Here is a 56,277-nt window from a genome sequence, read left to right as displayed (position 1 = left end):
AGTATTCTTTCGTAAATTTCATCAAAGTTGTGCATCTTAATTGTTTTGTCGTTATTACAATTTACTGCCATTGAGCAGTTTGCACAACTTTTTATATCTCAATCAAAATGCACAACGGGTTTTAATAGTAATTTCTTTCAATTTTGGAATACGAAGAGTTTATTAGCAACAGTTTAAGTACTAAGTAATAGTGTTTATTTGGTATTACAGGCAAAAAACACAAATACATATCAAATAAAATGAATATGTAAAACTTTAAAATGCTGTACCCAAAACATAAAAAAAGCCTCTCAATTTCTTGAAAGGCTTGTCCTTGCTAGTAGCGGGAACTGGACTCGAACCAGTGACCTTCGGGTTATGAGCCCGACGAGCTACCTACTGCTCTATCCCGCGATATGGACGACAAATATACAACGGTTTTTTGTTTATTTCCAAATTAAAACCAACATTCACTAAATCCTTTTAGGCCAATCCAGCTTAAAATCCATAAATTCGAGTTTTTACTGTATGGAAACTTTTAATGATTTTTTATCCGCAATGTTGCCCTACACGGAATGGGTGATGCTTATCCTTCTGATCGGTGGCGGACTGTTCCTTGTTTTTCAGTCTAGATTTCTGCCCTATCGTTATTTTGGCCATGCCATTGCCATTACGGCCGGCAAGCATGACAAAGAGGGGGCAAAGGGAGATGTAAGCCATTTACAGGCGTTATCCGCCGCAGTGGCTGCAACCGTTGGTCTTGGAAATATTTCCGGTGTGGCCATTGCTATTTATATGGGAGGCCCGGGCGTTGTTTTCTGGATTTGGATCACGGCCGTTATAGGAATGTGCATTAAGTTTTATTCATGTAGCCTTTCCATAATGTTCCGGGGGACAGATTCCGAAGGAAAATTACAAGGAGGTCCCATGTTCTATATTACCCAAGGAATAGGCAAAAAAGCCAAACCCTTGGCTACTTTTTTCTGTATTGCGGGTCTCTTTGGGTTTTTAGGAGTATTTACGGCGAACCAATTTACCCAGACCTTTATGAACGTGGTAAAACCAAACGAAAATTTGGCATTGCTTGGAGATTTTAATTGGAAACTGATCGTTGGGATAGTTTTGGCCATAATTACCTCATTCGTGATTTTTGGAGGGCTTAAAAAAATAGCTAAAGTGGCTTCGGCAATAGTGCCATTTATGGTACTCATATATTTTGTTGCGGTTTTGATCGTCATGGGGACGAACGCCGCTGAAGTTCTACCTTCTTTAAAGCTAATAGTCACAGAGGCCTTTAATTTTGATACCATGGTCAAAGGAGGTTTCTGGGGATTGGTGATCCTTGGGGTACGGCGGGCCATGTTTTCCAATGAAGCCGGATTGGGCAGTGCACCCATGTATCATGGTCAATCCAAAACGGATGAGCCGGTAAAGGAAGGGTTGGTCGCCATGTTAGGTCCCTTTATCGATACGATTGTGGTCTGTACATTGACCGCCATAGTGATTATTTTGAGCGGAGCGTATCTAGAAGCGGAAAGCAATGGGATTTTAATGACCCTGATCGCTTTTAAAAAATCCTTGTTCGGTTTTGGGGATGTACTGCTAATGGTCATTGTTTCGGCATTTGCCCTGTCCACCTTGTTTACCTATTCTTATTATGGGGTAAAATGCCTTTCTTTTTTGACCAATGCCAAAATTGGAAAATACTACAACTGGTATTTTGTGGGAACCATTATTTTTGCCGCGGTGGCCTCCGTAGATTTAGTGATTAACCTGATTGATTTGGCCTATGCACTTATGGTCATTCCCAATATGTTAGCGGTGTTGTATCTGTCGCCAAAAGTAAATCTGGCGGCTAAAAATTATTTCTCAAAAATGAAACATGAAAAAGCATAAAGCAGGATTTGTAAATATTATAGGCAATCCCAATGTGGGGAAGTCCACTTTGATGAATGCCTTTGTGGGTGAAAAACTTTCCATTATAACGTCCAAGGCACAAACAACCCGCCATCGTATTTTGGGAATTGTGAACGGAGATGATTTTCAAGTTGTCCTTTCCGATACTCCCGGAATCATAAAACCGGCCTATGAGTTGCAGTCATCCATGATGGACTTTGTCAAATCGGCTTTTGAGGATGCCGATGTGTTGATATATATGGTAGAAATAGGGGAAAAGGCACTAAAAGACGAAAACTTCTTTCGTAAAATAGCAAATAGTAAAATACCGATACTGTTGTTATTGAACAAGATCGATAATTCCGAACAGGAAATATTAGAGGCGCAGGTGCAATATTGGCGAAGCCAATTGCCCAAGGTTGAGATCCACCCTATTTCCGCGCTGCAAAATTTTAATGTAAAGGAAGTCTTTGAACGAATATTGGCCTTATTGCCGGAAGCACCGCCTTTTTACCCCAAGGATCAATTGACGGATAAACCGGAACGGTTTTTCGTGAACGAAACCATTCGGGAAAAGATACTGCTGAACTATAAAAAGGAAATCCCCTATGCCGTTGAAATAGAGACCGAAGAATTTTTAGAGGATACGGACATTATTAGGATACGGGCCGTTATAATGGTAGAACGGGAATCCCAAAAAGGAATTATTATCGGTCACAAGGGTTCGGCCTTAAAAAAAGTGGGGATAGAGGCCAGAAAGGATCTGGAACAATTTTTTGGCAAACAGGTGCATCTGGAACTTTATGTTAAGGTGAACAAGAACTGGCGTACCAATAACAGGCAATTAAAGCGTTTTGGGTATTCCGGTTGATCATACCGCCATTCTAGTTTTTTAATCGATTTCATATTCTTAAGGATACGTTACCTTTGCAACCTAAATTATCACCATGAGTGCAATTGTTGCGATAGTAGGAAGGCCAAATGTTGGAAAATCTACATTTTTTAATAGATTGATCCAGCGTAGGGAAGCCATTGTAGATGCCGTTAGTGGTGTTACCCGTGATCGCCATTATGGTAAGACGGACTGGAACGGAAAGGAATTTTCCGTAATCGATACCGGAGGATATGTAGTTGGTAGTGACGATGTCTTTGAGAAGGAAATCGATAAGCAGGTGGAACTGGCCATTCAAGAATCCGATGCCATTATTTTTATGGTCGATGTAGAGACCGGAGTTACGGGAATGGACGAAGATGTGGCCAAACTGTTAAGACGTGTGGACAAACCGGTTTTTTTGGCTATCAACAAGGTAGACAATGCCATGCGCCAAGAAGATGCCGTAGAGTTTTATTCCCTGGGTCTGGGGGAATATTATACACTTTCCAGTATTAACGGTAGCGGTACCGGGGAGCTTTTGGATGCCCTTGTCGAGATTTTGCCCGAAATTGTTGAAGAAGAAAGCAGTTTGCCCAGATTTGCCGTTGTGGGAAGACCCAATGCCGGAAAGTCCTCTTTTATAAATGCTTTGATAGGAGAAGAACGCTATATTGTTACCGATGTTGCCGGGACTACCAGAGACAGTATCGATACGAAATACAATCGCTTCGGTTTTGAATTTAATCTGGTAGATACGGCAGGAATTCGCAGAAAGGCCAAGGTCAAGGAAGATTTGGAATTCTATTCCGTTATGCGCTCCGTTAGGGCCATAGAACATTGTGACGTATGTTTATTATTATTGGATGCTACAAGGGGTTTTGATGGCCAGGTAGAAAATATCTTTTGGCTGGCCGCTAGAAACAATAAGGGAATCGTTATTCTGGTCAACAAATGGGACCTGGTAGAACACAAAGAGACCAATACCATAAAACAATACACCCAAAAAATAAAAAAGGCCATTGAACCTTTTACGGATGTTCCAATTTTATTTATTTCGGTATTGACCAAGCAACGTATATTCAAGGCTATCGAAACGGCAGTCGCGGTTTATCAAAATAGAAGCAAGAAGATCGTAACCCGAAAACTGAACGATACCATGCTTCCTTTAATAGAAAGCTATTCGCCTCCGGCATATAAGGGAAAGTATGTGAAGATAAAATTTTGCACCCAATTGCCCACGTCATATCCCCAATTTGCCTTTTTCTGCAATTTACCGCAATATGTCAAAGATCCCTATAAACGTTATCTGGAAAATAAGATTCGTGAAAACTTTGATTTTACGGGGGTTCCCATTACTGTTTTTATGCGAAAAAAATAGATTTCGACGTTTGTTCATCCCTAAGAAAAAGATTGCGCATTCTTTTTACATAAACTTTTGTTAATTTTCAACTAAGTATTTAGTTCATTTTATATTTTCGGCAGGAATTATTCATCGATCTAAAACAAAATCACCGAATGCAGAAAATTCTGTCGACCCTTTTTTTGGGTATTTTTATTCTTTCCAATACACAAACACAAGCACAAGCACAAGATTTTAAGATAAGGGGTAAAATAGTAGATGCCGTTTCCCGAATACCTCTGGAGTCGGCTACCATTTATGCGGAGTCTATAAAAGACAGCGCTTTAGTTGCCTATACCATTTCCAATGCCCAGGGATTTTTTGACCTTCAAGGGAAATCTTCCTTAAAGAAACTGAACCTCTTTTTTTCCTATAACGGTTATAAAGTATTACCCATGCAAATTGATGTGAAAAAAAACATTGATCTGAAAGTAGTGCAGATGGAAGAGCAGGTGGAAGAACTAAAAAGTGTAAACGTTATCGGGGAACGGATTCCCGTTCGGGTGAAACAGGATACCTTGGAATTTAATGCGGATTCCTTTAAGGCCAGGCCCGATGCCACCGTTGAAGATATGTTAAAGAAACTGCCGGGTGTAGAAGTAGATACCGAGGGCAAGATTACCGTTAACGGAAAAGAAGTGAACCAGGTATTGGTCAATGGTCAGGTCTTTTTTAGCGATGATCCCAAAATTGCCACCAAGAGCCTACCAAAAGAAATCATAAGTAAGATCCAAATTTTGGATACCAAGACCAAGACACAGGAGTTTACAGGTGAAGCGGGTGACGGAGAATCCAAGACAATCAACCTTACCATTAAAGAAGATAAGAACAAAGGATATTTGGGGCGCTTTTCCGCAGGTTATGGAACAGATGAAAGATACCAGGCCAATGGGCTGTTAAATTATTTTAATGGTAAGGAACGGATAAGCCTTATTGCCGGCAGTAACAATGTAAATAATGCAGGTTTCTCTTTTGATGAAATCTATGATATGGTGGGTAGGGGTTCCGGGAGGGGGATTTCCGTAAGTAGTCAGGGAGGTTTTTCGGTAGGAAATCTTTCCTTTGGTTTTGGTGAGGGAATAATTACTTCTTCCAATATAGGAGCAAGTTATGCCAATCAAAAGAAAGGCGAATATGAGGCAAATGCCAATTTCTTTTTTGCGAATAGCGATTCCTTCAATGACGAAAAAACGGTTAGGGAAAATATTCTTCCAACAGGTCGTTTTTTTACAAATACAGAATCTGGTTTTACGGGCTTGACCAATTCCAATCAAGGTAGTGCCAACCTAACATTTGATGTAGATAAAACATTGCGCATTACGCTAGTCCCTTCTCTGAGTGTAAACCGTACCGATTCCAAAAACCTGAGAAATACCTGGTCCACGAATGAGTTGGGCGAAACCATAAATACAAATAATACACGTAACACGAGTGATGGCGTACAGCGTAACTTTTCAAATCGGCTCGCGGTTATAAAGAGGCTGGATACCTTGGGAAGTTACCTTCGATTGTCATTGGAAAACGATAATAACGATGCAAATACCCTAGACAATTTAAAATCGGAAAGGGTAGTTTTTGGTAGCAATGCAAGTGAGGAAGTTTTAGACCAGGAAACGGTTGTTGACAATAGGACCGATAGATATCAACTAAACCTCAGGTATCGAAAAGCATTGAATAAGGAGCTCCATTTGGATTTTGGATACGAGTTGGACACACGTACGGAAAATAATAATCGTTCCGTGTTCGATTTTGATGTGGACTCCAATTCATATTCAGGATTCAATACAACTTTAAGCTCGGATTTCAAATTTAGGAACACCGCCCATATCCCATATATTGGCATACGAAATCAAACCCAGAAGTACAGGTGGGGGATTATCGGAAGATATAGGCGGACCAATTTGCGAAATACGGATTTTTTACAATCTGCTGATTTTTCAAAGAATTATGAAAATTTCCTGTTGAGTGTTTATGGTAATTATACCATAAGCCAAAACAAGAGGATAAGTATCCAGTACAGGACTAATTTTAATGCCCCCAATGTTAATGAATTACAGCCGGTGTCCAATGTGAGCGATCCATTGAACGTTCGTATAGGTAATCCCAATTTGAGACCTGGTATTCGGCGTAATATCTATATAAACTATAATGATTATAATTGGAGGCAAAGAACAGGATTGTTTGTTCATATGCGTTTAACCTTTCAGGACGATCAGGTAGTGTCCAACACTACAACGGATGAGGGTTTTCTTAGAACGACGCGCTATGTAAATGTAGACGGAAATTATGATTATAATGGAGGTATAGGCTATTCAAAGGAATTGAAAAAGGACAGCACGCTTACGGTCAAGTTAAACATTAGGCCAAACCTTAACATCCAAAAAAATGTAAGTTTTACCAATGGGGAAAGGTTGGAAGCCAAAAGACTTTCGGCAATTCCGAGGGTCGGCGTCCTGTTCAATTTTAAAGAACTTGTTACCTTGGAGCCGGAGTACTCCTTATCCTTGAACACTACCAAATACAATTTAGAACGCTTTTCCAACATCAATTTTACATCCCACAGCACAAAGTTTAAAACAACGACCTATTGGCCCAAAAATTTAGTTTGGGAAAATGATATAAACTACAATTACAATGGTAATGTAGGTCCGGGATTTGATAAGGATGCCATTTTTTGGAACATGAGCCTGGGAATGCAAATGATGCAAAAAAAAGCAACGGTAAAAGTCCTTGCTTACGACCTTTTAAATCAGAACATCAATACAAGAAGGACTACAGGACAGGATTTTATCCAGGATTTTCAGGGAACGGTGCTGCAGCGTTATCTTATGATGAGTTTTACGTATAAGTTTGATCAATTTGGAGGCAAGAGGCCAGGGAACAACCAGCGTTAGATTTCTTTAATATCCTTAATTAATGGGTGTAAAAAGATGGGTCTGGAGACCGGAACAATAAATGTTCCTTTTTTATAATTGATTCTTTATTTTAATAAGCTCTGTCTTTACCCGTTCCAGTTTTTGGATGAGATCAAAATTGGAAAGTGTTTTTTGCTTTTCCTCTTTCAGGTGTATTTTGGCCCCTTCCAGGGTAAAGCCCCGTTCCTTGACCAAATGGTATATGAGTTGAAGGTTTTTAATGTCCTGCGGTGTAAACTTCCGGTTCCCCTTGGCATTCTTTTTGGGCTGTAGTACATCGAATTCTTTTTCCCAAAACCGGATCAAAGAGGTGTTCACTCCAAAGGCACGGGCAACTTCACCTATACCGTAATATCTTTTTTCCGGGAGTTCTATTTGCATTAATCCAGGGATTGATTTTCTTGGTTCGCATATTTCAGCATGTTTTCAAACTCTTCTGCGGATAAACTGCCGTAGTAGAAGTTAATGGGATTAATACGGTCCTTGTCTTTCCAGACCTCGTAGTGCAAATGGGGCGCTTCCGATCGTCCCGTACTGCCAACAAACCCAATAAGGTCCCCGCGCTTTACTTTTTGGCCTTTTTTAACATTGTACCTGCTTAAGTGGGCATAAAGGCTAATATACCCATAGCCATGATCGATACGAATATGTTTTCCGTATCCAGAGGACCTATTGTCCGCCCTTGTTATCTTACCATCGCCAGAAGCATAGATAGGAGTGCCTTTTGGGGCTGTAAAATCCATGCCGTAATGCATTTTTCTCGCCTTGGTAAATGGATCGGAACGCCATCCGTACCCAGAAGCCATTCTGGTCAGGTCTTCATTTTTTATAGGTTGTATGGCCGGAATCGAAACCAGTAATTTCTCTTTTTCTTCGGCCAATTTCGTTATCTCGTCCAATGATTTGGATTGTATGGCCATTTGTTTTTTGATAATGTCCAGCCTTTTGGTAGTGGCACTGATCATTTCGGAATTATTGAAGCCCTCTAAGGATTTGTATCGGTTTATACCTCCAAAACCCGCTCTTCTTTGTTCCTCGGGAATGGGATTGGCCTCAAAATAAAGTCGGTAAATGTTGTTGTCTCGATCCTCTATATTGGCCAAAACGTCTTCAATTTGCTCCATCTTCCTGTTCAGGAGCTCAAATTGGAGCTCATAATTTTTTACTTCGCGCCGCAAAGAAAGTTCCCGAGGCGTATTTATAAGGTTGGTGTTCAACAGGAGAACAAGGCTCAAAAGCCCAAATAGAAAAGATCCTAAAAAGAAAAAGGCAATGTTCCTATATCGCTTGGACTTTTCGGGCTCTATCTTTCGATATGATAGCGTATCCGGGTCGTAATAGTATTTTACCTTAGACATGATGGGATTTTATCCTATTTTTGTGCTTTCATTTTAACACAACAAACAAATATAAAAATTGTTTTGTACAAACAGTTAAAATTTATAAAAGCTTAGCATTTTAGATGAATTCCAAAGAAATACGAAAGCAATTCCTGAATTTTTTCGAGGGGAAAAAACACAAGATCGTTTCCTCTGCGCCCATGGTCATAAAAGATGATCCCACCTTGCTTTTTACCAATGCGGGAATGAACCAGTTCAAGGAATATTTTCTGGGGATAAACCGATCTGAAAATACACGGATTGCCGATACCCAAAAATGCCTTCGCGTAAGTGGTAAGCACAATGATCTTGAGGAAGTGGGCAAAGATACCTATCACCATACCATGTTCGAAATGTTGGGCAACTGGAGTTTTGGGGATTATTTTAAGGAAGAAGCCATTACCTGGGCCTGGGAGTTGTTGACCGAAGTTTTAAAGATAGATAAGGACAATCTTTATGTGTCCGTTTTTGAAGGGAGCGATGATGCGGACAATTTGGGGAAAGACCACGAGGCCTATGCGCTTTGGAACAAGATCGTGCCGGAAGACCGCATTATCATGGGCGACAAAAAAGATAATTTCTGGGAAATGGGAGAACAGGGGCCATGTGGTCCCTGCTCCGAAATCCACGTGGACATAAGACCCAAAGCGGAAAAAGAAAAAGTCTCGGGTGCCGGTTTAGTGAATAAGGACCATCCTATGGTCGTGGAAATCTGGAATCTGGTCTTTATGCAATACAATCGCAAGGCCGATGGGTCCCTGGAAGACCTGCCCGCCAAACATGTGGATACCGGGATGGGTTTTGAGCGCCTATGTATGGTTTTACAGGGGGTGCGATCCAATTATGATACCGATATTTTTACACCGTTGATTCGTGAAATAGAAACGATCGGCAATACCGAGTATGGTAAAAAAGAAGCTACTGATATTGCCATACGGGTCATAGCAGATCATATTAGGGCGGTTTCTTTTTCCATAGCCGATGGTCAATTGCCCAGCAATACCGGAGCAGGTTATGTGATCAGAAGGATATTGCGCAGGGCGGTACGATATGGATTTACGTTTTTGGGTACCAAGGAACCCTTTATGTACAGATTGGTAAGCGTATTGACCCAGACCATGGGAAAAGCATTTCCCGAACTAAAAGAGCAAAAGCAACTCATAGAAAATGTAATCAAGGAAGAGGAACATTCCTTTTTAAAAACATTGGATCAAGGGCTGGTTTTGCTGGAGAGTATCGTAAAATCTTCCAAGAACAAAACGATAAACGGGGAAAAGGCCTTTGAGTTATACGATACTTTTGGATTTCCGATCGATTTGACCGCTTTGATTTTAAGTGAAAAAGGATATGCCCTGGACGAAGCTGGTTTTGAAGCGGCCATGCAACGACAAAAACATCGTTCAAAGTCCGCTTCAGAAGTTTCTAAAGAGGACTGGCAGTTATTGGAAACGGATACGGAACAAGAGTTCGTGGGTTATGATGTATTGGAGGTTGAGGTCAAGATCGTCAAATACAGAAAGGTCACTTCAAAAAAAGAAGGAGAGCAATATCAATTGGTTTTCAGTTTAACCCCGTTTTATGCGGAAGGAGGAGGACAGGTAGGGGACAAGGGGTATCTGGAATCGGGTGACGGTGACGTGGTCTATATTTTGGATACCAAAAAAGAGAACAATGAAATCGTGCATTTTACCAAAAACCTTCCCAAGAAATTAAAAGGGCGTTTTAAGGCCGTAGTAGATCAAAAACAAAGGCAGCGTACACAGGCCAACCATACGGCGACCCATTTATTACACCAGGCACTTCGCGAGGTTTTGGGCACTCACGTAGAACAGAAAGGGTCTGCCGTGCATTCCAAATATTTACGTTTTGATTTCTCGCATTTTGCAAAGCTGACGGTAGAAGAACTCAGGAGCGTAGAGAATTTTGTAAATGCCCGTATTGAAGGTCAACTGCCTTTTGAAGAACAAAGAAATGTTCCGGTAAAAGAAGCTTTGGAGGCAGGGGCCATGGCTTTGTTCGGTGAGAAATACGGGGATACCGTGAGGACGGTACGGTTTGGAAAATCCATTGAATTATGTGGGGGCACCCATGTAAGGAACACCGGTGAAATTTGGCATTTTAAAATTAGGTCGGAAAGTGCCGTAGCTTCTGGTATACGTAGAATAGAGGCGATTACCAGTGATGCCGTAAAGGATTTTTATTTTGAGAATAACAGGGCCTTGTTCGAGATAAAGGACACTTTAGGAAATGCCCAAGACCCCGTAAAGGCAGTGGTTTCGTTGCAGGAGGAGAATACACAACTTAAAAAGCAGGTGGCCGGCCTTTTAAAGGAAAAAGCAAAAAACCTAAAAGGGAATTTGCTCAACGAGCTGGAAACCGTAAACGGTACGGATTTTCTGGCCAAACAAATTGATTTGGACGCAGCGGGGATTAAAGATTTGAGCTTTGCCATGGGAGGGGAACGCAATAATCTTTTCCTTATTTTCGGTACGGAACAAAATGGGAAGGCCTTACTATCCTGTTATATTTCAAAGGAATTGGTGGCAGAGAAAAACTTGAATGCCGGAACCATAGTCCGCGAACTCGGCAAATACATTCAAGGCGGCGGTGGCGGACAACCCTTTTTTGCGACCGCAGGCGGAAAGCATCCTGCTGGCATTGCCGAAGCATTGGAAAAGGCAAAGGAGTACTTGGGTTAGTATCTGGTCGTGGTTTGCGGTAGAAATGAAATCGAAAACTGTTCGTTGGACATAGAATGCTAAAAAAATGAAGCTTCAAACCCAAATACCGTTACAAAAGGTCAATAATCAAATTGATTATCAAAGCCGAATAATGCTTTTGGGTTCTTGTTTTGTAGAGAACATAGGCGAAAAACTGAAGTATTATAAATTCCGGTCTTGGCAGAATCCGTTTGGGATTTTGTTTCACCCCAAAGCTATTGAGACCCTTGTTCTGAGATCCGTTAACGATAAGCGGTATGCTGAAGAAGATGTTTTTTATCATAATGAGCGTTGGCATTGCTTTGATGCCCATTCAAGTTTAAGCGATGCCTCCAAAGAAGGCCTTCTTCAAAACCTGAATAATGGGTTGGAAGTGACACGGGAGAGCCTGTCTAAATCTACCCATATTGTATTGACCTTGGGCACTGCATGGGTTTATCGTAACAATAGGTCCAATACTGTTGTTGCCAATTGCCATAAGGTTCCCCAAAAGGAGTTTGCCAAAGCATTATTATCCGTGACGGAGGTAGTAGAAAGCCTGGGAAATACTATGGAGGTGATCAAAAGCGTAAACCCCAATGCACAATTCATCCTTACGGTTTCCCCAGTACGCCATATTAAGGATGGTTTTGTAGAAAATCAGCGTAGTAAGGCACACTTAATAACTGCGATTCATCAAATAATCGATAAAAATGTCGTTCCGGGCACGATTCAAGGATATTTTCCATCGTATGAAATAATGCTGGATGAACTTAGGGACTATCGCTTCTATGAAACGGATATGTTGCATCCCAACAAACAGGCCATAGACTATATCTGGGAAAAATTTAAACAGGTATGGATTTTAGAGGAATCGTACCAAAACATGGATCAGGTGGATACCATTCAAAGAGGTTTGCTGCATAGACCTTTCAATCCAAATTCAGAACAACATAGGACGTTTTTAAATTCCCTTCAGGATAAAATTAAGACCTTGCAAAACAGTTATCCCTTTATGGATTTTTAAGTCGGATAACCATTGTCCCTTTTTATGGATAGGGGAAGGGCGAATTTCGTTGAGCGATCTTTCATAGGATTTTGAGTTAAGGCTATTTGTTATTCAAATAAACTGATTTTTAGCTTTTGTTAGAGCTCCTGGAAAAACGGATTGGACAAAGGGTAATGGTCGCCGACCATATAGATGCTTTGATTTATCTCTTGTTTTTATAGATTCATAACTTTTTTTAGAATAAAGAGAAACTTATGCCACTATCGTCTTATAAACTGACTATGGATATGGTTCCTAAAGGACTGCCGATTAAAGTTATTACCTGGGCCTTTTTTCTTTTCTATATAGGCCTTTATGGGCAAAATGTGACCGATGATTTCAGTACGGACAATTATAGCAGAGGGGTTAATTGGGCTGCGGATTGGTCTGGGTTTAGTGACTCCAGAGGAGCGGCCGGAGGTTTTGTAAGAGTTGATGCCCAGAGATTGAGATTCAGATAACGGTACAAACATATACAACAGGATTTTACAGTTTGAACTAGGGCCGATTATACGGGAACGCAATCCACGACATTGAATGTAATTAACCCACAACCGGATAAAAATGGATACCTATGCCGGATATTGGTGTCCCATTCAAGCGGAACTTGTTCAACACCAACAATGTCAACATCGGCACATTAACATTAAGGGTTTCTACGGTTATTACCAATCGTAGGATTACATTTAGGGTAAATAGGAATTAAGGCGGTTGCATTCGTATGCATAAATTAAAAACGCTATACGGGCAAAAACGTTGAAGTTTGGTTAAATTGACCAGAAATAGGGGGTAGCAATGCCTTTTCTAAAATTGTAGATGATTTTGATGTTTGTGGTTTTTTACACCCTAAGGGTTTTACTATTGGCCAGTTCCAGGCCGTCATCGATTAAATGCCCCACTTTTGGATTGTTCCGTTTGACCGTTTCGAGATGCGATCGGATTTCCCGTGCAAACCCCTGTTCTCGACCGTTCTCGGGATTCATTTTGGCCAATTCATAAAGCTCTACCAGCAATAGCCAATCATTGGGATGGTGGGATATAATCTCCTTAAATACCTTGTTTCTTGAAATGGTCGTATTTTTTTCTTCCCTAAAATCACGTATCTGTTGGTACAATCGTTCCAATTGCTGTCTTTGGACGTCTTTTGAAGGCTTAATTGTTGTTTCTGTAATTTGATGGGTAACCAGGTCGAAACTATGTAGGTCCGCCGGACCATTAAAAGCGGAAACAATATGTTCCCCAATGGCCATACTATACAACGCTTTTTTAGATTTGAAAAGGATATTGTCCTTGTGGGTCACTTTACAATTTCTGAAAGTTATCAGAATTATTTTGCCCATTAAGTTTCGGGTTCCGGTTATGATTTCCCCGGTTATTTTTAGCGCACCCTCAAACTCTAAGGTAATCGTTTGTCCTTCAAAAATATTGTAGGCTTTTAAATCCCTTGGACTCATGTCTTCAATGGCCAGGTTAATACCCTTTAATTTACCCATGGGAGACCCAAAGCCGTCATAATGTTGTTTTGTGCTGTGACCGATCAACTCCTTCCCATGAAAAGAAAGGGCTGTAGGGCCTGTTGTTTGAAAAAATACCGGTTTGTTGTTATGTTCGATAACGGTTTCAAAATTTCCGGAAATCTGTAAGCCGGTACTCAGTTCAATAGTTCCCATTTCCTTGGAGTCGATAAGTTTTTGAATACCCATAATCCCCCCGGTTCGAAGTGCCATAGTGTCGGCAAACTCTTCAAGTACCTGATTTAAAAAAGCAAAATTAGGTGTGACAAAAAGTTGGGGTTGGGGCTTTGTAATGTCAAAAGAAGTAGTGGCGGCTTCAATGGAATACGGTACTTTTTTTACATTATCGGTCATACACCAGACACTTTCCCCTATGGATGACAACAAGCCTGCACCATAGATTTTAGGGTGTTCCACGCTGCCGATAAGGCCATATTCAACGGTCCACCAGTGCAAATTGCGAATAAGTGCCATTTCACTGGGTTCCCCCATATTGTTTTGTAATTCTTCAATATGCTTTTCGGCCTTTTCAATATCCGATTTGGGCGTGCCGATCGCTTCTTTTATGATAGACAAACGGCGAACGGCTTCGTACAGCTCAAAATCCTTGGCACTGGAAATTGCCTTACAACCTATTTCCCCAAAACGTCTCAGATATTCGGCATATTCCGGATTGGCAATAATAGGGGCGTGGCCCGCTCCTTCATGGATTATATCGGGTGCGGGTGTATACGCTATATGTTCCAATTGGCGGATATCCGAAGCAATGACCAATACATTGTATGCCTGGAACTCCATAAATGCCGCTGGTGGAATAAAACCGTCTACGGCCACGGCCGCCCAACCCAAATCCTTGAGAATACGGTTCATTCCATACATGTTTGGAATATGATCTATGGCAATCCCGGTTTTCCTTAATCCATCTACATAAGATGTATGGGCCACTTTGCTTAGGTAATCCACATTTTTACGCATTACGTAGCGCCAAACGGCCTGGTCAATGGCCGTGTATCCTGAATAATCTTGAGGTTTGATAAACTGCTTTAAGTGTTCGGGAAGCTTGTCCAGAATGGGATTGCTTTCATAAGACATAACAAACTTTTTTCTTTTAAATATACAAAATGAAGATTATTTAGTTTGTAAACTCATGTATTTTAGTGATAATTACTTTTTATGTATTATGGAAAAGGAATAAACACTATTTTTATTGATATATGGGTTGATAAAAGGAAAAAATTAAAATGGAAAAGCTGGATAATATTGATAGGGATATTTTAAGAATATTGCAAAAAGATGCCAAAACGGTCGCGACCGTTATTGCCGACCAATTGGGAATGACCAAGACCCCGGTTTATGAGCGTATCAAAAGATTGGAAAAAGAAGGGTATATCAAGAATTATATAGCCATATTGGATACCAAAAAAATCGGGGAAAGTATTACGGTCTTTAGTTTTGTTTCCCTGGAAGCCCAAAAAGGCCATCTTATGGATGAATTTTTGTTAAAGGTGCAAGAATTTAAAGAAGTTATGGAATGCTATGTGGTAGGAGGGGAATTCGATTTTCTTTTAAAGATTACGATAAGGGATTTGGACGGTTATTATGATTTTGCAAAATCTAAAATAGCTTCTTTGCCCAATATAGGTGCGGTAAAAAGTGCCTTTGTGTTAAATGAGGCCAAGAACGACTACCAATACCCTTTGTTATAGCCATTAAAAAAACCCTGTATAACACTCAATGTTATACAGGGTTTTTATAAAAACAGACTATATTTTATTCAAAAAAACTCCGCAATGCCATGATTTGGCCTGCCTTTTGGCAGAGAAAGTTTCAGGAAATTTTTTACTTGGCCGCAATAGCATTGGGCGGATATTGTTCTAAAATTTGGGAAACAAATTCCTTGATGCGTTGCTCTTTCTTTTCCCGGTTATTAGTATTGGATAAGGTGCCTTCACCTTTGCCCTGCCATACCAGATCCTTGCTTTGCGTGTCTATAAGGTCAATATAAAGAGACCCTTCGGTCCTTGTGCTTACCTGGCTTCCGCCTCCCCAGCCCCAGCCATATCCGGGACCCCAGGCCCAAGGGTTCCAGCCCCAGCCCCAACCGCCCCAGCCTCCCCAGCCGAAGTTGTTATTATAGACATCTACCCGTTCCTGTTCTTTGGTGAATATGCTGATCAATAGATCCGGACTTTCGGATTTTACGAATCCCCGGTTGCTCATCTCGGTTTCAATGGCCCTTAAAATTCTCTTTTTGTCCAAATCCGAAATTTGGGCTTTGTCTATGCCCGTTTTGTAAAAAGCATACGACTTGTAGCCGTTAAAATCGGCTTTATGATCATAATCGGATAATACTCGTACAGAAGAACATGAGTTCAAAAAGACCAAGACCATAAGAGGTAAGGCCAAAAATTTAAATCTTTTCATAACATTCGATTTTTACGGTTTACGGACTAATTTTTTCAATTAAAAAGAATCTCAAAAATCGTGCCGAACAACAATAGTTCATTGTTGGTTCGTTTTTGGATCGTATCCATATGGGCAGTGTCTGCATCCACTTTCACAACAATGACCACGCTTTAGATGAAATTGCTTGGTGAAAACCCGATAGCCTTCGGCCGACCAATAAAAGTCTCTCGCTTCAATAGGAATAATTTTTTTCAAATGATGAATAAATTACAAATGCAACATAAAATTAATGGTTTTCCGTTAATAACCTGCCAGATCAAAGCTCAAACCATATGTTTTAAAGGGATTTTTGGACAAATATGACCTTTTAACGATATTGTTGGCAACAAAAGTCTACATTTTGCAATCGGCCAACTTTAACATTTATCTTTGTTGTAAATCGTTACCATATTTATATGATATTGGTTTTCAGGCATTTTTTCTATAAGAACTATGTGGGTCTTTCCCTTTGGCCTTTTATTTTCTTGAAATATAAAGATTTGAAAACCGATACCGCTCTTATAAATCACGAGAAGATCCACCTTAGGCAACAATGGGAATTACTGGTCGTACCTTTTTATATCGTTTATTTGACCGAATGGGCCATACGGGCCATTTGGTATTTGGACGGTTATAAGGCCTATCAAAACATAAGCTTTGAAAGAGAAGCGTATGCCAATGAAAAAAATGCCGAATACCTGCTTCATCGAGAGACATTCAGTTTTATAAAATATCTTTACCGTTGAAAAACGGCATAGGTGCATAGCAAAAATCAATACGTAACCCTTCCTTTATTGGCGAAAAAGAAAATAACGCTGGCCATTAAGCGTGAAGATTTGATTCATCCGCTTATTTCGGGAAATAAATACAGAAAATTAAAATATAATATCGCAAAGGCAAAAAAAGAGGGGTATGGCACTCTGTTGACCTTTGGCGGGGCCTACTCCAATCATATCGTAGCTACGGCCGCTGCCGGAAAAGAGAACGGGTTTAAAACTGTGGGGGTGATCCGGGGAGAGGAATTGGAAAATAATTGGCATACCAACCCAACATTAAAATTGGCCCATGAACAGGGAATGCTGTTCCGGTTTGTATCTAGGACGGCCTACCGAAATAAGGAAAGTGATTATTTTATTTCCGATCTAAAGAATGAGTTTAAGAACTTTTACCTGATTCCAGAGGGTGGGACCAATGCCCTGGCTATAAAAGGATGTGAAGAAATCTTGAGTACGGCCGATTCTGAATTTGATATGGTATGTGCCAGTACGGGAACGGGAGGTACCTTGGCGGGGCTTATAAACTCATCGTATAAACACCAACAAGTTATGGGATTTTCCGCCTTAAAGGGTGAATTTTTAAAAGAACAGGTCAATTCGTTCGTGGATAAAAACAATTGGAAACTAAATACCGAATATCATATTGGGGGATATGGTAAAATAACCCGGGAATTGGTGTTGTTTATCAATGATTTTAAAAGTAAGACCGGGATACCTTTAGATCCCGTTTATACGGGAAAAATGGTTTTTGGGTTGTTGGATATGGTTAAGAATGATAGTTTTGTTCCCGAAACCAAGATTTTGGCCGTCCATACAGGCGGTCTTCAGGGTGTTGCGGGCATGAATGCCACACTGAAAAAGAAAAATCTACCTTTATTGCATGTATGAACACTAAGTTTCTAGTACTCTTTGTTTTTGGGATTTTCCTTATAGGATGTAAATCCAAAAAGGCATATTCCGATAAGTTGAGAACAAAGAACGTACGCGCCGCCAGAAAAAACAAGAAACCCGTAAATACCTATCCAACGGATACTTCCTTACCGGAAGATTCAGGACGCTTTGTTGAATTCCGTATAGAAAGCATTCCCGAATACATCAAAACCTTTTCGGCGGTTGCCCAAGAGGAGATGAGGATCTATGATATTCCCGCCAGTATTACCCTGGCCCAGGGTTTATTGGAAAGTGGCTATGGGAAAGGGGAATTGGCCTTAAAGACCAATAATCATTTTGGGATTAAATGCCATAAAGGATGGCAGGGCGATTATGATTTTCACGACGACGATGAAAAAGGGGAGTGTTTTAGAAAATACAATCATCCCATGTCTTCTTTTCGGGATCACAGTATCTTTTTGACAACGAGATCCAGATATGCGTTTCTTTTTGATTATAAAAATACCGATTATAAGAGTTGGGCCAAAGGACTGCGTAAGGCGGGTTATGCCACGGACAAGAAATACCCGCAAAAATTGATTTATTTGATCGAAAAACATCAATTGTACACATATGATAGGGAAGTGGTAAAAGGCCGTCGTGGAAAGCGGGGTATTGCGGCCGCTGATACCAATACCATAATACATGTCGTAGAAAAGGGAGATACCCTATATTCCCTGTCCAAAAAATATTATATGTCCGTGGAGGAACTTATGCAAATGAACAATTTAAGGGATTCTTTGCTTTCCATTGGGCAAAAGTTGAAGATTAAAAATGCCAACATCAATAAATAACAGATGAACTATCAAAGAAGTAGTAGCTTATTTGCTACTGCAAAGAAATATATTCCCGGTGGCGTAAACTCTCCAGTCAGGGCCTTTAAGGCCGTTGGAGGCGACCCTATTTTTGTAAAGGAGGCCAAAGGGGCCTATTTGTATGATGAAGACGGTAATAAGTTAATAGATTACATCGCCTCCTGGGGGCCTTTGATTTTGGGCCATGCCCATGGGCCGGTTATTGATGCCGTTGTAGAAAAGGCCAAAAAGGGAACCTCTTTTGGTATGCCTACCGAGATCGAGACGCAATTGGCACAACTGGCCGTTTCCATGGTCCCCAATATTGATAAGATCCGTTTTGTGAATAGTGGTACCGAAGCTTGTATGAGTGCGGTGCGATTGGCACGTGGTTTTACCGGAAAAGATAAGATCATCAAATTTGCGGGTTGCTATCATGGCCACTCGGATTCCTTTTTGATTCAAGCGGGGAGCGGTGCTGTTACCTTTGGGAGTCCGAACAGTCCGGGAGTAACGCAGGGAACTGCAAGAGACACGCTTTTGGCCGCATACAATGATTTGGAAGGGGTAAAGGCCCTGATCAAAGCCAATAAAGGTGAACTGGCGGCCATTATTATTGAACCTATAGCGGGGAATATGGGCTGTGTGGTGCCCACAACTGCATTTATAGAAGGACTTCGAGAAGTTTGTACACAAAATGATATTCTGTTGATCTTTGATGAGGTCATGACCGGCTTTAGACTAGGTAGGGGCGGTGCGCAGGAAGCCTTGGGTATTGATGCGGATATCCTTTGTTTTGGTAAAGTGATAGGAGGGGGGCTGCCCGTAGGTGCCTTTGCCGCAAGAACGGAAATCATGGATTATTTAGCACCACAGGGGCCCGTTTACCAGGCTGGGACCTTAAGCGGAAACCCCTTGGCCATGAGTGCCGGACTGGCCATGCTGACCGAACTGAACGATCGTCCTGAAATTTTTCAAAGCCTGGCCGATAAGACCGAATATTTACATAAAGGATTGGATAGGGTATTATCCAAAAAAGAAATCGCCTATCAAATTAACCGTTATGGAAGTATGATATCCGTTCATTTTACGGATAGCCCCGTTACGGACTTTACTTCTTCTGCAAAGGGAAATAATGAACGCTTTAAGGCATATTTTCATGGGATGCTGGCAAAAGGGATATACCTTCCCCCAAGTGCTTTTGAAAGTTATTTTTTGAACGATGCATTGCGTTATGCCGATTTGGACGAAACCATTAAAGCTTTGGAAAGCTTAAATCTCTAACGTGTTATTTGGGGCAAGGCCTCAAATACCTTTCTTTTATTAAGAACTATCTCATAAAGCGTACAAGTTGAAATAGCGGAGTTGACCTTTTAGTACCCTTCCTAAAAAAAATACTAAGATTGGGATTGGTTAATACATTAAAGAACTATTATCACTAGAACGCTATTTGTTTTTCCTTCATGAGCTTAAAGTCAATTAATGATGAAATGGATATCGCTTTAAAAGGAGAACCTCCAACTTAGTTGCAAAAAAATAGTCCCATTACACAAGGAATAATGTTCCCGATATGCCAAATTAGGATGGTTGCCTTATAGAGCTATATATGCATGATTTGTTTTCTTTAAAAAAAAAGAAAACAAATCATGCATGTGTAGGGCTTTATTCAGCAGTAAGGTTTTATGGAGCCGACCACCAACAAATCCCAAAAGATTATACCATAACACGAATTTCTGCAACTCCATCGTGAATTGCCTTGGTTTCATGTATGTTATTTTTATGGGTATTCGCTGAACCTTCGGTTTCAGTTTCTTAATTTTAAGGATGATTCACAGGCTTAAGCTCGTATGTGACCAAGCATAGTTACGCCAATTGCCTTAAAAAATGAGTCGCCACTGATATTATTGGAGAATCCCTTGGGCATACAGATATAAAGATTACCCAAGTGTACCTCAAGGAGTTGGGCAATGAAATTGTGGATGATGTGGTGGAAGTGCTTTTTTATGAGAAATAATGGTTCTAAAAACCTACGAGATTTACGGGTCAGGTTTTAATTAAAATTCCTTATTCAATTGAGAATTTAAACACATCCGATTTCGAGGTGTTATTGGCACTATCGACGACCTCAACGAACCAATAATATGTTGTATTGGCAATTACATCGAGGGTCATTTCAGTTTCTGAGGTTGTTCCCTCACTTGTCGTAGGAGGATTATTTGTATCCATAAAGACTTCAAAGGAAACAATATCATTGTCAATATCGTATGCTTCCCAATCGAGCAAAACACTTCCCGAACTGATAACTACGGTTCCATTGTTAGTCGGGCTTAACAAATCGGCAGGGAAAGGTGCATGATTGACCACTCCCGCACCAGCATTGTAAAACTTCCATGTTTCACTTTCGGCTGTTTCATCCGTAGCACTTGATTTGGACACTACAAACCAACTATATGCCGTACCCCTTTCAATAACAATTTGTAACTCATCGGTATTGCTTTCATGGGTAGATTCGGTACCATTATCCAAATTCTCAAGGTGTACTTCATAACTATTGGTATGTTCCGACTCGTTCCACTGAAACAATACTCTACTTTGATTATCATTGATTATCGTTCCCTCTTGACATTCGGTATTGTCCTCTGGAAAAATCAATGTAGTGACTACAGGGTCTTCAATTTGCTCCTCTTCTTCAGGAAGTGGATCTGTAGAACCACCACAGGATAAGAGTACTACTAAGGTGAATGCTCCTAAAAAAGCGTAAAATGGTTTCATAGCGATTATTTGATAATGATTCTATGGAAATCTGTATTTGATTCCGTTTCAATCTTTAGGTTGTAGATTCCCAACTGCAATCTGGACACATCAAGCTTTATAGGGTTTTCAGTATTTTCGATAGTATTCCTTAACACCATCTTCCCTGAATTGGTGAACATTGTAAGATGCACTTTCCCATTGGAGTCCCTTGGAACCAAAATGGACAGTTCCCCTTCGGAGACAGGATTTGGGTATAGCATAATATTGGAAACATTGGTATGGAACATTTCTTCAAATACTCCTTGACAGTCCTTGTCCGTCTTTACCAATAGTTGGTTCTCAGATAATGTCAACGGCAATGTAATCTCGGCTTTAGAAGTGATATGTGTTTCACCGTTCAATATGATGGTATAATTACTACCACCTTTCATTTTTAGGGTTACGGCTTTGCCTGAAACACTTATTTTGGAATCAACATTGAGCGGTTCAGGTTCTGTAATCTCGATGGAAAAACATCGTTCGAAATCCGCTTGGCCAGAAACGGTGATGCAGACATCATAGCTCCCCGCCATCAGATTTTGAAAACTGGCAAATGTTCTAAAATCCTTGTTCTCAATTAAGTTGCCTCCGTTGGTCAGAGTAGCAGTATAGTCGAGATTTTCAATAGCATTTATGAGAACACTGCCGTTGTTGCTCGAAGCACAGGTCTCACTTGTTATCTGTATGGTAAAATTATTGTTTGGCAAAGTAAACGACTCACAGCCATTGGAATCTACTAATGTTCCAAGTTGGGTTTCAGGGCACTCATCCACAGCATTTAAAATGCCGTCGCCATCGATATCATCGTCACAGGCATCGCCAAGACCATCATTGTCAAAATCGGGGCTATTGGGTTCGGACAGGACGTCTTGGTTTGAAACGACGCAGCCATTGGCATCACGAACCCAACTCACATAGTTTGCAGGTGACAGATTGTTAAACTCACTATCCGGTGAAAAAGCTATGCCATCTAAACTGTATTCGTAGGGTTGTGTTCCGCCTGAAGCCGTAACAGTTATTTTTCCATCATTCATCCCTTTGCAAGTAATTTCTGTAACGGTTGCGGTAATCGTCAAAATTTCAGGTTGAGCAACTTCAAATACAAATGGAATCGAATTACATCTATTGGAATCAGAGACTTCAATGGAATATAGACCGGGAGCTAAGTCAGTAAATAGGTTCGATGTTTGAAAAGCCTCTCCGTTGATACTATAATTGTAAGGAGCTGTTCCCCCTGTAACCGTAATTTCTATCTCTCCATCGTTGGCCCCATTGCAAGTAATTTCTTTTACAGTTCCTTCAACAATATTAAGAGGCAATGGCTCTTCAAGGGTGATACTAAACAATGACTCATCACCATTGTTATCTATGACCTTTGTGATATAATCGCCAGAGACAAGACCATTAAAGGTGTTACTTGCCTGCGTTGAAACCAATACCGTTGAGTTCTCATCCAACAATTCATATTGATATGGTTGAAGACCTCCTGTAGCTTCAACTTGGATTTCTCCATCATTTGCACCAATACATGAAATAGAATTGATAGCAAAAGCATTGGAATTGAGAGGCAAAGTATTTAAAATAAACTCCGTACTTACTGTATTGGTTATAATTGGTGGATTAAAGTCGAAATAGATGCTCGCTGTGCCATTGACAATATCTCCAACAACAACGCTTGACTTAGGTTTTATTTTAAAGGCTATATGACCATGACTGGCAGGTTCGTTTGATGTGCTATCAGGTAAGTTGATATTTTCAAAAAGAAACTCCACGTCCTTGCCATCCGTGATAGAAATGGAATTGCTATGACTAGATGAAATTGGTATAAAGGTTTCCCAATCCAAATCAGCATCGAGTTCATGATCTATTCTGACATTAATAGCCGATGCCGTACCAGTGTTTTGAAAGCGGATGACATAGTTCAGATAATCTGTTGTATTATCTATATTAACCTCTTCGCCTTCAAGAACGGTAATATCATTGGGGTCGTAGGAACCGACTACAGTTTGCATAAAAGAATGTGTATTATCTTTTTCAGTAAAATCCCCAGCAATTGGATTTATAGTAGAAGTGAAATGCAAAAAGTCGTTAATTCCAACCGTTGGAGGAGGAGGAATATTAAAGACCAACTGAATTTCTTGTGTTGCAAATGGTTTGAAATCTTCAAAAAGAAAGGTAAGTAATCCTAGAGATTGACTATCTGGCAAACTACTTGCCGATTCTAAAATTAATTTAGAATTGTAATTAAGTGATACCTCGCCATTCAACTCGGTTGTTCCAATATTTTTAAAAACAAGGCTATATGAAGCTTGGAACCCTGGCCTTGCTTCACTAGTTGGTAGGAGTGTGACATTCAAATCGTTTATTACTTGATTAGCACTTAGGCAATAATCAATGCTTTCAGTATTTCCATCCCCGACAAAATTTATTGTTTGACTCTGTGGAACTATAGTATAATAATCCGGAAAATTAGAAGATATAGATACGGTATGTTCTCCTGTTTCTGCAAAGAATTGATAAAATCCATTACTAATGGTGAAAGTAGCATCTGTACCTACATTGTCTGTTTTAACAATCATTACATCTTTAAGTGGTGAATTACCACTAATACAACCATTTTGACCTGAATTAAGTTTAACAAAACCATTTATTTCATTTTTTTGTAAACCAAGATTCTTGTACCATGTAATATTTTGCCTGCTATTTGAGGCACATATAATATCAACATTGCCATCTGCATCAATATCATTAGTCAATATCTCAGTATGCCCATGTGTAAAAGGATCTATTTCAATGATTTGGGAATTTCTATAATTACCTAGTCCATCAGTGTTTTCAAACCAAGGGAACTCCTCAAGAGATCTAGCCCCAGATGATACCAAATCCAAGTCACCATCATTATCAACATCAAAGCTTTCAATTATGAAGCCTCCTTGAAGAAGTGTCGAGTTAACTTGGTGTTGTGTATTGAAACTACCTTGTCCGTCAATATTTTCGAACCAAAAAATATTCTTATCTATGCTTGAGACAATATCTAAATCACCATCATTGTCAATATCTGCAATAGACGGTTTTTTAGTACTACCTTTATTTTCGGTAATTATATTTTCCAACCCATAATTTCCGAACCCGTCCAAGTTTTCATACCAAGTTAAATGGTTGGTTATACCATAAGAGCAAACCAGTATATCACTATCACCATCCGAATCAAAATCTGCAGCAAAAACACTTCCTTTAATGTTTGTATTGGTCGCTATGGGTTTTTCAATCCAAGATTGCCCATTCCCGGAAAGATTCTCGTACCAAAGTAATTCTGTTGAAGTTATGTTAGCCATAAGAATATCAAGGTCGCCATCTAAATCAACATCAGCAACATCAATGGAATTCTGATGACTACGATTGGTAGCTATTACTACTTCTTGTCCGAAATTGCCCATTCCGTCGGTATTCGGTATCCAAGAAATTTTCCCCTCGGTATCAGTAGGCGAATAATAGTTTGATATATAAACAATATCTTGATCCCCGTCACCATCCATATCTTCTAACTTTAGCGACTCAGGATAAATAGCACTGGTCAATATCATTCTTGAAGGACGAAAATTGCCATTTCCATCTTCACCTATAAAAATAGAAACTCTGTTTTGAGAAATAGTTATTATATCTTTAAACCCATCATTATCAAGGTCTTCGACAATCATTTCAGGGATTTGTTCAACCTCTGAGTTTACAAATAATCTATTACCAAAGTTCCCATTTCCATCTTGATTGAAGTGGGTGTATATCTTGGCAAAACTTCCTGAAGAAGTACCGCTAATTCCTCTAATTATATCAATATCACCATCACTATCTAAGTCAATGGGAAAAACCGTATCAGCCTTTCCATCAATTCTGTTTCTTTTATCACAATTAATTCCAACATTTTCAACACAGACAAAACTCCCTTGTCCATCAGCATTATTGTACCAGTATGAACCTCTGTCACAGACTGATACTACATCTAAGTCATTATCACCATCAATATCAATTATGAAGATGGCATTTGTATTGATATTTGTAGTACCTGCTTCTTTCTTTAAGTAATCTAAATCAGGGAAATGTCTTTCACCACTTATATTCATTTTATTCTTCAACCAAAAAACAAACCTTGGCATACCAACAACAATATCAGGAAAACCATCGCCATTCAAGTCTTCAGCTGCAACGAAAGTGACTCCTGAATTATAATTACCAACTAAATGTTCCTGTGAAAAGGTTCCTAAGCCATTCGAGTTTTCGAACCATGAGACGATACCAGATTCGAAAGCAGCCGATATGATATCTAAATCTCCATCTAAATCAATATCAGATGCATACACAGAATAGGCTCTATTTACGGTATCGGATACTAGGTGTGTACTCGTAAATTCTCCTGTGCCATCATTTTCATGCCAATTAACGCTATTGTCATTCTCTGATGCAACTATAACATCTATATCTCCATCGTCATCAACATCAGCGAGATGAATATTTCTTGCGCCCTGTGCAATATTCGTAATGACATTTTCATCAGTGAAATTTCCCGTTCCATCATTGTCATGCCAAGACACTTTGTTATCGTCATATGAAGCCGAAACAACATCTATATCTCCATCGTTGTCAATATCACCAACCGCAACCGAGCTAACGCCATTAATGCTTTCAGATATTATTTTCTGAGAACCAAAATTTCCTGCCCCATTTGTGTTATCAAACCATGCTATTTTATCATCTCCGAATGAAGCCGAGATTATATCATTGTGCCCGTCTCCATCCAAATCAGCAGATGAAACTTGAATTTCCCCCAATGTCCATTGATATTCAGAGAGAACATGGCTTTCAAAATCTATTTGTGCAGATAAATGAAACGAAAAAATGAAAAAAAACAGTAAAAGTAAAAGTCTTTTCATAGGTTAGGTTTGTCTGGGTCAATTGGTTAACGAAAATGTTAAAACAATATTTTGGAGAGGAGATAGTATAAAAACACTTTTTGTTAAAATGCACGATGGGAGTCAAGCAGGTTGCAGTTGCATTATGGTATTTATGTTTGTCAATAAATGGAGCCCAAAGCCCATTAAGATTGATGGAATGCGCTTAAAAAAACCGTTTCCGGTTTTTTTTCGATGCCAAAACAAGTAAGCTGGCAAACAAAAAAGCCCTGTAAAAGGGCTTTTTTAAGTTATTTTAAGGTTGTACAACGGTTGCCCGCGTTAAGCAAATCTTTTTATTTACCTTTTAAAATATCATTGTACTGCTTTAAATTTTTCTTAGCAATAAATCCTTTATTTGCACTTGATAAATTGTAGCTTTTGATTCCTGCGCTTATGGAAAAAGCCGGTTTGGGATATTTGATACCCAAAACCTGTCCTGTTTCGGCGTCACAGACATGATGCTGAAAGACATAAGCCCCGCCAACGGCAGCTGGTATTATTATAGAATAGGCAACACCTTCTTTTTTATTCAGGATTGCCCGTGACCACTCAAAATCGCTAACGATTTTAAATTGTCCACCATAGATTTCTGAAATTTCATTTTCATCTAGCTTTTTATCCACCATCCACTCTGGCATGTAGAGTATTCTGTCGTTGAGTAGAGTACCTTTTTCCTTGATCAACCCTAAAGTTTTCATGGCATTGACTTCATTGTCCAGCATCATACCAAATATTTGATTGATGTAATTTACCCCGTGAGCAATTGACTCATCCGTAAATTCATCATTAAATACTGGAATTCCACTGATCATAATTGCCTTTCCAGACCCGCTGCTAAAGCCTATAAAATACTGTACAGAAAGTGATTTGTATTTAATGTTATCTAATCCATATTTCCAAAAAGATTGGGATTCATATGAACTCAGATAAATTGCATATAAATTGTCATTGTCTTTTGCCTTCCCTATGGCTTCTTCCATTGGTAAAGCTTCTGATATTGGACATAAATCCCAAAATTTATTTACCATTCTAACGAGGTTTTCGTCTACATCCTCGTACCCTGACAATCCGATTATAACTTTTGAGTCTTTAAGGTTTTTGATTTGTTTTAGTTTGGGGATTTGCGCAATCGTATTGGTAAATGTTAAAATTGTGAGAAAGAATAAGATTTTTTTCATGTTATTTAGATTTTTTATTCAAACGTAAAAATTTGAATAAAATTTTTGCTGACGCAACACTATATAGAGTCTGGCAAATTTTCTGGATATGTTAGAAAACAAATAATTAGGTAGCACATTTGGTACACTTTGGCATAAACGATTCAATAAATTAACAGGGGAGGTTAACATGATCACCAAAGTAACCAAACCTATGCTCATTAAAAATGACAATTAATATTTGGGATTTTTCTATAAAAAAGTTGGGGTTTTTGTCTAGTCAAGAAAGTCCACTAAGGAAACGTTCGGTGATCGAGACGGTAAACGATGAACTGAAGAACATTTGTCAGATCGAACATTCCAGACATAGAAGCTTTGGAAACTTCCTAGCCAACCTGATATCGGGCCTTATCGCATACAGCTTTTTGCCCAAAAAGCCACAAATCAAGTTCAGGACACAAACAATCGGTCAAATCTGTCTGTTTTAATAATCGAACTCAGGTTAGTAGAAAATTTATTGGAACAAAAAGAATCAGGTAGTACAGGAACCACGAAATTTTTCACCGATGCTGCAGAGGGATTAATTGCTGGATTGATTTGGAAATTAAAAACATCATATCCCGAATATTGTACCCTGCCACATTTGATAGCCATTTATCAGCTTTTGGACACGGAAAGCCTAATTGCTTTTCTAGAAAGTAATGTAACCTCCAGAGCTATGGCAGACGCTTTTATAAGTGGTAAAGATTCCGATAGACAGACCGCAGGGGTAAAAAGCACTTTGGCCAATGCTTTTAAAAAGATTAGCACTCAGCACATCTTTATGACGCTATCAGCAGATGAAGTGCCCCTAGATATCAATGGCCAGAAAAAAAATGGTATTATCTCCGTGGTGAACAATCCCAAATACGAATCCGCTTATTCTCCTATCATAGCCACTATTGTGCATACCATTACCAAACAAATGAGTGTGCGTAATGCAAAGCCTTCCTTTTTGATGATGGAAGAAGCCCCGACCATTCGCTTGTTGAATATGCACCGTATTCCTGCTACTTTAAGGAGTTATAACATTGCTACAGTTTATGTAATGCAGGACAAAATCCAAAATGATATGATGTATGGAGATAAGGCAAGCAGAGCTATTTTAAGCAATCTATCCTATCAATTTTTTGGTAAGGTCAATGATCCTGATACCGCCAAATACTATGAACGTTTTTTTGAAATTGTAAAGGACCCCACAAGAAGCATAAGCAAAGGAATAGGACTTTCTTGGGAGGCTAGAGTAACAAAAGGAGAACGGGAAGTACCCAAACGAAGGGCAGAAATATTCTTCAAATTAAGACAAGGCGAATTCGTTGTTTTTGCCGATGGCAAAGACAGAAAAGTGAGGTTTATGCTGCCTAGAATAAAAAGAAACCTACCGTTGCCAATGAAGATTACTCCAATTGAATTGGAAAGAAATTATGTTAAGATCCATCAAGAGATTAAAGCCATATTTACTTGAAGAATTTTGAGGATTAAATAATAAAAATTCTAATGTTAAATTATTATCACAAAACCGTGAAGTAATTTATGTATTTATCGGAATTAAGAAGTTTTTAATACATTTATTCAAAATTTAGTTGATTTTTTTGAATAAAAGGATGTCTTTAAACAATAACATGGGTGATGAATTTCTTCTTTCCGAAATGGAAAGGGGAAACGAAAAAGCATTTCAAAAGCTTTTTGAAATGTACTGGCAACCTATGCATAGAAAGGCCATTGGCATTGTTCAAAAAGATGCTATAGCCAAAGATATTGTACAAGCTATTTGGATAGATTTATGGCAAAAAAGAGGGGATAGAAAAATTCAAAATTTATCTGCTTATCTTTTCCAAACCGTCATTAATAATTGCTACAAATATTTTAGAGATAATAGATTTTCGGAAAGTCAACTTCGTATTATTGATACCTTACACATTCCTTCTGTGTCTGAAATGGAGAAGCAGCATGATTTGGAAGAAACCCAACTGACCATTGAAAAATCCTTAAATAGGCTTTCGCCAAGAAGTAGGCAAATATTTAAGTTGAGTAAAATGGAAGATGCAAGCAATGAGGAAATAGCTTCTCGTTTAGGAATCTCAAAAAAATCGGTTGAAAATCAATTATCTTTAGCATTAAGGATTATCAAGAAAGATCTCATATTTCCAATTTTCCTTTTGACATCCATTATCTTCTGATTTTTACCCGAAGGAACTTCCGTTTTAAACATAATCATAAATGTTAAATAAAAGTTAAAGTCCATAAAAATTTGTGGATCTGATATCGTTTTGGGCTCATTATTATACATCCGGTAACATGAAAGAAAAAGAATTTAGAAAATTGTTGGATAAATATTTTGAAGGTACGTTGTCTGAAGAAGAACAACTGCCATTAAAACAATTTATTGATAGACTGGAATCGGAAAACAGAGAGGAAATTACGTATAGTGAAGCTTATAAGAACTATACAAAGAATACAATATGGAAAGGTATTAAAGAAAATATAGGGTTACCAACATCTAAAAAGACAAGGAAACAGTATTGGAAGTATGCCTCAGTTGCGGTTGTTCTTATAGGTTTTGTTTTAATAGGCTATCGTTACTATCAAAACACCCCATCTTCTCAAAATATAATAATACCCAAAGATGCCATTACATTGGAGTTGGAAGATGGTAGTATTAAAGTTGTCGAGGAAAATTCTGCTATTGAAATTTTAAGTTCAGAAGGGGATATTATTGGAAAACAAGACGGGAGCCAATTGGTCTATAGTGACAAAACACCACTTAAAGAACTTGCTTATAATACATTGACTGTTCCTTACGGTAAGTCCTTTCAGCTTGAAATGTCTGACGGTACCATTGTGCATTTAAACTCAGGCTCATCCGTTAAATATCCAATTCAATTTTTAAAGGGTATGAAAAGACAGGTTTTTGTAACAGGTGAAGCTTACTTAAGCGTTTCCGAAGACAAGGAACATCCTTTTATTGTTAGCGCAAATGAATTAAATGTTAGGGTTTTGGGTACTCAGTTTAATGTATCCGCATATCCTGAAGATGAAACAACAGAAGTGGTTCTTGTTGAAGGGTCGGTAAGTCTCTATACCGATACTGAAATCTATGAGAACGGAAAAAATACAGTATTGGAGCCTGGATTTAAGGCCAGTTTTGATAAAATAGGTAAAAGTATTACTGAGGAGGCCGTAACAACTGGAATTTATACGTCTTGGAGAACTGGGGAGCTTGTTTTTAGGGATATGACCTTTGAAAACATACTCAAGAAATTAGAAAGACGATATGACATCAGTATTGTAAACAATAACAAACGATTGTCAAGTCAAAAATTTCAGGCCAGTTTTGGTGATCTACCTCCAATCGAAATGGTTTTGGATGAATTGAAAGAAATATATGATATTGACTATTCCATCAATGGAAAAGACATTTTAATTGAATAAGAACTAAAAATGGAAAAATGCCTATGATATAAACCAAATGAATATTTAAGAATAAATAATCATCATAGCACCAATACTAAGATACTGGAAAAAAAATCGGAAAATGTTGGAGCATCTTCCGATTGGGCTAATATGATCAATCATTAAGATTAACCAAATTATAACACTATAAAAGTATGAAAAAACTTCTTATACTTTCAAGGAGGGGTTTGCCAATATTGAAATTTGACCTCAAAATGAAAATTACGACTTTGTTCATCATTGCAGCGCTGTTTACGATGCAAGCAAGTGACTCATATGGACAGCGAACTAAAATCACATTGGATTACACGAATATTAGAATTGACCAGCTCATTGACAAGATAGAAAGCAGTACAGAGTTTCGTTTTGTCTTTAAAATGAATGAGGTAGAGTTAGATCGTTTCGTGAGTATAAATGTTAAAAATGAAACTATAGATAAGGTTCTCAATCGAGTATTTAATGATACAAAAACCGATTACAAAATACTAAATCGACGAATCTATCTTACCGAGAAATTGGAAAATGATAATAGAGTAGACCAGAAAATTCAAAATACGAACATCATTATTCAAGATTTGGTCAGTGGTACTGTTACAGATGAGAATGGTTCCCCGTTACCTGGAGCAAGTATAGTAGAGAAAGGTACAACTAATGGTACGCAAACTGATTTTGATGGTAACTTTAGTATAGCCCCAACCAGTGATACAGCTGTTTTGGTAGTATCCTATATTGGTTTTACTAGCAAGGAAATTCCTGTAGAAGGACAAACAATTTTACAAATTTCCCTTTCCCCAGATACAGCAAATTTGGATGAAGTAGTTGTGGTTGGATATGGCTCGGTATCTAAAAGAAAATTGACCGGAGCCGTGGCTTCAATCAAATCTAATGATTTTGAGGATATACCAACAACTAGCATTGAACAAAGCATTGCAGGACAATTGCCCGGTGTGGAAATCACACAAAACTCTGGTCAACCTGGCCAAGCAAACGGGATAATAATACGTGGCGTAGGAACTATTACTGCAGGAAGTCAGCCATTGATTGTTGTTGATGGTTTACCATTGTCTCAAGGTACTTCATTAAATACTATTAACCCAAATGATATTGCATCTGTTGAAGTTCTAAAGGATGCAGCTTCTGCAGCCATATACGGTTCTAGAGGAGCTAACGGAGTGGTTATTATCACAACAAAAAAGGGTAAGTCTGGTAAGCCCCAATTTAGTTATAATAGTTTTATTGGGTTTCAACAACTTGCCAATAGACTTGATTTAATGAATGCCCAACAGCATGCCATTTGGAGCAGGGATGCCAGAAATAATTATTATTTACAATTTGATGATGGAACGTTCTCCATTAATGATGGTACTGCAACGCGTGAAGCAAATGCTGCAGCTTTAGGCTTTAATCCAAGAAAGGCAATTATCCCAAGCTATATACAACCATGGTTAAATGGTGGGGATACTAGTGGATTGGTTGACACAGATTGGCAGGACGAAGTCTTTAGAACTGCTTTAATTCAAAATCATCAATTATCGGTTCGCGGTGGAAATGAAAATCTTTCCTATTTCGTATCGGGAGACTATTTTGATCAAGAAGGTATAGCTCTAGGTTCCGATTTTGAACGATTTAGTTTTCGAGCAAACATCGAAGCCCAACTTTCCAAAAAATTAAAATTAGGTGTAAGCATGGCCCCATCCTATAATAGGGAAAATGTGCTTTTTGGAGGTTTTAGTGGTTCTCCAATTAATGGTGCCATTATTTCCCTTCCTTATTTTCCAGTGCGCAATGCTGATGGTAGTCTGGCAATTAGCGAACAGGTAACGGGAGCTACGGAAGGAGATCAAGCTCGTCCCGAAAACCCTGTGGCTATTGCTCTATTGAAAAAAGACGAACGACGAAATGCAATATTTCAAGGTAATGGATTTTTGGAATTGGAACTATTAAAAGGGTTAAAGGCAAAAACATTTTGGGGCATTGATTACACCTCGAATAGAAGAGAAACTTTTGACCCTGGAAGCGTTGGTAGAAGAAATGTAGCGGCACCAGATATTCCTTTTGGAAGTACATCATCTTCCGAATTGGTTAATTGGCTTGTTGAGAATACGTTGACTTACGAAAGAACATTTGGCGAAAAGCATAATTTCAATGCACTTTTAGGTACATCTTTTCAAGAGGAGACTTTTAGTTTTAGTGAAGTAACAGCTACCGATTTCCCTAATGATTTTGTAGAAACGCTTAATGCCGGGATTGTGAATGGAGGTACTTCAACAAGTACAAAATCAGTATTGGTTTCATATCTGGCACGTGTTCAGTACGATTATGATGATAAGTATTTGTTTACTGCTGCCGTAAGACGTGATGGTTCTTCAAGATTTGGCTCTAATACCAGATTTGGTACGTTTCCATCAGCTTCATTCGGTTATAGAATTAGCGAAGAAGACTTCTTCCCTAAGTCCAAATTTTTAAATGACCTAAAGTTTAGGGCAAGCTGGGGTATAACAGGTAATAATCAAATCGGGGATTTTGGTTCGCAAGCTTTATTGAATGCCTCGAACGCTATTCTTGTAGGAGGTATTCAAAGTGGATTGTCTCCGTCAACATCGCCTAATCCTAATCTAAGTTGGGAAGAAACCAATACGGTAGATTTAGGTCTTGATTTAGGTCTCTTCAACAATGCGTTAACAGCTTCCATAGATTATTATAAGTCTACAACCAACGACTTATTGTTAGAGGTTCCGGTTCCAGCACATTCAGGCTTTACATCTTCATTACAGAATATTGGAGAAGTTGAGAATAGTGGAATAGAATTTGTATTGAGGGGAAATTACAACCTCGGTCCTGTTAAGGCGGTTACTTCCTTTAATATTGCCTCCAACAAAAATAAGGTGCTGCAATTAGGACCAGGGCAAGAAGAAATTATTACAAGAAACGGAATAACTCGTATCGGCGGCGAACTGGGAGCTCTTTTTGGGTATAGAACAAATGGAGTGTTTACTTCCCAAGAGCAGATAGACAATACACCTAGTCTTTCTACTGCACAAGTAGGGGAATATATCTATGAAGACACCAATAATGATGGTCAGATAAATTCTGATGACAGGGTAGTTTTAGGCTCGATTTTTCCGGATTATACCTTTGGTCTAAACACAAACTTCCAATACAAGAATTTTGACTTGGGGGTTGTTGTTCAAGGCGTTCAGGGTGTTGATATCAGAGATTTGTCGATAACAGTCTTATTATATAATCCAGAAGGATGGGGTAATGGAACTGTTGATCATTTCAACAATTATTATACTCCAGAGAGAGGAGCTAATTCTATTTACGCCCGTCCCAATTCACTACCGAGGGATAATGGTTTTTATAGAACCACGGATGTGCTACAAGAGGATGCTTCGTTTGTTAGAGTTAGAAATATTACTTTAGGTTATACTCTTCCCAAAAAGGTTTCGGAATCGTTGGGGATTACAAGCTTAAGAATTTATGGAAGCTCTAAAAACCCATTTACTTTTACGGATTACAGAGGCTACAATCCCGAACAACGTACAAACAATGCTCTAGATCCTGTCACAGGATTTGACAACTATCCTGTTGAAAAATCATTTGTTTTGGGAATGAATTTGAACTTCTAAAAATTGTGTGAAAAATGAAATCTTATAAAATATTATTCAACTTGGCGTTATTAACGGTAATCTCATTTGGTTGTGAAAATCAATTGGAAGTTGCGCCTATTTCAAATATTGGAGCTGACTCCTTTTTTAATACGGAGTCAGATATTGAACAAGCAGTAGTTGCTGCCTATGATGCACTACAGGATGAAGGACAGTATGGTTTTGATTATATGTTCTTGATGGAAATAAGAGCTGATGATGCCTTTGTGGAAAGTCCAACGAATAGTGGTGGAGCCCAAGGAGATATTGATTTATTTCAAATGTCATCCGATAATTTCAGAATAAGGGATGCATGGAACAGTTGCTTTAGAGGAATTCAAAGATGTAATATAGTGCTAAATCGTATTGAGGAGGTAGAAATAGATCAATCATTGAAATCCACTAGAATAGGAGAGGTCAAATTTTTGAGGGCATTAACTTATTTTAATCTCGTTAGATTATGGGGAGATGTTCCTTTGGTGCTGGAAGAAACAGCGGATCCATTTGATGCCTTTAATATAGGTAGATCTCCTGTAAGTGTGGTCTATGATCAAATAATCATAGATTTAACAGAGGCTATTGCAGTTTTGCCTAACAGCAATGAAGAAGGAAGAGCCAACAAGGCTGCCGCCCAAGCCACCCTGGGTAAAGTTCACCTTACAATGGGAAATTGGGGGGATGCCGTTACTGTATTGCAACAAGTTTCAGGATTCAGTTTACAGCCAAATTTTGCAGACAATTTTGGTATTGCCAATGAAAATGGAATCGAATCTATTTTCGAGGTTCAATTTCAAGCCGGTAATGGAGAAGGTAGCCCATATCCCAATCAGGTGGCACCAGTTGGTTCTGCTGCAGAATTGCTGAATGGTATCGGTATTCAGCGAGGGGAAAACATTCCCACCAATATGCTTTATGACTCTTTTGAACCGGGAGATTTAAGAAGGGATATTTCTATCGGAACTTTGTCTAATGGTGTAACACGTTACGCAAGCAAATTGATAGATATTCCAGTAGCCGATGAAGATTCTGATTTGAATTTCATCGTTATTAGATATGCCGATGTGCTGTTAATGTTGGCAGAAGCATTGAATGAACAAGGGTATGTTGCTGATGGAGAAGCCTTTGACCTTATCAATCAAATTAGAAATAGAGCTGGTCTTGCTTCGATTACTTCTGTTGAATTACCAGACCAAATTAGTTTTAGAGATGCTGTATTGGATGAAAGACGCCATGAATTTGTTTCCGAAAATCAACGCTGGTTCGATTTGGTCAGAACTGGCAGAGCCGTTGAAACTCTAAATGCAAGTACATCCGCATTTACAGTAAGTGATTTTCAATTGCTATATCCTATTCCATTAGAGGCAATCGATGCAATAAACGATCCAAGTATTTTTCCACAAAACCCTGGGTATTAATATACCCGGATTGGAACTCGTTCAATCTTATTTAAGTTAGTTTTTTTTCATTTGAAACTGGGGGGTAAAGACAGTATACTTTATCCCTTAGTTTAATTGAACTTGTTCAAATGATCGGTTAAAATTTACTTGGCTATTGGAAAATATGCCTCTCTCATTATTATTTATAATATTTCTATTATGTCTATTAAAAATTATTGGCTAGCACTTTTTATTTTTTGTTCATTTTTAAGCTGCAATACTAGAGTAACTGTTGACGAATCTAAAAACAATCAAAGTAATTCTACGAAAGCGGATTATCTGCTTAAATGGGAAGAAGGTTTTTTAGATATTCACCATATAAATACCGGCAGTGGAGATACGTCCTTTATGGTTTTACCTGATGGAACCACCTTATTGTTTGATGCAGGGAATCTCAATAAAGCGGAATTTGAAGAACATGTTGGCCCATTAAAAGCTACGGCCCCAGTACCGAACGATTCGCTCAGTGCTGCGGGATGGATAGCGAGATACATTAAAAATTTATTTCCTAAAAACATCGAACCAACGATTGATTACGCATTGATATCCCATTTTCACAGTGACCATTACGGAAGTTTGATGGAATTGGGAGAAAACTTAAAGATTAAAAAAATTATAGACAGGGATTATCCCGATTATGATTTCCCCTTTGATATAAGGAAGCAATTATCATCCGATCGAACTTTCCAAGAATATCTTGCATTTATTGAAGAAAACCCAGTGGAAGTGGCCTCATTGCAAGTGGGCAAATCTTCTCAAATATCCTTATTGAATACCCCCGATTATCCAGATTTTAAAGTGATCGGCGTAAAATCCAATGCCACGATTTGGACAGGTAAGGGTGAAGATACCTTTGAATACTTCACTAAAGAAGAAATGATAAGTTATTATAAAGGAAGATATAATGAGAATCCCTTGAGTTTGGCGATTAAAATCAGCTATGGGAATTTTGATTATTTCACTGGTGGAGATAATACGGGGTTGCAGGGATATGGACATCCAGAGTGGTTTGATGTAGAGGCTCCTATGGCAAAGGCTGTTGGGAAAGTGGAGGCCATGACCCTTAACCATCATGGCAACAGGGATGCGACCAATGGCTTTTTTGTAGAGACGTTAGATCCAAAAGTGGTCGTGCAACAATTATGGTGTTCCGATCATCCTGGTCAAGAGGTTTACCAAAGGTTGATATATAAAGATGGCGAGATGGAGGAAAGAGATATATTTTCTACCAACATGCACCCAGAAACTTTGGTTACTTACGGACCTTGGTTCAAGGATAATTATAAGAGTACCCAAGGGCATGTTGTAATTCGGGTACTACCAAAGGGAAACCAATACTATGTTTATGTATTGGAAGAAGAGAATATGGCCATTAAACAAAAGCATGGGCCGTATGTTACAAAATAAAGTATAATCCACAGCTTTTAAAAAGGTAATTGACTCCAGAATATTGGAGTTTGGGAATGATCTGTCAAGGTTTTAGAAACTCGACTGGAATAAATATTTAAGATTCAATATATGAGTATTCATAACGAAGCAAAAAAAGGGGATATCGCAGAATTTATATTATTGGTGGGCGATCCATTCAGAGCAAAATATATAGCGGAGAATTATTTGGAAGATATTTTCTGTTATAATCAAATAAGGGGGATGTTGGGCTATACGGGCACGTACCAAGGAAAAAAGATCAGTGTCCAAGGTGTGGGAATGGGAATGCCATCCATGACCATTTATGCCACAGAACTCATTTTGGAATATGAAGTTGAAACCTTGGTTAGAATCGGTTCATGTGGTTCTATTCAGGAAGAGACCAATCTGGGCGATGTTATTTTGGCAACAAGTGCGAGTACGGATTCAGCCATGAACAAAATCCGTTTCGGAGGAGCCGATTTTGCACCTGCCCCAAATTTTCAACTATTGGAAAAAGCTTGGAAAATTAGTAATGAGAAGAGTAAAAAAGTTCATGTAGGTTCTGTGTTGACCTCGGATTTCTTTTATAATGAGACCTCTAGCGAAAATCCGTTCTTAAACTGGATAGAGTATGGAACTCTTGCGGTCGAAATGGAAACAGCCGCTTTATATTCTGTTGCTGCCAAATACGGCAAAAGAGCTTTATCCATTCTGACCGTTTCGGATCATATAATTAAACATCAGGCAATGCCGCCATTGACTCGTCAGAATTCTTTGGATGATATGATTGAACTAGCATTACAAGTAGCTGTAAACTGATTTTTTTGTTGGAAATGAATGGAATTGATTGGATAGAAGTTTTAGGCTATTTAGCCTCTGTATTGATAGCTGTTAGTCTTATGATGGCTTCAATGATAAGATTAAGGGTTTTTAATTTAATAGGAGCTTTTTTGTTTGGCACCTATGGAGTATTAATAGGTGCATTCCCTGTGGCGTTTTTAAATTATTTTATAGCACTGACCAATGTATATTATTTATGGAAAATATTGAAAACTAAAAATCATGCATAACAATATTGTCCGCCTAATTAATAGATACACCTTATGGATATGTTTATTGCTGTCTCTTGTTCTCCTTATGGCTTGCAATCAAGAAAAAAAAGAAGCTAACGGATTGAAGGAATATGATGTGTTTCGCAAGGACTTGATGAACGCCAACGAAAAAAAAGCTTTTGATTATTCAATAATTCTATCCAGAGAAGAAAAACTATTAAACAAAAAAATCAAATCATTAAGAGAAGAGACGATTCATCATTTTTCCAAACATCCCAAATTTTATGAGTTAAGTAAGCAAATAGATACTACAAAGCTATTTGCCATCTTAAAAACCATGCCAAAAGGAGGTCTTTTGCACTCTCATAGTGGAGGATTGACAGATATACATTGGTTGATAAATAGAGCAAAGGAATTTGACGAATGCTATGTGTATACAAGATTTTCCAATGACCAATATTTATTTGGTCAATTGAATATTTATAGCGAAGCAAAAGTGCCTTCTGGATTTGTTAGATTGAAGGATATACTTGATGAGAATACGAGTTTTGAAAATCAGCTATATGACCTTTTGGTGTTGAACAAAGCACAATCAGCAAATTCTTTAGGAATTTGGCCGTCTTTTGAAAATCGTTTTAAAAGAATTGCTCAACTCATCTCGTATCGTCCCTTCTTTTTGGAATACTATCAAAAGGCATTTGAAGATTTGATTGAAGACGGTATTAGTCATGTCGAAATTCGATACGTTTTTGATGAGATTTATGATCTTCAAGGTAGATTATATGGTTCAGAAACAATAATTAACGATTTAAACAACATTGTTGAAGGGCTCAATGAAAGTGGAAAAGTGCTGACCCTTGGATTAATATATTCAAGTTTTAAATTTTTTGATGTCCCTGTTATCGAGAATAAAATTACCGAGGCAATAAGATTAAAGAAAAAGTATCCACGGACTATCGTGGGATTTGATCTGGTTGCGGAAGAGGATGCATGGAACAGCTTAGTTTATTATAAAAAATGTTGGGATTCACTCACAATACTGGAAAATCAATATAAAATAGATCTACCCCTTATTTTACATGCAGGGGAAAGCCTTTCACTTTCAAATAGTAACCTGTTTGATGCAATTTTATTGAATACAAAACGAATAGGCCATGGACTTAATTTGGCATACTTCCCAGAACTAGTGGAACAAGTAATCGAAAAGGATATCCTCGTGGAATTGAATCCTTTGAGCAATACTTTGTTGGGGTATGTAAAAGACCCTAGAAACCATCCTGCCCGCACATTGATGAAATATGGTGTCCAGTGTTCCATTAGCAGTGATGATCCCGGAGTCTTTGGATATGAGGGATTGAGCTATGATTTTTGGTATGCTTTTGTCCATTGGGAGTTAGATCTAAAATCATTAAAGAAACTAGTATTCAATTCCATTGAATACTCTTCCTTGGAAATGGAAAGGAAAAAGAGGGCGATTACCAAATTAAATCAGGATTGGGACATATTTGTTGAATCTACCAATAGAATTTTAAAATGACTTGACCAATTATTTTAAAATCATTAAAGAATTTCAAAAAACAATATTTATGGTATCAGAGTCTGAGTTAATACTGAATCCTGATGGAAGTATTTTCCATTTATGTTTGAAGCCAGGTCAAGTTGCGGATACAGTGATTTTAGTTGGAGATCCTAAACGGGTAAGTGTTATAGAATCTTTTATGACCAAATTGGAATTAAAGGTAGTTAATAGAGAATATGTCAGTATCACTGGAAAATACAATGGCAAAAGAATCACTGTTGTATCAACCGGGGTCGGAATTGGCAATATTGATATCGTTATGAACGAATTGGACGCTTTAGTGAATATTGATTTTAAAACAAGAGAGGTAAAAGAAAACCAAAAGAGCATTGATTTTATACGGATCGGTACTTCTGGAAGTCTTCAAGAAGATATTCCAGTCAATTCATATGTAATTTCTGAAAAATCAACAGGATTTGATAATCTAATGTATTTCTATGATGATAGCATGAATGTTGTAAATGAGAAGTTTTGTAGACTCCTTAGAATTTTAGTGGAGGGACATTCAATTTATTTGAACCCTTATGTAGTGGATAGTTCTGAAAAGTTGGTGAAAATGCTAAAAAGTGAGATAACACATCATGGAATTACTGTTACATCACCGGGGTTTTATGTGCCTCAAGGAAGAGAGCTGCGATTGAAACCAAAACTTAAAGACATCAATGAAAGACTTTCAAACTTTGAGTATGATGGTATTAAAATAACCAACTATGAAATGGAAAGTTCGGCAATGTATGGTTTGGCACGAATGCTGGGTCATAATGCGGTGGCCATTTGCTTAATTATAGCTAATCGCCTCAATAAAAATGCAAATCAAAACTATCGAGATGAAGTAAAGAAACTTATAGAGTATGTTCTGGACAAAATAACGAAATGAAGATGATAAATAGATAGTCTAGCCAATTATACTCAACATATGAATAATCTTTTAGGAATATTACCTGATTTTCAAGAAAATTTAGTGAATACATCGATTATCTCTAGCCAAGGGATATCGATCATGAGCTTGATGCGAGGTATTTTGGGAATGGTTTTTTTAATCTTGATTGCTTTTTTATTCAGTAACAACAGAAAGGCAATTGACTGGCGAATTGTAGGTATAGGTCTATTGTTTCAATTGACTTTGGCTGTTTGCATTTTAAAGATTCCTTTTTTGTTGAATTTATTTGAATGGATTGGCCAAATATTTGTCAGTGTTCTTGAATATACGGCCACTGGAAGTGAATTTCTATTTGGAGGAATGGTGGGAAACACAGATACGTTCGGGTTTATCTTTGCATTTCAAGTTTTACCTGCTATCATCTTCTTTTCCGCTCTGACTTCGGTTTTGTTCTATTTGGGCATTATACAAAAGGTAGTCAAAATAATGGCTTGGTTACTTTCCAAAACATTAAAAATTTCGGGTGCGGAGAGTTTGAATGTAGCGGGGAATATTTTTTTGGGACAAACAGAGGCCCCATTGCTTATAAAGGCCTATTTGGAAAAAATGACCAAATCCGAGATTTTTTTGGTAATGGTTGGCGGAATGGCAACGGTTGCGGGGGCAGTTTTAGCTGCATATATAGGTTTTTTGGGCGGGGATGATCCAGTACTAAGAGTGGTCTTTGCAAAGCACCTATTAGCAGCTTCCGTTATGGCAGCTCCCGGAGCAATTATTTTCTCAAAAATCCTATATCCTCAAACCGTGGCAATAAGTACAGATGTGAATGTATCCCCCAATAAAGTCGGAACCAATCTATTGGACGTTATTGCCAATGGTACAACTGAAGGTTTGCGTCTGGCAGTTAATGTTGGAGCAATGTTACTTGTATTCATTGCTATAATAGCATTGATCAATGGATTGTTCGGATGGTTGGGACAGATAAGCAATTTAAACAGTTGGATGGTTCAGAATACCAATTACTCCAAAATTTCCTTAGAGGCGATTTTAGGATATTTATTTGCTCCTTTAATGTGGCTCATAGGGGTGGCAAAAGAAGATATGGTATTGATGGGGCAGCTTTTAGGAATAAAACTTGTCGCAAGTGAATTCGTAGGGTATGTACAACTTGCAGATATAAAAGATGTATCCAGCCCCATACATCTAATTTATAATAAATCAATTGTCATGGCTACCTATTTATTATGTGGGTTTGCCAATTTTGCATCAATAGGTATTCAAATTGGTGGTATTGGTTCTTTGGCACCAGGGCAAAGAAAATTGTTGACCGAATTTGGTTTTAAAGCTTTAATTGGAGGAACCCTTGCTTCGCTCATGTCAGCTACAATTGTAGGGATGATAATTGGATAATATGTAAACTAAAAAAATAGACCAAAATATGAAGGTAATATTAATGGTTATGGATAGTGTTGGAATCGGAGCCTTGCCAGATGCTCACCTTTATAATGATCTAGGAAGCAATACTGTAGGAAACATAGCCAAAACTGTTCCGGGTTTTCAACTTCCCAATCTAGTAAAACTTGGTTTGGGAAATATTTCCCCATCCTTAAACATTGCGTCAAGTAAGAACCCTATAGGAAGTTATGGCCGGGCCTTGGAGAAATCCATAGGAAAGGATACAACTACGGGACATTGGGAAATCTGTGGTATCGTACTTGAAAAAGCTTTTCCCACATTTCCAAATGGTTTTCCAAGTAAAATTATCCGAACATTTGAGAAAACCATTAAAAGAAATATCGTAGGAAACATAGTTGGTTCGGGTACGGATATCATAAATAGATATGGAGAAGTTCATATAGAAACAGGTTTTCCCATTGTATATACGTCAGCAGACAGTGTTTTTCAAATAGCTATGCATGAAAAAGTGATATCACTTGAAGAACAGTATAAAATCTGTAAAATAGCAAGAGAATTGTTAAGGGACGACTTTGAAGTTGGTAGAGTCATAGCAAGACCTTTCATTGGAGTTCCGGGCAACTTCGCTCGTACTGCTAATAGAAGGGATTTTTCAATCAAACCACCATCTGCAACGCTTTTGGACGTTTTAAAAAATAACAAAAAAGAAGTGGTGGCCATTGGTAAAATCAATGATATTTTTTCAGGTTCAGGTATTACAAATACAATAAAGACAATTAATAACAATCATGGTGTGAAGGAAACCATTTCTTGTATAAAGGAAGATTTTGAAGGACTTATTTTCACCAATCTGATAGATTTTGATATGCATTATGGACATAGAAGAAATGTTGAGGGCTATGCAAATTGTCTTATGGATTTTGATGCTCAAATACCGAGTATTTTAAATTCTTTAGGAGATGATGATGTATTGATTATAACAGCTGATCATGGAAATGACCCTACGGCATCTGGAACAGATCACACCCGTGAATATATACCAATTTTGTGTTATGGCAAGCAACTGATGGAGGGTGTTTCGATAGGAACTAGAACATCTTTTTCGGATATAGGAGCCACTATTTTGGATGCTTTTAAGATAAGGTCAGAATTAAATGGTGTTAGTTTTTGGCAGATTATCAATGATACAGCTATCCAAAAATGACACAAGAAATTATGAATTAAATAAATGGTGAAGTCCTTTATTTGATAATTATCTATACTGGACAGCCTTATAATATTGAGCAACTACGTAGCTTAATTACAGAATATGACAAATTATATAAAGATTGGAAATGAATAGAAGAAAATTCTTTAGGAATGGAGCTCTTACAACTCTGAGTGCCACATTGTTATCTCCTTTTGACACTATCCGTGCCAGTGACCGGATAAGTAATCGGAAGGATAAGAAGGCCAAGAACATCATCGTGCTGGTTGCTGATGGAATGAGCATAGGAACCTTGAATATGGCCGATTTGTACCTGTCCCGCAAAACGGGAGTTGGCACCAATTGGTTGCAATTGTATAGAGAAAATAAAGTGTCTCGTGCCCTGATGGATATGGCTTCGGCAAATTCAGTCGTTACCGATTCGGCAGCTGCCAGCTCGTCATGGGGCGGTGGGTTTCGTATTAACAATGGCGGATTGAACTACGGGGTAAATGGCGAGTTCCACATGCCCATATGGCAAAAGTTCAAAGCTGTTGGTAAAAAAGCAGGCTGTGTGACGACTGTGCCCATTACCCATGCTACCCCAGCAGGATTTTGTATCAATCAAAAAACAAGGAGCGATCAAGCATCCATTGCAGAAAAATATCTTGAACAGGGGTTTGACGTGATGATGGGGGGCGGCGACAAGTATTTTTCACCAGAAAAGAGAAAGGATGGAAAAGATATGTACGGAGCTTTTGAAAAGAAAGGTTATCAAGTGGTACGTACCCGTAAAGAAATGCTTAATGTATCTAGCAATAAATCACTTTTAGGCGTTTTTGCCGATAACGGTCTGCCCTACACCAGAGATAGGTTGAGCGACAAAGAAATTAAAGAAAAGACTCCGAGCTTGGCCGAAATGGTCCAAAAAACAATAGATATATTAAATGGTCATCCCCAAGGGTTTGTATTGCAAGTTGAAGCAGGTAAAGTAGATTGGGCGGCACATGCCAATGATATTGCCGGTTTGTTGTATGATCAAGTGGCCTTTGACGAAGCCGTGAAGGTTGCCATGGACTTTGCTGAAAACGATGGTGAAACATTGGTCATAGTAACCACGGATCATGGAAATGCCAATCCCGGAGTCATTTATGGAGAAAAAGCTAGCACCAATTTTGACTCAATACAAGCTTACAGGCATACCAACGAGTGGATTCTTAATGGAATAGGAAAAGAAACATCAATAAGAAGTATCAAAGAACGAGTGGAGTACACTAATGGTTTTGCGATGGCAGATGAAGAAGCGATGGCTCTATTGTCCCATTACAAAGACTTAAAGGTTGAAGAGGGACTTTACAACCCCAAACATTTACCATTTAAGGCGTTGGCCAAAATTCAGAAAAACCACAATTCGGTAGGTTGGATTAGTATGCACCACTCGGCCGATTATGTAGAATTGGCCATGTATGGCCCTGGGAGCCATTTGTTGAGACCTTTTGTTAAAAATACAGATTTGCACTATTTGATGTTGGAAGCAGCAGAAGTGGAAAACAAGTTTTAGTGTATATTCCAGTTATATTGGCCCACTAAATCCAGCTCAAGCTGAGCAGTGTTTTTAAGGTACAACTAAACCGATGATTTGGTAGTGCCTTATTCTCCATAAAACTTTTTCTCTGCTTCAATAAGTGGTTTGTGCCAATCCCACAGTTCCTCCAATGTTTTAAAGTTGGTAGGGACAGGGTTCCCGTCTTGAAAGCAATGACTAGGAGTCAAGGGTAACGCCCAATGATGATAACTTTCTACACTTCTCCTAGGATGCAACGCTAGAGAGGAGTCGAAATAATTATTGCAATAATGATAATGATGACTGTGAACAAACGTCTGCCACGATTTTAGAAGTTTTTCTTCTTCTTGAATATCAATAAATTCAAACTCCTCCATTGCTCGCTCTTCAAAGCTTCCATAGGCATCTTGTAATAACCCTATTGCCTCAACATCCGATACAGGTGCAGAATAACCAAAAACGGTTACCCTCTCTGCTTCTGTAAGTCTATTGGCTAATGCCTCCCATTGCCCTTTAATGTACGGGTCACTATTGTAGTCTTTTTTATCAATAGGATATAGCAATTTAGTTGGCTCAAACTTTTGTAGTGTCTTTTTAGAAGTCCAACCTGCTGGACCGGAAGAACCATTCGACTCGTCATATCCTAAAGAAACACATCCATGCAAGAATAGAATCCCTGGGCTCTTAGTAAACTTACCATTTCTCTCGTATGCTTTGTAAAGAAACGGGTCCCAATTGAATGTGGCTATTGTATCTCTTCTGTGTCTTAGGGATAGTATTAAGTAGTCATAAATGGTTGGTTCGTCGGGCAATTCCAGTTCTGAAAAATACTCATAGATCACCTTTTCAATATGTTCTCTTTCCCCATTAAACTTATCATCTTTTGCTAAAAGACTGTATAGTTTTTCAAAGTCCTCTCTAAATTGTTGATACTCTTTTGGAAGTCCATTTACAACTTCATTTAGTCCAACCACATCAATTATATTCCACATCAACGGAAGTGTTTTTCCATTCTTTTCAGGATTTAATAAAGTTGAGGCGTAGGTTGCACCTGCTCCTAGCAAAACAACATAAGAATCATTCGCATGAACTGCCTCTATTTCTTCTTCTTTGGTCATACTGATTTGATTTGTTATTGGAGTCAATGCATGTAGATAAAGGCATTGGTCAAGTTGGGTCAAGAAGATTCAGAAATTTCTTCTTGCTCATGAAATTTCAAAATTTTTGTTAACACAACAAGGCATCGTAGTAAGGTGGCACTAATTAATACTACCCCCGCTATATTAAAGAAATGGTGTACCTCATCTATGAGGGAAATGAAAACCAATTTTAGAAGATAACCAATCAAAGCAATTGCAATCAATACCTTAATAGCATTTTTAAGGTGTCTAATTGTTTCGTTGTAATAGTCACTAGCCAGAAAAATATCAAAAATGTTGATTTTCTTCTTATCTGCATCCTTCTCTTTTTGATTTTTTTTAATGTCCTCCTTAGATACATTTGCTCCAACCTTAAAAGTAATTAGCAGCGTAAGGAAGGTAAGTACAAAGCCAGCCGATGTAAATGCAATATTGGAAACCTCGAGGGTCAAGGTATTGATGGAGTCGCTATCGGGAAGAATCAATAAACACTCTCTCAAAAGGAAGAAATACAATGACATAAAAGCCAAAACTATTGTCAAATCCCAAACAACGGGACGACTAAAATAATAATCAAATATATTTTTAGAGAGTTGTGACAAAGTCGTTAATTTCAGGTTTAATGAGAGTATAGAATTGAGAAAGTTTTGGGTTTGCCTTTAAGTCGATATCTTTAGTAAATTCTTTCTTTCCACGAAGAAGGTTAAATACCTCATCCATCCCATTCTTATCTTCATATTTGACAACAAAATCCTCAAAACATTTAATATTACGAGGTCTTTTTTTAAACACCCCTAACATATCTTTGAACATATTATTCGCTTCGGTATTCGTCGAGTTAGTTACAATTGTTTTTCCTTGAGTTTGAAAATAAGATTCGATTCTAATATGTTTTGGTTTTAATACGCTTCCGATATTAGACATTCCTGAGAAGTAATTTTGACGGACATCAGCATCCATTTGGGCAAGTTTTCCAGGAGTAGACTTTATGTCAATGTGCAATACGTTTTGAAGTTGACTCAGTGTTTTATCCAAGGTACTCTCGAAATATACATTTACATCTGTTTGTCTAGCAAGTCCAAGAATATTATTGTTAGCAATATTTCTAAGGTAAAATTCAAAATCAGAGATTCTTGGACCATGATGATTGTATTCAGCACACACTACACAAGTTGAGGTGGTAAAATCAATAAAGAAATGAGTTACTTCCGCAATGTCACCCATCTCTCTAATAGGAAGGAGTTTAAATTTGTCTCGTGGCTTTAACTTAGGCGCACGCCCTTTTCGTAATAACGCCATGGTGCAAATGATCCTTTCTTCTTTGGGAAGAATCCTTGAAGTTGTCATGAATAGTTCCCGTGATTCCGAACCATCTCGATTTTCATGTCTATCAATCAAATGACCCTTTCCAAGTTTTTTTTGGCTCCTTAAATACTCAAAAACTTCTTTTAAAATAGATCTGGTGTTATGCTTCTTTTTTACTTCGGCGTATGGTTCAAAATGGAGGGAAACAAAATTGAATTTTATAGGTGTTAGTGTTTTGTTTTGGCTCATAGTTGGTTTAAATCGAAACTAAAAATAAAAAAATTCTTACAAAACAAAAAAGGAATAATTTGGCAATAACACCTCTTTTTGCAATTGGTGGGGAAATAGCGGGGAAGGATTTAATGACTTAAAATAAAAATCCCTCATTATCAATTAGATAGTGAGGGATTCATTTAAAAAAAGCGGTCTGGACGGGACTCGAACCCGCGACCCCCTGCGTGACAGGCGATTAAAATTGCATTGCATTTAGTGTCTTTAGCTATCATTTAGTCTGATTATCAGTAATTTATGATTTGTAAATTTGTATCAACTGTCATCAAATATGGTTCTAAAATCCACTTTGTTGTACCTATGTTGTACCCACTAAATTAAATGCTATGTCAAGTATCAAGATTGTTTTACGAAAAAAAGGGCTTTCTGATGGCACTTATCCTATCTGTTTAAGAATTACCAAAGATAGAAAAACGAAATATTTCAACACTATTTATAAAAGTTCTGAAAAGGAATGGGATGCCTCTTCAGGTTGTTTTAATAAATACAATATCAATTATATGCAAAATAATAGACTGCTATTGAAAATAAAAGCAAGAGCGCTGAAAGTATATGCGGACCTTGACTTTGAAAGAGAGTTCTTTAATCTTGATGATTTCAGTCAACGTTTTCGAATAGATAGCAACCCTGCTAATGATTATGTTTTTCCTTTTTGGGAAGAAATCGTATCAGAAATGAAATTGGCTGGCAGAATGGGAAATGCCACCATGTATGCGGAAACCATGAAGTCGATAAAACAGTTCTGTGGATTTAGAAAAATACGATTTCAAGATATTACTAATACCTTTTTGAACAAATACGAAGCATGGCTTCGTTCAAGAGGTGGAACGGGTGGAGGAATTAGTATTAAGCAGCGAACATTGAGAGCATTATACAATAAGGCAATAGAACGGAATATTATTAAAGACATCAATCATCCGTTCAAAACCTATAAGATATCTAAACTTAAAGGTCAGGGCATTAAAAAGGCATTGAACTTTGAGCAAGTAACTAAAATCATCAATCTTGATTTATCAAGAAACCCACATTTAGCAGATGCTAGAAATTATTTTGTGTTTAGCTTTTATACCAGAGGAATGAACTACACTGATATGTTGGAGCTCGAATGGGATGATATTGATGAAACAACGGTTTCTTATATTCGAAATAAAACCAAAGGTAGATTTGTCATCACTATTCTTCCTCCAGTTCATGAAATTCTCAACTATTATAGAGAATATGCTTTACCCACCAAATATGTTTTTCCTATTCTTTTGAAGGATGGCCTGACTCCTACCCAAATAGATAATCGAAAAAAGAAAACATTAGCAAAATACAATAGAGACTTAAAAGAAATAGCTGGTCTCTGTGGTATTAATAAGTCTTTATCTAGTTATGTAGCAAGGCATAGCTTTGCTAATTGTTTAAAGCAAAAAGGGGTTGCTACAGATGTTATCGGTGAGTCATTGGGTCATAAAGATTTAACTACAACTCAAGTTTATTTGAAGGAACTTGGGAGTTCTGTACTTGATGAAGCTGCAAAACTATTGTTGGAATTTAAGGAATTTACAAAATAATTGTTGTCTCGATGTTGAACATACTATTTCTTATTCTTTAGATTCCAGATTTTCAATTCTTATTTATAATTCCAATAAACTCTTATTAAATGATTTTAATTCATTAATTTCTTTTTCTTGTTGTATTGTATATAGCATTAATTCCTCAATTTTCTGTAGTAGTTTGGCATTCATTTCTCCAAGATTAATGCCATTCTGTGCTACATCTTGGGCACTTGGTATATCTTTTAAATGACCTTTTTCTTGAATATGCTTTTCAACTTCCATTAAGGTTGGGAGGTTGTAATCTTTATAGAAAACAAAATCTGACCACGTGCCGACTTCTACTTTTATCTCTCGTGCCCCGATGGAGCCACCTACTGCTAATTTGTGCGAGCCAGTACTTGCCGTGGCAATTGAAACACTCCCATTTCGAGAAATATCTAATAAACTACCATTGCTATTGGAAAAATTAAATCCTCTAATAGCAGAATTATTTGTGAAATTAACACCATTATCATTGACGCCTACATCAAGTGAATATGAGCTTGTATTTGTACCTGTAAGAAATTTTATACCCTGACCGCCGCTTTTAAAATGCACCTTTGCTGATGGCGAATTCACGCCTACTCCAAAGTTTCCTGAAGTTGTTATTAACCCCGTAGCCGTTATTTTTCCTGTTGTTCTTAAATCTCCATTTGAAGTAATATTACCAGCATTTAAGTGTGTATAACTTACGCCACTTGCAGTGTTCCAAAATTGAATTCTTTTGTTATTTCCGTCATAAAATATTCGTGCAATTGAGCCGTCATCGTATGAGCTATTGTATGGTTTTATGGAAAGATATCCACTTGTATGTGATAACGTACCAGAAATATAAGGTTTCGCAAAAATTGTGGAAAAACCAATTAGAGATATGAGAAGTGATAATATAATTTTCTTTTAAAATTTAGGATTTTTTTGTTCATTTAAATCCAATGCCTAACTAACTTTAAATAATAGTTTCATCATTGGGAATTTCTTTTATAGATGTTTTGTATCAGTCTAATTAGTTGTAGTTCTAATAAAATGTATCATTAACAAGAGAGTATTTATTCTTTAATTATTTTTTTACTTATAATGCTACCGTCTTCCATATTAAAGTTAACAATGAATATTCCTGTGGGAAAATCGGATAAATCTAATTCAAATGAAACATTTTTATAAGTATTATTAAAATCCAATAATTTAGTTCCGGTCAAGCCTATTACAGCAGATGAGATTACCAAATTGTCTGCTGCTGCTGTTATACCAAGAACCCCTTTAGTGGGATTTGGAGAAATTAACAAATTATTAATCTCTAATGAATCATCCGGTATTTTAGCTGTTAAACCTGCTGCATCATAAATATATAGTTTTGATGCATAGGCGTCTTGATTAGCACTTAGTGGTAATTTAGAATACGCCCCTCCATTCAAATTACAATTTTCATCTGTAGTTATTTTGGCACTAAAATTACTGCCAAAATTAATTTTAGTGCCAGGTAATATCCTAATAGCATCGGTTGCTTCAAAAATCTTTCTACCATCGTTTTGATTAAAATCAATAGAGCAGGGCAAAGTTCCACCAATAGTTATCGTCCTGCCACTAGTCAATGTTGAGCTTGGTGGACTTCCACAAATCAATTTATCCAAATTAACTTCGTATTCTGAAACACCTTCTAATATGTTGTTCAAATTATATATAAATATTTCACTACAGGCGGCATTAGAAACAACATAAAACTTATCCCCTATGACATCGTTTTGGCCAAATGAAATACTTCCAAAAGGGTCATTGCTATGGCTATCAGGTGCCAAAACTGATGGAATATAACTATTTTGGAGGTATGGAATATTTTCTATTCTATCTATCTCATTATTATCTAAAAAATGAAAAGTACTACCCATACCATACCTAGAAACTAAAAGCATATTCTCATTAATAGTTTGAACACCTCGTAGTAAAAAACGTCTAGTGCCACCAAGAACATTCCCCATACCAAAATCTGAAACCTGTTCAGTGCTTTTAGATATTATGTTATTACCTATTATTTCATAATGCCTTATTTTTCCTTTATTATCATCATTAGAAGTAATAAACAGTTCATTTGATTCTGTCAAATTAATACCTCCACTATAAAATATTCCTTCAACATAATCTATTGGTTCAGGGTCCCATATTCCATTTGTTTTCCTAAATAATTGTACAGAACTATGAAATACTAGAGCTAAATATTCGCCATTGTAAACAATCCAATCACTTGGCAAGCTTCCAGGCACACCTTGTAAATTTATTTCGACTTCTTGAGTTTTCAACAAAGAATTATTTTCCATAACGTAATTATTAATTGTTTTACCAGCAATAATCAATAATTCATTATCTCTAAGCTCAAGAACTTTCACCTCATTAGACAACTCAATTTTCCAAGGTAGAAATTGTCCAGATTCATTACGTTTATATATTGCAAAAAAGTATTTTCTGGTGCTAGTTATTGCATTTAGTGTCTTAGTAGTCCCAGTAAAAACTAAGTAATCATCACTTAAAGCTAGCTTAGTACCTATTCTCGTGATTTCTTGATTAAATGGTAGACCATTCAATAATTCCGGATCATATTTTGTAATAAGAGCTATCCGTTCTAATGCACAATCTTCTTCAATATCAAAAAGGCTTATAGTATATCCGTTATCAGCTACAGCCAAAGTATTTCCATCTAAAGCTAAATTACTACCAAACCCTAATCCACCCTGTCGCAACCTAAAACCATAATCATCTTCTTTATTATTGGGTACACAGTTTTCGGCTGGGGTGTCGTCTCCATTAGGCTCTGTAGGAACAACACATGCCACTGGCGGTGCAGTTTGATTGACAATTAAACTTCTATGTAAATGAAGCATATTCCTCATTCTTTCTACCTGACCAGCCGTGAAAAATTTATAACAACCATCTTCATTATAGTCCATTACATTTTGAACTGCATTAGTTTCATTGCCGTCACAGTCTATTCCTTTACAGTCAGTTAAATTTTGACTAGAGGCCGGACTAAGAACTGGTTCTGTATCACACACTTTATCATTAATTATTTCACACTCTTCGGATTTTTCTTCGCATGGCAAAGTGTATTCATCATCTTGAATGTTTGCAGTACCCTTATCATCAATAAGGGTACGTTGAAAAGTATGAAAAAGGCCTAGCCAATGCCCTACTTCATGTACCGCTGTAACCCCTAATCCAGCATAAGAATCTTCTGTAAGCCCAAAACTTTTGTGATTTATAACCACACCATCTCTAATATTAATTTGATTGTCAGATGGTGCAGGAAAATTAGCATAACCATATAGAGTTCCATTGCTATCCCATTCTGCAACGTCAGCAACCCAAATATTTAGATATTGCTGAAAAGGAAAAGAACCAGTTACGTTTTTTTTTATTTCAAAATCGTGAGCAGTAAGGTTTCCTTGTGCATCGAATGGCACATAAGTATCAAATAAGGTGTTGTAACGATATATACCTGTTGTCTTTTTACCGAACACATCTTGAGAAGCCAGGCAAAACCGTATTTTAGAATCTACTCCTTTATTGTTCATATTCGAATACCATTCGTTCAAAATTCGAATTTGCTCATCTACCCTTTCATTTTCTATGTTTCGACCAGTTCCTTCAAGCTCTCCTCGATGCAGTATATTGACAACTACAGGTATAGTAACAACTCTATTGGGGTCAAGCCCCGTGGATTTAGATGTTTTAAAATTCGATTCAGTTTGGGTTAAAATATTTTCTAAAGTTGGATTAGCTGAAAATATTGAAGCTTTGTACTCATCAAATGCACATCTTTTGCCTGGCTCCTGAGCAAATGCGGTTGACAATGAAAAGAATATTATAAAAAAAGCAAAATACACGTAATTTAACTTCATATCTTAATGGTATTTTTTTAAGGATAAATATGAATTTGAATCCATAAGAATCATTGAATTGTCTTTAAACTGTGTTATTCTATAAATCTGAGTTTTTCCATCAGTTACTATGGTTATTTCACTCTTATCAGATAGAGCCCAAGAACCTTCCATTCTTTTATTATTTTTTATAATTACTATCGAAGAATCTTCTTTGAAGGAATATGAGTTTTTTTTGCCCAAGTAGGGATTTGACCTATATTGATTGCTTGTTTTTGCCCATGTCACCCAATTACCGTAAATATCTTCTTTTGTAATTTTTGCTTGAGAAATTGAGTTTCGAAAACCTTGTTTTTCTGGCATTATGAGATTAGAAGTATTTATTGTTGAAGTAATTATTATACTTGCTGAAAAGAAATAGCTGTAAAGCATTTTTAGCATAAGCTATTTTTTAAAAGTTTTAATACCTTCTTGCAATATCATATTTTGTATTTTAATTGCTTCAATCTCCTTCTGCTGCTGTATAGTATAAAGCATAAGCTCTTCAATTTTCTGTAACAATTTAGCATTCATCTCTCCGAGATTGATACCATTTTCTTCTACTTCTTCTGCACTTGGAATATCTTTTAGATGTCCTTTTTCTTTGATGTGATTTTCTACTTCTTTTAAAGATGGTAAATTATAATCTTTGAAAAAGACAAAATCTGACCACGTGCCTACTTCAACTTTTATTTCTCTTGCTCCTATCGAGCCACCTACGGCTAATTTGTGAGTGCCTGTGCTACCAGTTGCTATTGAAACACTACCATTGTTATAAATAGACAATTTACTGCTTCCGTCAATTTGAAAACCAATTCTTGAACTAGGGGAACCACCTGTGAAACTCAAGTAGCCGTTTCCATCACCTGAATTAAAAAAGGATAAACGCCTATTGTCATCATATGATGATGTAATACCACCTCTAACATCAAGCTTCGAAAGAGGGTTTGTGGTTCCTATACCTAAACCACCATTGGCTAACATGGTCATATACTTATTTGAAAAACTAGTCCAAACAAATAAGGGTCTGTTCTGAATTGGTCCCGTGGCTCTTCTTGCATCAAAATTTACAAGGGCATTATTACCTGTGTCGTTAGAATCATTTGTTTGACCCATAAACTGAACCGAGTATCTATTGTCGCTTTCCCGATGTCCTTTAATTGCTGGTATAAACTGCCCCCCTGCACCGGTTGCATTTACAATCTGAAAATAATCAGTAGGCGCATCTTCGACTTGAAACCTTGCCAAACTTTCAGTTTGACCCGTTTGAGATTTGACGTGAAGTATAGAATTTGGAGAATCTATTCCTATACCAATTCGATTCATAGCGTAAAAACTGCCCGCAATTTGAAAATTACCAACACTGTTTAATGCTGCTATGGGCACTTGCCCATTAACTCCCCAAGTCCAGCCTCGATTAGGTGTTCCAGCGCTCATATTAGTTTTTATACTAAAATCTTGAACTGGACCATATTTATAAAATTCACTATTACCCATATGTATTTTATAGTTATTGTTTCCATTCCAAAAACGAAAACCATTACCATTAAGGGCTGAGGTGCTATAAAATGATTCTGTTTGAGACCATGATGAAAGGGACGCAAGCATTATAAAAAATGTAAGCTTTTTCATTTCTATTATTTTAATTCTGTTTTATTATTATTTCAATCTTCTTTTCAGCATTTTCCAAGCGTTCGAGTAATTCGATTTGATAGAGTGTTAACTCTTCGATTTTCTGTAATAATTTAGCATTCATCTCTCCAAGATTGATGCCATTTTCTTCTACTTCTTTTGCACTTGGTATATCCTTTAGATGCCCTTTTTCTTTAATGTGAATTTCTACTTCTTTTAAAGTTGGAAGATTATAATCTTTGTGAAAGACAAAATCTGACCAAGTACCTACTTCTACTTTTATTTCTCTTGCTCCTATTGAGCCCTCTACGGCTAATTTGTGCGAACCTGTGTCAAATGTTCCAATACCAATATTACCTTCTTTGGAAATATTTAATTGGGGTAATGGAGCGGAAGTTATAGAAGATGAAGTGCCTAAACTTAGATACCCGTTCGTAGGGTTAAAACGCAATTCGGCAGCATATTTGGAAGGATCTAGATCTACACCTCCAGTGGCATGACCAATCATCATCACCTTACTACCTCCATCATGAAAGGTAAAGGCATTTCCAATTTGTAATCTTTCATTGGGCGAAATTGTCCCAATACCCACATCACCATTTGATTTAATAACAACTTTATCACTAAAACCAGTATCGGAAACACTTCTGAAACGAATAATATCACTACCTTTTCCGCCTACATAGAGTATCCCTGAACTATAGATTTCATTTGTATCCATTATGAGTGAATTATTGGCCTCAGTCGTAGTAAAAATACTGCTATTTGGATTCCATTTTCCACCAATATTAGAACTGCGTTTAACCTCTAATTTAGCATTTGGTGTTACCGTTCCAATACCTACATTTCCTCCTGGAAGAATAGTGAATCTTTCTTTAGAGCTTGTTGCGTCCTCAAAAACACTCCATCTATCACTTGTAATCATACCACTTGCCCAAACCCCATTTGTAGAATTTGTTTGAAATAAGCTTATAGTGTTTGGGGAATTTAAAATTACTTTAGGGTCATCATGTGTAGTGTTTTGTGCATTGGAAATAGAAACCGTAGCAAAAAAAAGAAGTGCTAATTTTTTCATATATTAAAATTACTATTAAATACCCATTGTGCATTTTAAACAATGCTGATTTTAATGTTGTTTATATTTCTATCAAAGACGAACCTGTTAACGAACTGAACCATTGTCAAGGCAGTGATTTTGGACAGCACCCTTGTCTTGAAC

General features: G+C 37.6%; 41 protein-coding genes, 1 tRNA gene and 3 pseudogenes. 27 read left to right on the top strand and 18 right to left on the bottom strand.

What is annotated here, in order from left to right:
• Positions 1–320: 320 nt before the first annotated feature.
• Positions 321–393: transfer RNA gene (locus ACKWB9_RS14940), tRNA-Met, on the bottom strand.
• 114 nt (positions 394–507) lie between these two features.
• Here ACKWB9_RS14940 and ACKWB9_RS14935 point away from each other — a divergent pair.
• From ACKWB9_RS14935 to ACKWB9_RS14920, 4 genes are all read left to right on the top strand, one after another.
• Positions 508–1,875: an alanine/glycine:cation symporter family protein gene (locus tag ACKWB9_RS14935; RefSeq protein ID WP_414003821.1), complete on the top strand. Its 1,368-nt coding sequence runs from the start codon at positions 508–510 to the stop codon at positions 1,873–1,875.
• Entirely contained in the window at positions 1,862–2,746 is an 885-nt protein-coding gene (gene era / locus ACKWB9_RS14930; RefSeq protein WP_414003820.1) for a GTPase Era, read from the top strand. Before ACKWB9_RS14935 ends, era begins: the two co-directional genes overlap by 14 nt.
• Before the next feature lie 76 nt (positions 2,747–2,822).
• On the top strand, positions 2,823–4,127 hold the full coding sequence (gene der, locus ACKWB9_RS14925; protein WP_414003819.1) for a ribosome biogenesis GTPase Der: 1,305 nt from the start codon (positions 2,823–2,825) through the stop codon (positions 4,125–4,127).
• A gap of 137 nt (positions 4,128–4,264) precedes the next feature.
• Entirely contained in the window at positions 4,265–7,042 is a 2,778-nt protein-coding gene (locus ACKWB9_RS14920) for an outer membrane beta-barrel protein (RefSeq protein ID WP_414003818.1), read from the top strand.
• A gap of 72 nt (positions 7,043–7,114) precedes the next feature.
• Here the strand turns inward: ACKWB9_RS14920 and ACKWB9_RS14915 are convergent, their stop codons facing one another.
• The gene (locus ACKWB9_RS14915) at positions 7,115–7,444 is read right to left on the bottom strand and encodes a MerR family transcriptional regulator (RefSeq protein WP_414003817.1); all 330 of its coding nucleotides are present in this window, start codon (positions 7,442–7,444) and stop codon (positions 7,115–7,117) included.
• Positions 7,444–8,421: a M23 family metallopeptidase gene (locus tag ACKWB9_RS14910; protein WP_414003816.1), complete on the bottom strand. Its 978-nt coding sequence runs from the start codon at positions 8,419–8,421 to the stop codon at positions 7,444–7,446. Before ACKWB9_RS14910 ends, ACKWB9_RS14915 begins: the two co-directional genes overlap by 1 nt.
• A 104-nt stretch (positions 8,422–8,525) precedes the next feature.
• On the opposite strand from ACKWB9_RS14910, the gene alaS reads away from it, so the two are divergent.
• The 3 genes from alaS to ACKWB9_RS14895 all read left to right on the top strand — a co-directional run bounded on the left by alaS (position 8,526) and on the right by ACKWB9_RS14895 (position 12,650).
• The gene (gene alaS, locus ACKWB9_RS14905) at positions 8,526–11,141 is read left to right on the top strand and encodes an alanine--tRNA ligase (RefSeq protein ID WP_414003815.1); all 2,616 of its coding nucleotides are present in this window, start codon (positions 8,526–8,528) and stop codon (positions 11,139–11,141) included.
• 67 nt (positions 11,142–11,208) lie between these two features.
• Positions 11,209–12,168: a GSCFA domain-containing protein gene (locus ACKWB9_RS14900; protein ID WP_414003814.1), complete on the top strand. Its 960-nt coding sequence runs from the start codon at positions 11,209–11,211 to the stop codon at positions 12,166–12,168.
• A 236-nt stretch (positions 12,169–12,404) separates the two neighbouring features.
• Positions 12,405–12,650: a hypothetical protein gene (locus ACKWB9_RS14895; protein WP_414003813.1), complete on the top strand. Its 246-nt coding sequence runs from the start codon at positions 12,405–12,407 to the stop codon at positions 12,648–12,650.
• A 378-nt stretch (positions 12,651–13,028) separates the two neighbouring features.
• On the opposite strand, the gene ACKWB9_RS14890 is transcribed toward ACKWB9_RS14895, so the two are convergent.
• Positions 13,029–14,795: an aromatic amino acid hydroxylase gene (locus ACKWB9_RS14890; RefSeq protein ID WP_414003812.1), complete on the bottom strand. Its 1,767-nt coding sequence runs from the start codon at positions 14,793–14,795 to the stop codon at positions 13,029–13,031.
• A 149-nt stretch (positions 14,796–14,944) separates the two neighbouring features.
• Here ACKWB9_RS14890 and ACKWB9_RS14885 point away from each other — a divergent pair, with 149 nt between their 5' ends.
• On the top strand, positions 14,945–15,409 hold the full coding sequence (locus tag ACKWB9_RS14885; RefSeq protein ID WP_414003811.1) for an Lrp/AsnC family transcriptional regulator: 465 nt from the start codon (positions 14,945–14,947) through the stop codon (positions 15,407–15,409).
• A 133-nt stretch (positions 15,410–15,542) separates the two neighbouring features.
• On the opposite strand, the gene ACKWB9_RS14880 is transcribed toward ACKWB9_RS14885, so the two are convergent.
• Both ACKWB9_RS14880 and ACKWB9_RS14875 read right to left on the bottom strand, forming a co-directional pair.
• Positions 15,543–16,127 carry a DUF4136 domain-containing protein gene (locus ACKWB9_RS14880; protein WP_414003810.1) on the bottom strand — a complete coding sequence of 195 codons (585 nt, stop codon included), beginning with the start codon at positions 16,125–16,127 and terminating at the stop codon, positions 15,543–15,545.
• 78 nt (positions 16,128–16,205) lie between these two features.
• Complete coding sequence (locus ACKWB9_RS14875; RefSeq protein WP_414003809.1) at positions 16,206–16,364, bottom strand: DUF5522 domain-containing protein; 159 nt, start codon at positions 16,362–16,364, stop codon at positions 16,206–16,208.
• Between the two features lie 284 nt (positions 16,365–16,648).
• Here ACKWB9_RS14875 and ACKWB9_RS14870 point away from each other — a divergent pair, with 284 nt between their 5' ends.
• Genes ACKWB9_RS14870 through hemL form a run of 4 tightly spaced genes read left to right on the top strand, consistent with a single transcriptional unit; the run spans position 16,649 to position 19,932 of the window.
• On the top strand, positions 16,649–16,894 hold the full coding sequence (locus ACKWB9_RS14870; RefSeq protein ID WP_414003808.1) for a hypothetical protein: 246 nt from the start codon (positions 16,649–16,651) through the stop codon (positions 16,892–16,894).
• Positions 16,895–16,906: 12 nt separating this feature from the next.
• A complete protein-coding gene (locus tag ACKWB9_RS14865; protein WP_414003807.1) occupies positions 16,907–17,812 on the top strand; it encodes a 1-aminocyclopropane-1-carboxylate deaminase/D-cysteine desulfhydrase in 906 nt (301 codons plus the stop codon).
• The gene (locus tag ACKWB9_RS14860; protein WP_414003806.1) at positions 17,809–18,648 is read left to right on the top strand and encodes a glucosaminidase domain-containing protein; all 840 of its coding nucleotides are present in this window, start codon (positions 17,809–17,811) and stop codon (positions 18,646–18,648) included. The genes ACKWB9_RS14865 and ACKWB9_RS14860 overlap by 4 nt, the downstream gene beginning before the upstream one ends.
• 3 nt (positions 18,649–18,651) lie before the next feature.
• Positions 18,652–19,932, top strand: coding sequence for a glutamate-1-semialdehyde 2,1-aminomutase (gene hemL, locus ACKWB9_RS14855; RefSeq protein WP_414003805.1), 1,281 nt, complete (start codon positions 18,652–18,654; stop codon positions 19,930–19,932).
• A gap of 780 nt (positions 19,933–20,712) precedes the next feature.
• Here hemL and ACKWB9_RS14850 read toward each other — a convergent pair.
• The 3 genes from ACKWB9_RS14850 to ACKWB9_RS14840 form a co-directional block, all read right to left on the bottom strand.
• The gene (locus ACKWB9_RS14850) at positions 20,713–21,420 is read right to left on the bottom strand and encodes a hypothetical protein (RefSeq protein ID WP_414003804.1); all 708 of its coding nucleotides are present in this window, start codon (positions 21,418–21,420) and stop codon (positions 20,713–20,715) included.
• Positions 21,421–21,425: 5 nt separating this feature from the next.
• The gene (locus ACKWB9_RS14845; RefSeq protein ID WP_414003803.1) at positions 21,426–26,366 is read right to left on the bottom strand and encodes an FG-GAP-like repeat-containing protein; all 4,941 of its coding nucleotides are present in this window, start codon (positions 26,364–26,366) and stop codon (positions 21,426–21,428) included.
• Between the two features lie 314 nt (positions 26,367–26,680).
• Entirely contained in the window at positions 26,681–27,565 is an 885-nt protein-coding gene (locus tag ACKWB9_RS14840) for a hypothetical protein (RefSeq protein WP_414003802.1), read from the bottom strand.
• 272 nt (positions 27,566–27,837) lie between these two features.
• Here ACKWB9_RS14840 and ACKWB9_RS14835 point away from each other — a divergent pair.
• From ACKWB9_RS14835 to ACKWB9_RS14770, 14 genes and pseudogenes are all read left to right on the top strand, one after another.
• Positions 27,838–28,032: pseudogene (locus ACKWB9_RS14835) on the top strand (transposase); the annotation flags it as partial.
• 14 nt (positions 28,033–28,046) lie between these two features.
• A pseudogene (locus tag ACKWB9_RS14830) lies at positions 28,047–29,048 on the top strand (type IV secretory system conjugative DNA transfer family protein); the annotation flags it as partial.
• Between the two features lie 157 nt (positions 29,049–29,205).
• Positions 29,206–29,763 carry a sigma-70 family RNA polymerase sigma factor gene (locus ACKWB9_RS14825; protein WP_414003801.1) on the top strand — a complete coding sequence of 186 codons (558 nt, stop codon included), beginning with the start codon at positions 29,206–29,208 and terminating at the stop codon, positions 29,761–29,763.
• A gap of 118 nt (positions 29,764–29,881) precedes the next feature.
• Positions 29,882–31,015: a FecR family protein gene (locus ACKWB9_RS14820; RefSeq protein ID WP_414003800.1), complete on the top strand. Its 1,134-nt coding sequence runs from the start codon at positions 29,882–29,884 to the stop codon at positions 31,013–31,015.
• Between the two features lie 236 nt (positions 31,016–31,251).
• Positions 31,252–34,665 (top strand): TonB-dependent receptor, encoded by a 3,414-nt coding sequence (locus ACKWB9_RS14815; RefSeq protein WP_414003799.1) that lies wholly within the window; start codon positions 31,252–31,254, stop codon positions 34,663–34,665.
• Between the two features lie 14 nt (positions 34,666–34,679).
• Complete coding sequence (locus ACKWB9_RS14810; RefSeq protein WP_414003798.1) at positions 34,680–36,098, top strand: RagB/SusD family nutrient uptake outer membrane protein; 1,419 nt, start codon at positions 34,680–34,682, stop codon at positions 36,096–36,098.
• 180 nt (positions 36,099–36,278) lie between these two features.
• Positions 36,279–37,526 carry a ComEC/Rec2 family competence protein gene (locus ACKWB9_RS14805; RefSeq protein WP_414003797.1) on the top strand — a complete coding sequence of 416 codons (1,248 nt, stop codon included), beginning with the start codon at positions 36,279–36,281 and terminating at the stop codon, positions 37,524–37,526.
• A gap of 111 nt (positions 37,527–37,637) precedes the next feature.
• Positions 37,638–38,348: a purine-nucleoside phosphorylase gene (gene deoD / locus ACKWB9_RS14800; protein WP_414003796.1), complete on the top strand. Its 711-nt coding sequence runs from the start codon at positions 37,638–37,640 to the stop codon at positions 38,346–38,348.
• Between the two features lie 14 nt (positions 38,349–38,362).
• Positions 38,363–38,599 carry a uroporphyrinogen decarboxylase gene (locus ACKWB9_RS14795; protein ID WP_414003795.1) on the top strand — a complete coding sequence of 79 codons (237 nt, stop codon included), beginning with the start codon at positions 38,363–38,365 and terminating at the stop codon, positions 38,597–38,599.
• Positions 38,592–40,118 carry an amidohydrolase family protein gene (locus ACKWB9_RS14790; RefSeq protein WP_414003794.1) on the top strand — a complete coding sequence of 509 codons (1,527 nt, stop codon included), beginning with the start codon at positions 38,592–38,594 and terminating at the stop codon, positions 40,116–40,118. Before ACKWB9_RS14795 ends, ACKWB9_RS14790 begins: the two co-directional genes overlap by 8 nt.
• Before the next feature lie 49 nt (positions 40,119–40,167).
• Positions 40,168–41,037, top strand: a complete 870-nt coding sequence (locus ACKWB9_RS14785; RefSeq protein WP_414003793.1) for a nucleoside phosphorylase — start codon at positions 40,168–40,170, stop codon at positions 41,035–41,037.
• 39 nt (positions 41,038–41,076) lie between these two features.
• Positions 41,077–42,450, top strand: a complete 1,374-nt coding sequence (locus tag ACKWB9_RS14780; RefSeq protein ID WP_414003792.1) for a NupC/NupG family nucleoside CNT transporter — start codon at positions 41,077–41,079, stop codon at positions 42,448–42,450.
• A 28-nt stretch (positions 42,451–42,478) separates the two neighbouring features.
• A complete protein-coding gene (locus tag ACKWB9_RS14775) occupies positions 42,479–43,660 on the top strand; it encodes a phosphopentomutase (protein ID WP_414003791.1) in 1,182 nt (393 codons plus the stop codon).
• A gap of 130 nt (positions 43,661–43,790) precedes the next feature.
• Positions 43,791–45,203, top strand: coding sequence for an alkaline phosphatase (locus ACKWB9_RS14770; RefSeq protein ID WP_414003790.1), 1,413 nt, complete (start codon positions 43,791–43,793; stop codon positions 45,201–45,203).
• Positions 45,204–45,292: 89 nt separating this feature from the next.
• On the opposite strand, the gene ACKWB9_RS14765 is transcribed toward ACKWB9_RS14770, so the two are convergent.
• From ACKWB9_RS14765 to ACKWB9_RS14755, 3 genes are read right to left on the bottom strand one after another with little or no spacing between them, the layout of a single operon-like run.
• Positions 45,293–46,324: an SIR2 family protein gene (locus tag ACKWB9_RS14765; protein ID WP_414003789.1), complete on the bottom strand. Its 1,032-nt coding sequence runs from the start codon at positions 46,322–46,324 to the stop codon at positions 45,293–45,295.
• A gap of 59 nt (positions 46,325–46,383) precedes the next feature.
• Positions 46,384–46,947, bottom strand: coding sequence for a hypothetical protein (locus ACKWB9_RS14760; RefSeq protein ID WP_414003788.1), 564 nt, complete (start codon positions 46,945–46,947; stop codon positions 46,384–46,386).
• Complete coding sequence (locus ACKWB9_RS14755) at positions 46,931–47,899, bottom strand: hypothetical protein (RefSeq protein WP_414003787.1); 969 nt, start codon at positions 47,897–47,899, stop codon at positions 46,931–46,933. Before ACKWB9_RS14755 ends, ACKWB9_RS14760 begins: the two co-directional genes overlap by 17 nt.
• 368 nt (positions 47,900–48,267) lie before the next feature.
• On the opposite strand from ACKWB9_RS14755, the gene ACKWB9_RS14750 reads away from it, so the two are divergent.
• Entirely contained in the window at positions 48,268–49,497 is a 1,230-nt protein-coding gene (locus tag ACKWB9_RS14750; protein WP_414003786.1) for a phage integrase SAM-like domain-containing protein, read from the top strand.
• Between the two features lie 63 nt (positions 49,498–49,560).
• Here ACKWB9_RS14750 and ACKWB9_RS14745 read toward each other — a convergent pair whose 3' ends face one another.
• From ACKWB9_RS14745 to ACKWB9_RS14720, 6 genes and pseudogenes are all read right to left on the bottom strand, one after another.
• Positions 49,561–50,100 carry a hypothetical protein gene (locus ACKWB9_RS14745; RefSeq protein ID WP_414003785.1) on the bottom strand — a complete coding sequence of 180 codons (540 nt, stop codon included), beginning with the start codon at positions 50,098–50,100 and terminating at the stop codon, positions 49,561–49,563.
• 467 nt (positions 50,101–50,567) lie between these two features.
• Positions 50,568–53,408 carry a M43 family zinc metalloprotease gene (locus tag ACKWB9_RS14740; protein ID WP_414003784.1) on the bottom strand — a complete coding sequence of 947 codons (2,841 nt, stop codon included), beginning with the start codon at positions 53,406–53,408 and terminating at the stop codon, positions 50,568–50,570.
• A 3-nt stretch (positions 53,409–53,411) separates the two neighbouring features.
• Positions 53,412–53,828: a hypothetical protein gene (locus ACKWB9_RS14735; protein ID WP_414003783.1), complete on the bottom strand. Its 417-nt coding sequence runs from the start codon at positions 53,826–53,828 to the stop codon at positions 53,412–53,414.
• A gap of 3 nt (positions 53,829–53,831) precedes the next feature.
• Positions 53,832–55,058 carry a hypothetical protein gene (locus tag ACKWB9_RS14730; protein ID WP_414003782.1) on the bottom strand — a complete coding sequence of 409 codons (1,227 nt, stop codon included), beginning with the start codon at positions 55,056–55,058 and terminating at the stop codon, positions 53,832–53,834.
• 10 nt (positions 55,059–55,068) lie between these two features.
• Positions 55,069–56,133, bottom strand: a complete 1,065-nt coding sequence (locus ACKWB9_RS14725; RefSeq protein WP_414003781.1) for a hypothetical protein — start codon at positions 56,131–56,133, stop codon at positions 55,069–55,071.
• A 35-nt stretch (positions 56,134–56,168) separates the two neighbouring features.
• Positions 56,169–56,277, bottom strand: a pseudogene (locus tag ACKWB9_RS14720) (IS982 family transposase); the annotation flags it as partial.

Origin of the sequence: Maribacter spongiae (assembly GCF_047345125.1) — a bacterium.
Classification (GTDB): domain Bacteria; phylum Bacteroidota; class Bacteroidia; order Flavobacteriales; family Flavobacteriaceae; genus Maribacter.
Note: the sequence above shows the minus strand (reverse complement) of the source record. Positions and strands in the feature narration are given on the sequence as shown.

Coding starts and splice junctions, on each gene's coding strand:
- ACKWB9_RS14935 (WP_414003821.1), top strand. CDS start 508: ATGGAAACTTTTAATGATTTTTTATCCGCAATGTTGCCCTACACGGAA.
- era (WP_414003820.1), top strand. CDS start 1,862: ATGAAAAAGCATAAAGCAGGATTTGTAAATATTATAGGCAATCCCAAT.
- der (WP_414003819.1), top strand. CDS start 2,823: ATGAGTGCAATTGTTGCGATAGTAGGAAGGCCAAATGTTGGAAAATCT.
- ACKWB9_RS14920 (WP_414003818.1), top strand. CDS start 4,265: ATGCAGAAAATTCTGTCGACCCTTTTTTTGGGTATTTTTATTCTTTCC.
- ACKWB9_RS14915 (WP_414003817.1), bottom strand. CDS start 7,444: ATGCAAATAGAACTCCCGGAAAAAAGATATTACGGTATAGGTGAAGTT.
- ACKWB9_RS14910 (WP_414003816.1), bottom strand. CDS start 8,421: ATGTCTAAGGTAAAATACTATTACGACCCGGATACGCTATCATATCGA.
- alaS (WP_414003815.1), top strand. CDS start 8,526: ATGAATTCCAAAGAAATACGAAAGCAATTCCTGAATTTTTTCGAGGGG.
- ACKWB9_RS14900 (WP_414003814.1), top strand. CDS start 11,209: ATGAAGCTTCAAACCCAAATACCGTTACAAAAGGTCAATAATCAAATT.
- ACKWB9_RS14895 (WP_414003813.1), top strand. CDS start 12,405: ATGCCACTATCGTCTTATAAACTGACTATGGATATGGTTCCTAAAGGA.
- ACKWB9_RS14890 (WP_414003812.1), bottom strand. CDS start 14,795: ATGTCTTATGAAAGCAATCCCATTCTGGACAAGCTTCCCGAACACTTA.
- ACKWB9_RS14885 (WP_414003811.1), top strand. CDS start 14,945: ATGGAAAAGCTGGATAATATTGATAGGGATATTTTAAGAATATTGCAA.
- ACKWB9_RS14880 (WP_414003810.1), bottom strand. CDS start 16,127: ATGAAAAGATTTAAATTTTTGGCCTTACCTCTTATGGTCTTGGTCTTT.
- ACKWB9_RS14860 (WP_414003806.1), top strand. CDS start 17,809: ATGAACACTAAGTTTCTAGTACTCTTTGTTTTTGGGATTTTCCTTATA.
- hemL (WP_414003805.1), top strand. CDS start 18,652: ATGAACTATCAAAGAAGTAGTAGCTTATTTGCTACTGCAAAGAAATAT.
- ACKWB9_RS14850 (WP_414003804.1), bottom strand. CDS start 21,420: ATGAAACCATTTTACGCTTTTTTAGGAGCATTCACCTTAGTAGTACTC.
- ACKWB9_RS14845 (WP_414003803.1), bottom strand. CDS start 26,366: ATGAAAAGACTTTTACTTTTACTGTTTTTTTTCATTTTTTCGTTTCAT.
- ACKWB9_RS14840 (WP_414003802.1), bottom strand. CDS start 27,565: ATGAAAAAAATCTTATTCTTTCTCACAATTTTAACATTTACCAATACG.
- ACKWB9_RS14825 (WP_414003801.1), top strand. CDS start 29,206: ATGGGTGATGAATTTCTTCTTTCCGAAATGGAAAGGGGAAACGAAAAA.
- ACKWB9_RS14820 (WP_414003800.1), top strand. CDS start 29,882: ATGAAAGAAAAAGAATTTAGAAAATTGTTGGATAAATATTTTGAAGGT.
- ACKWB9_RS14815 (WP_414003799.1), top strand. CDS start 31,252: ATGAAAATTACGACTTTGTTCATCATTGCAGCGCTGTTTACGATGCAA.
- ACKWB9_RS14810 (WP_414003798.1), top strand. CDS start 34,680: ATGAAATCTTATAAAATATTATTCAACTTGGCGTTATTAACGGTAATC.
- ACKWB9_RS14805 (WP_414003797.1), top strand. CDS start 36,279: ATGTCTATTAAAAATTATTGGCTAGCACTTTTTATTTTTTGTTCATTT.
- deoD (WP_414003796.1), top strand. CDS start 37,638: ATGAGTATTCATAACGAAGCAAAAAAAGGGGATATCGCAGAATTTATA.
- ACKWB9_RS14795 (WP_414003795.1), top strand. CDS start 38,363: ATGAATGGAATTGATTGGATAGAAGTTTTAGGCTATTTAGCCTCTGTA.
- ACKWB9_RS14790 (WP_414003794.1), top strand. CDS start 38,592: ATGCATAACAATATTGTCCGCCTAATTAATAGATACACCTTATGGATA.
- ACKWB9_RS14785 (WP_414003793.1), top strand. CDS start 40,168: ATGGTATCAGAGTCTGAGTTAATACTGAATCCTGATGGAAGTATTTTC.
- ACKWB9_RS14780 (WP_414003792.1), top strand. CDS start 41,077: ATGAATAATCTTTTAGGAATATTACCTGATTTTCAAGAAAATTTAGTG.
- ACKWB9_RS14775 (WP_414003791.1), top strand. CDS start 42,479: ATGAAGGTAATATTAATGGTTATGGATAGTGTTGGAATCGGAGCCTTG.
- ACKWB9_RS14770 (WP_414003790.1), top strand. CDS start 43,791: ATGAATAGAAGAAAATTCTTTAGGAATGGAGCTCTTACAACTCTGAGT.
- ACKWB9_RS14765 (WP_414003789.1), bottom strand. CDS start 46,324: ATGACCAAAGAAGAAGAAATAGAGGCAGTTCATGCGAATGATTCTTAT.
- ACKWB9_RS14755 (WP_414003787.1), bottom strand. CDS start 47,899: ATGAGCCAAAACAAAACACTAACACCTATAAAATTCAATTTTGTTTCC.
- ACKWB9_RS14750 (WP_414003786.1), top strand. CDS start 48,268: ATGTCAAGTATCAAGATTGTTTTACGAAAAAAAGGGCTTTCTGATGGC.
- ACKWB9_RS14740 (WP_414003784.1), bottom strand. CDS start 53,408: ATGAAGTTAAATTACGTGTATTTTGCTTTTTTTATAATATTCTTTTCA.
- ACKWB9_RS14735 (WP_414003783.1), bottom strand. CDS start 53,828: ATGCTAAAAATGCTTTACAGCTATTTCTTTTCAGCAAGTATAATAATT.
- ACKWB9_RS14730 (WP_414003782.1), bottom strand. CDS start 55,058: ATGAAAAAGCTTACATTTTTTATAATGCTTGCGTCCCTTTCATCATGG.
- ACKWB9_RS14725 (WP_414003781.1), bottom strand. CDS start 56,133: ATGAAAAAATTAGCACTTCTTTTTTTTGCTACGGTTTCTATTTCCAAT.